Here is a 55,229-nt window from a genome sequence, read left to right as displayed (position 1 = left end):
ACTGACTCCCCCTGCAAGGGCTGGGCCGAGCTCAACTCCTGGATTCGGTCCTGGGGCGTGTCTGACACCTGGCCGATGGGGAAGCCCGTCGACTTCACCTCCCGCCGCAGCGAGGCCGTGTGGGAGGAGAAGGGCGGCTGGTACGCGCACGCCCACGTCCCGGAGAACGATCACCAGGACCCGGGAAGCTGGCCAGCGTTCGTGGGCGCCCCTGCGCCGAAGCCGACCACGCCCGCCGCGAAGCCGACGGTCGACCTGTCCCGGCTCGCCGCCGCCGCTAAAACGGACCCGCCGAGGTCCGGCGTCCCGGTCTCGTACTCCGGGGTGAAGACCGTCGAGGACGCTCTCGTCAAGGAAGGTCTCCTCGCCAAACCCCTTGCCGACGGCCACTTCGGCACCGCTACCCGCATCGCCTATGCGGCATGGCAGCGGCGCCTCGGCTACAGCGGCACGGACGCCGACGGCATCCCCGGCCGCGCATCCCTAGCCAGGCTCGGCGCCAAGCACGGCTTCACCGTCACCAACTAGTCCAGATCGGATCCCACATGACCATCGACCTCGACCGCGCCTACTGGCTCGGCCTCCTCGTCTCCGTCATCCTCCCGGTGCTCGTCGGGCTGGTGACGACCCGCGTCACGCATGCCGGCTCCAAGGCGGTGCTCCTGCTCGCCCTGTCGGGCCTCAACGGCTTCCTCGTCGAGCTCGCCAACCCGGGCCCCGGCTGGGACGCCGGCACGGCCGCGGTTCTGGCCCTCGTCACCTTCGCGACGGCGGTGCTCGCTCACTTCGGCCTGTGGAAGCCGACCGGTGTCTCCAGCAAGGCGCAGGACTCGCTCGTCACGGGACGTTCCGCGCCCCGGGGCGTGTAGATGCCGCGCCGCGTAGCCCGGCGGCTGTCCCGGATCCTCGGCCGTCGCGGCGCATTCCTCGCCAGCTTCGGCATGCTGTGGGCGCTCTACGGATTCGGGCAGCTCGTCGAGCCTCTGCCGGACACCCGTGGCATCCGGCTCCTGCTCTACGTGATGCCTCTCGACGCCTGGGCCTGCTGCTGGATCGTGTCCGGTCTGCTAGCTGTGGCGTCGTCTGCGCTGCCGGAAGGGCGGGACTGGATCGGTTTCCCCGCGCTGCTGGCCATCGTCGTTCCGTGGATGCTCTCCTACGTCGTGTCGTGGTGGCCCCTCGGAGACAACGCAAGGGGGTGGGTAACGGCACTGATCTGGGCGGTAGCCGCAGTGCCGGTGATCGTGGTGGCGGGATGGCGCGAGCCTCCGCGCCCCAAGAACTTGGAGTGAGCCCATGAGCAACGCCGAGATGTGGACCGCGGTGTCCGGTGGCGTGGTGGGGGCGGCCTCAGCTGTGGCGACGTTCTGGGGCGGATGGGCAGCCCGAAGAACGCGAGGCGACCGTCGGCGGGACGACTTCACGGTCGTCACGGACCGCATGGAGAAGGAGATCGGCCGGCAGGCGGACAGGCTCGACGAGTTGGAGGCAGCGGCCGAGGTGCAGGAGCAGCGCCTCGAAGGCGCCGGGGTGGCCATCACCTACCTCATCAGCCGCGTGCGCGGCCTCACCGACTGGATCCGCTCTGCCGGTCTCGAGCCGCCGACCGCGCCGCCCGTCCCAGAGAGGGCCCGCGAGTTCATCCACCAAGACGTGTGAACTGGAGAGTCATGACCGAACCGCCGACCGAGCGCCGCGTGCAGTCGATCGTCGACATGCTCGGGGGCGGCACGGAGACGCTCGTGGAACTGGGCGTGCTCGAGCCCCAGCCTGAACCCGAGGTTTCTCTGATGGCCGTACTGCCCGAACCCTGAACTGCCTGATGTGACAAGCCCCCTCCCGCCGCTGGCGGGAGGGGGCGTTTTGTCGTGCTCAGCGGGCTCTACGGGCAGTCCTCACCGAACTTGACGACCATGAACTCGACCGGCTGTCCGTTGAGCGCAGTGCCAGGGGAGGGAGTCTGGCCGCACACCTGCCAGTTGGACTCCATCAGGACCATCCGGCCGTCCATCGTGGCGTCAGTCGCGGTGATGGACGTGCTCGAGTCGAGGGCGGCCCGAGCAGCCTTCATCGATTTCCCGGTGAAGTCCGGCATTTTCCCTCCCGCAGTGGAGGGCGCCTCGCCTTCCTTCGCGGGGCAGGTCTCCTCGAGCTTCACGGCTCCCAAGTCGAGCGTGGTGCTGGTGGCTGCCGTCGTGCCGGCCGGGACGCTCTGGTTGCAGACCTTCCAGTTCCGGTCGAGGGCCTGCATGCGGCCGCGGCCGAGCGCGTCGTGGGAGGTGAGTCCGTAGAAGCCCAGTTCCTGCGCCGCGTCCTGGGCGGACTGCAGGCCCATGCCGACGAAGTTCGGCACGGTGGCCTTCTTGCTCTTGGCCGGCATACTGGTTGTTGGGGCAGCAGTTGTCGGGGCAGCCGTTGTCGGCGAAGTGGCGCTGGTGGCTGGTGTCTTGGCGTCGTCAGCGGGCTGGCAGGCGACGGCGCCGCTCAGCATGGTGCAGAGCAGGGCAGTGGTGATGATGCGGGTACGCACGGGTTCCCCCCGAGTGGTGCCGGTACAGGCGGGTCACGCTAGACCACTGTGAACAGTGCGTGAACGAGCTTCACCGGGTCGTGACCTATCCGGCAGGGCCAGTGGGGTCTTAGGTGCTTTCTCGCCACGCCTCTAGCCCGTGGCCGGCATGAGGTGCATGCTGTGCGCACGGCCTCCCCGCCACCCCCGTCGGGGGATCCGCTACGGCCTCGCCTGCTGCTGCAATGCAGGCGGGGCCGCGCGCCGCCCTCAGGCCGCTTCGTACTGATGGGCCCGCCCGCCTCGCCATTCGACCCACTGCGGGTCGTCGAGGATCCGCTCAGCGTCGGGCAGGCCTGCGCGCCGTAGAAACTCGAGGAGGTCATGGTCGTCGTAGGCCAGGCCGAGGATCTCGCCGGCGGCGGTGACGCGGCGGCCGCCGGTCGGGCTGGGGCGGTAGACGACTATCGGTGCACCCATCCCTCCAGGATGCTGCGGCCCGCCTACTCGAGCACGCCGAGCTCTGAGTCCGGCCGACAGATCCCGCAGGCCGGGATCCCGCCGCTGGTGATGGCCTGCCGGGCCTGCTCGCGGGTGAGGGGCTCGGTGTGGTGACTGGCCAGGCGGCAGTCACCACGGTGGACGCTGTCGGCGACCCCCGGCGTGATGCACTGGGGCGGGGCGATTCCTGGGAGTACCTAGGCCGCGAGCTCCTGCTCTGTGCCCGTCGCCTCGGCCCACGCCGCCACGAGCACCTGATAGATCCGCTGCTCGTCGGCCGTCAGGGAACGCTGCTGCTCGCTGGCGCGAGTCCATAGGGTGCGGATGGCGTCGTTCAGGGCTTCGGGGCTCGGGGTCTCTCTGTGGGAATCGGGCATGAGGCCAAGGCTAGAGCCCGGGTCTGACAAAGCAGGCACGCAGCCGACGTGGGTTCCGACACGCCACCAGAACGGCGAGGTCAGGGCAGGAGGTCTCGCGTGGCCACGTCGAGGGCGCGGGCCAAGCGGATGAGGTGGCTGAATTTGGCGTCGTTCTGGCCGCCCTCTATGCGCTGGAGAGTGGACCGGTCGATGCCGGCGAGCTCGGCCAGCTGCTCTTGGGTGAGGTTGGCGTAGAGGCGGGCATCGCGGACTCGCAGCCCGAGCGCCTGCTGGGCGCTGGTGATCCATTCGGGCTGGTCGGCGGGCACTCGACCAAGTTCGAACTTTCATGATCATTTGTCAGCAGCTACTTTGCTGCTTTTTATGATCACGGTTCAAGGTGCACGAGACGGGTATGGCTGATTCCGCACGTTGACGTTTACCCCTGGCACATGACAGGCCACGCCGAGTATCGTCAATGATCGGGAACGTATGTTCGATTTTCAAGGCTTGGCGTATCGGGCACCCTCAGACACCCCGAATGCGCCGCTGGTAACTGCATAGCGAAAGAGTTCGGCACCGCGCGGGTTCAGGTCACGCCGGCGCCGATGGGACCGCCTCCAGTTCGCCAGCTCCCCGCGAGCGAGCAGGAAGCGGCCCCTGCGGTCACCCGCCCCACAATGGCGGGTGGTCGCACCGACGAGTGTCACGCATGGCGTGATTGCTGTACGAGACATTCGCTGGCCAGATGCCAGGGTCGAGCCGCCACGACGCCTTCGAGGGTGCAATGCGGCTCGACCCTGGTCTGCACTCAGGGATGACTGGGAAACCATTGGGAAACGATCTTGCCCAACCAGTGACGTGCACTGACCAACACGCGATGGACTGGCAGGAGTTTCCCCAGTTCAGAAGCCTTGTGATCCACGTCGACAATGGTCAGACGTTCGGCTGATTCATGTACCCCGTCATCATGTGCATGTTGAGCGGGACGTCCTCGCCTCCGGCGGCCTTCCTGATGTCGGCCTTGAACTGTTCCATCGCGGGGGTGTCCGCCTCGAAGGGCTGGAACTGGAGCAGTACGTGCACCCCGTCGAGGGCCTGCTTCGTCGCGTCCTTCGCGAGCAGCCCGGGGTCGTAGTCCGTCGGGTCGGAGATGATCCCCTTGTAGCCGGACCGCTTGAGGGCGGTGAACAGGCCGATGTTGTACGGCGTCTGCATCACGGAGACCACGGCTTCGGGCGCGCCGCCGCCGGAGCCCGAGCGGAGGATCTCCTTGGTGTACGCCGACCAGTCGCTGGGCATCGAGGTCGCCGGCACCACGGCCTTGGCGTACGGGACCTGGAAGCCGGCCGCCTTGAAACCCTGGGTGAAGGTGCGGATGCCGAACTTGCCGGCGTCGTTGTCGCCGGCGATCAGCGCGACGGACTTGCCGCGGGAGCCGCCGAGGACGGCCGCGAGGCTCTCGGGCCAGGTCTGGTTGAGCGTGCCTCCCGGCGTCGGGACGAGGCAGCCGTTGAAGCCGTAGATGTGCGCCGGCCCGCAGAACGAGGGGAGCGTGCCCCAGCCCACCGTCGGAACCTTCTGGGCATCGAGGAAGTCGGCCCCGGCGAAGGTGACCGAGCTCATGGGCGAGACGGCGAAGACCTTGTCCTGCTGGACGAGCTTGCGGGCCGCGGCCAGGTTCCTGGCCGGGTCCTGGCCGTCGTCCTCGGCGCCCAGGTACTCGATCTTCCGCCCGTTGATCCCGCCCTCGGCGTTGGCCCGGTCGTAGCGGGCCCGGGCACCGAGATCGGTGTCCTTCTTGGAGTATCCGCTGGCCGTCGTCATGGAGACGATGCCGCCGACCTTGATCGTGTCGACGGTGACTCCACGTGCGGAGGTGGCGGTACTTCCGCCACTGGAGGCGGAGTTGCAGGCGGTGACGAGGAGCAGGGCGAACGCGGCGGCGATGACGCGCAACGGTCGAGGCACGAGCGATCCCTCCGTCGGGTGACCGCATTCTGTGACCGAACTGATGAACCGTCAATAACTGATACGACGTCAATTGACGTTGCGTCAGACATGGTCCGCCGCCGCGCGCTCCGTCAGGCCGGGCGGCGGGCGTAAGTGAAGAGGTGCTCCTCGGGGGCCGCGCGGTCGTCGTCCGGGGCGAAGACCGACACCGCGTGGTGCAGGACGTCGAGGCCGCAGTCCTCCCGCTGGAGGCGCAGGTACTCCTCCGCCGAGAAGCTGGAGACCTTGACCGTGCGCTCCATCCAGACGATCTCGGCGTCCTCCACGTCCGCGGGCACCGTCGCCGTCACCAGGAAGCCGCCGGGCGCCAGCCAGCCGGCCATGCGCTTGAGGGCGTCGGCCGCCTCCGCCCTGCTCATCATCAGAAGGGGGAAGAACGCGCACACCGCGTCGAAGTGACCCTCCGGCGCGTCGAACGCCCGCACGTCGCACTGCTCGAATCCCGCCCCGGGCACCTGGGCACCCGCGAGGGCCACCATCTCGCCGGACACGTCGATCCCGGTCACCTCACAGCCGGCCCGCACGAGGAGGTCGGCCACCGGACGCCCGGTCCCACTGCCCACGTCGAGCACCCTCGCCCCGGCGCCCAGCCGTGCGGTGAGCCACTCGATCGCCTCCAGCTGGGCCGGCAGACGCACGAAGGCGTGCTCGTACTCGACCCCCAGCCCGTCGAACAACTCAGCCGCCGACACCGGCCGCACGTGAGCATCGTCGTGGTCCATCCCGAGTCCCTTCCGTCGCGAGGTGAGTCATCAGTGTTCGTACCACGCGCGACCCACCCGCCCGGGCCCTTCCGACGACCCGACCGGAAGCCAGCCGGAACGGCATGCGCCGGCCCTCCGCGCGGGGCGGAACCGCTGCTGCTCACCGCCCGGGGCCGCGACCGCCGCGTCGCCCCAGCCGTCGAGGGCTCCGCGGCGCTGGGTAGGGTGATCGCGCTCCAGCGGGACGGAGCCTGAACTCGAACATGTCGTACGTATGGGGTGGGGAATTGCCGAAGCACCGGTTGTCCAAGAGAGGTCGCTACATCGCGTGGGCGGCGACGGGCGTGTGCGTCGTGGCCGGTGCCGGGGTCGCGGCGCAGACCTCGATGGCGGCTCCGGCGTGGCCGGTGCAGAAGACCTACACGGGCCGGGCGTTCGACGCCTGCACCGCGCCCTCGCTCTCCGCGATGACGGCGTGGAAGAAGGACGGCTACTACGGCGGTGTCGCGGTCTACGTCGGCGGCAAGAACCGCGGCTGCGCCCAGCCCAACCTGACCAGGTCCTGGGTCAAGTCGGTCGACACGCTCGGCTGGCGGGTCATCCCCCTCTACGTCGGCGCCCAGCCGCCCTGCCAGAAGAGCGGCAACAAGGAGCGGTTCACCGCGGCAACCGCCGCCTCGGTGGGCGCCTCCAACGCCAACGACGCGATCGCCAAGGCATCGGCCCTCGGCATGAAGGCCGGCAGCCCGGTCTACCTCAACATGGAGTCGTACGACATCGCCGACAAGGCGTGCAACGACGCGACGCTCACCTACGTGCGGTCCTTCACCAAGACCCTCCGCGCCAAGACCTACCGCGCCGGTCTCTACGGCTTCAGCGGCTCCAGCGCCAAGGCCATCGCCACCGCCACGAACCGCACCGACCTGCCGGGAAACCTCTGGTACGCCCTGTGGAACGGCCAGGAGACCACCACCAAGGACTGGCCCTGGAACCCGAAGCTGTACACCGACCACAGCCGCGGTCACCAGTACAAGGCCAACAGCAAGGAGACCCGCGGCGGCTACACCATCACCGTCGACCGCAACGCCTGGGACGCCCCGGTCGCCCTCATCGGCTGACCATGACCGGTTCGGGCCCGCGCGGTGCTTCACCGGTTCGGCGGGCCAGGACCTTGCCGCGTCGGCGAGGACGGGGCCTCCCGCCCTCGCCGACGACGAGGGTTCAGCTGGTGGACCCGCGGCCGGCGAACCGTACGACCACTCCTGCCACGATGCCGGCGAGGCCCAGGAGCAGAACGGGAAGGCCGGGGCCCGGAAGGACGTACATGGCCGCTCCGGCCACCGTCAGGACGGCACCGATCGACATCACCACGACGCCGACGCGAGGCTGGGACATGCTGGTTCCTCCTTGGTCGTTCCTACCCGTACCCGCCGGACCACGCCCGTTCCGCGCCCCGGCCGCCCGGCACCCGCTGCGAGTTCTACCGGTCCGGCCGCGACCTGTTGACCGAGGTCGACCTCTACCGGCTCTGCTGGTCGGGCCCCACGCTGGCGACGAAGGGCACCGTGCCCGCGAGCCGACCGACGGCCTCGTGGCCGCCTTCCGCACCGTCGAGGAGGAGCTGAACCGCGGCGATCCAGGACCGGTGGAGATCGTTGCCGACCAACTGGTCGGCGTACGTCGAGCGAGAGGACGCGAACCACGTGGATGTGTACGAAGCAGTGGAAGGCCGCCGGGCCGTGCGGGCGTTCAGCGACGAGCCGGTGCCCCGAGAGGTCCTCGAACGCGTGCTGACCGCGGCGACGCGGGCCCCGTCGAGCGGGAACCTCCAGCCGTGGCGTGCCTATGTCCTGGCCGGCGAGCCGCTGGCCGAACTGAAGAGGCGCGCGACGGCCAGGGCGCTGGCGGGCGACCCGGGTGACGAGCGGGAGTATCCGATGTACCCGGCCGAACTGGCCTCGCCGTATCTGGACCGCTTCGCCGCCGCTGCCGCCCAGCGGTACGAAGCGTTGGGCATCGAGCGCGACGACCCCGACCGGCCCAGGAAGATCGCCGTCTTGAACTCGGAGGCGTTCGGGGCGCCGGTCGTGCTCTTCTGCTACCTCGACCGGGCGATGGGTCCCGGGCAGTGGGCGGACGCGGGGATGTACGTGCAGACGGTCATGCTGCTGCTGAGGGCGGAGGGGCTGCACAGCTGCCCCCAGGTGATGTGGACGATGTACCGCGAGACCGTCGGCCAGGTGGTCGGGGCCGACGACGGGCTCGTGCTGCTCTGCGGCGTCTCGGTGGGATTCGAGAAGGAGGGCTCGCCACCGCTGCGCACCGGGCGAGCGGACATGGCGGAAACAGTGAGCTTCATCGGAATGTGACGATCGGACGGTCAAGACCCGCAGGATCAGCAAGCGCGACCCCTTCCATGTCCTCCTACTCGCCGACCGGGATCAGTAGCAGGTCGGCCCTCTCAAGGTCCGGAGCAATCAATGACAACCCCTCCTTCTCTCAGCGCCTTCGACTCACTCCGCCTCGACGCCGTGCCCGACCAGGAGACCCTGCGTCGGGTCTACGAACTCCCCGGCGACGCGGCCGTGCGCAAGCAGATGACCGAACTCACCGATCAGACAAGGCGGTTGATCGGCTGTTCCTCGCTGGTGCTGGTCGCCAGCGCGGACACCGAGGGCAACTGCGACGTCTCCCCGCGCGGCGGCCCCGCCGGGTTCGTCTCGGTCCTGGACGCGCGGACGGTGGCGATACCGGACGCGACCGGCAACAAGCGTCTGGACACCCTGCGGAACGTGATCGCCACCGGGCGGGCCGGGCTGCTGTTCGTCGTTCCGGGGCGCACCACGACGCTCAGGGTGAACGGCCGGGCCTGCGTCTCCACCCGCCCCGAGCTGCTGTCGCAGCTGACCGCCGTGGGCAAGCCGCCGGCCAGTGCGCTGGTGGTGGGGATCGAGGAGGTCTACCCGCACTGTCCGAAGTCGCTCCTGCGCAGCGGGGCCTGGAAGCCGGAGCAGTGGCTGCCGGCGGACGCCCAGCCGACCTCGGCCGAGGTGACACTGGCGCAGCTGCGGATGCCGGAGCTGACGATCGCCGACGTCGAGCAGGCGGAGGCGGACTCGCTGAGGTACCGGTACGAGTGACCGGCCGGCCGGTGCCGGCACGCGGTGGGCCCGGCGCCGCCGGAGGCCCTCCGCCCCCTGAACGGGACACCAGGGGATCAATGGATAAAATCGCCCTGTGTACGACAGCCCTCGTGATCCCTATGTCCGTGTCCGCGGTGCCCGTGAGCACAACCTCGCCGGGGTCGACGTCGACATCCCCCGCGACGCGCTCGTCGCCTTCACCGGCGTGTCCGGCTCCGGCAAGTCGTCGCTGGCCTTCGGCACGATCTACGCGGAGGCCCAGCGGCGCTACTTCGAGTCGGTCGCTCCGTACGCGCGGCGGCTGATCCACCAGGTGGGGGCGCCCGCCGTCGGTGAGATCAGCGGGCTGCCGCCGGCGGTCTCCCTCGAGCAGCGCCGGTCCTCGCCGAACGCCCGCTCCTCGGTCGGCACGGTGACGACGCTCTCCAACTCGCTCCGCATGCTCTTCTCGCGTGCCGGCCGCTATCCGCAGGGCGCGCCACGCCTCGACTCCGACGCCTTCTCCCCCAACACGACGACGGGCGCGTGCCCTTCGTGCCACGGCATCGGACGGATCCACGAGACGAGTGAGGAACTCCTGGTACCCGACCCGGAGCTGTCGATCCGTCAGGGTGCCATCGCCGCCTGGCCCGGCGCCTGGCAGGGGAAGAACCTGCGGGACGTCCTGGACGCCCTCGGGTACGACGTCGACCGGCCGTGGCGCGAGCTGGCCGCGAAGGACCGGGAGTGGATCCTCTTCACGGAGGAGCAGCCGGTGGTCACCGTGCATCCGGTACGGGAGGCGGGGCGCATCCAACGCCCCTACCAGGGAACGTACATGAGTGCCCGGCGATATGTGATGCGGACCTTCGCCGACTCGAAGAGCACGACGCTGCGGGCGAAGGCGGAGCGGTTCCTGACGAGTGCGCCCTGCCCGGTGTGCGGCGGCAGCCGGCTGCGGCCCGAGGCGCTCGCGGTGACCTTCGGGGGCCGGACGATCGCCGAGCTGGCCTCGCTTCCGCTGACGGTCCTGGCCGGGCTCCTGTCGGCGACGCCGACGGACGGCGCGGAGACGGCGCGTGTCCTCACCGAGGATCTCGCCGCCCGGATCGGGACGGTCACCGAACTGGGTCTCGGCTATCTCAGTCTGGACCGGGCCACGCCCACCCTCTCCAACGGCGAGCTCCAGCGGCTGCGGCTCGCCACCCAGCTGCGCTCGGGGCTCTTCGGCGTCGTGTACGTGCTCGACGAGCCGTCGGCAGGTCTGCACCCGGCGGACACCGAGGCGCTGCTGGTGGTCCTCGACCGGCTGAAGGCGGCCGGGAACTCGGTCTTCGTCGTCGAGCACCACCTCGACGTGGTCCGGCACGCCGACTGGCTCGTGGACGTCGGCCCGGGTGCCGGGGTCCACGGCGGCCGGGTGCTCCACAGCGGGCCGCCGGGCGGGCTGGCCGCCGTGGCGGCGTCCGCCACCCGGCGCTTCCTCTTCGACCGGGTGCCCGCACCCGCGCGGGAGGTACGGGCCCCGGCGGGGTGGCTGCGGACGGGGCCGGTCACCCGCCACAACCTGCGGGCGGTCGACGCGGCCTTCCCGGTCGGCGTCCTGACCGCCGTCACGGGCGTGTCCGGCTCCGGGAAGTCGACGCTCGTGGGCGCGCTGACCACCGAACTCCCGCTTGCAGAACGCCTGGTGACGGTGGACCAGCGGCCCATCGGCCGCACTCCGCGCTCCAACCTTGCCACGTACACGGGGCTCTTCGACGTCGTGCGGAAGCTGTTCGCGGAGACGGAGGAGGCACGGGAGCGCGGCTACAAGGTGGGCCGCTTCTCCTTCAACGTGCCCGGCGGGCGCTGCGAGACCTGTCAGGGCGAGGGCTTCGTCTCGGTGGAGCTCCTCTTCCTCCCCAGCACCTACGCGCCCTGCCCCGACTGCCACGGCGCCCGGTACAACCCCGAGACGCTCCAGGTGAGACTGGGCGGGCTGACGATCGCCGAAGTCCTGGACCTCACGGTCGAGTCGGCGGCGGAGTTCTTCGAGGACACCCCGGCCGCCGCCCGGAGCCTCGGGACCCTGCTTGACGTGGGCCTCGGCTATCTGCGGCTCGGGCAGCCGGCGACGGAGCTGTCCGGCGGCGAGGCGCAACGCATCAAGCTGGCCTCCGAGCTCCAGCGTCCGCGCCGCTCCCCCACCCTGTACGTGCTCGACGAGCCGACGACCGGTCTGCACCCGGCGGATGTCGAGGTGCTGATGCGCCAGCTCCACGGTCTGGTGGACGCGGGGCATTCCGTGGTCGTCGTCGAGCACGACATGGATGTGGTCGCCACCGCCGACTGGGTGGTCGACCTCGGTCCGGGCGGCGGCGACGAGGGCGGCCGGGTGGTGGCGGCCGGGCCGCCGTCCGAGGTGGCCGTCTCGCCCGTGAGCCGGACGGCTCCGTACCTGGCGCGGGCGCTCGCGGGCGGCTGACCGGCCCCCGGGCCGCCGTGCCCCCGCGCCTACCCCTTCACCTTCCGCCGCGCCCGCAGCCACTCCTTGTTCATCGCCGCGATCGACGGCAGCGGGATGCCCTTGGGGCAGGCCGTCGCGCACTCGCCGGTCAGGGTGCAGCCGCCGAAGCCCTCCGCGTCCATCTGGGCGACCATGTCGAGGACCCGGGTCTCGCGCTCCGGCGAGCCCTGGGGCAGCACGTTGAGGTGGTTGACCTTGGCCGAGGTGAAGAGCATCGCGGAGCCGTTGGGGCAGGCCGCGACGCAGGCTCCGCAGCCGATGCACTCGGCGTGCTCGAAGGCGGAGTCGGCGTCGGCCTTGGGGACCGGGGTCGCGTGCGCCTCGGGGGCCGAGCCGGTGGGGGCGGAGACGTAGCCGCCGGCCTGGATCACCCGGTCGAAGGCGGAGCGGTCGACGACGAGGTCCTTGACGACGGGGAAGGCGGACGCCCGCCAGGGTTCGACGTCGATCGTGTCGCCGTCGCGGAAGGACCGCATGTGGAGCTGGCAGGTGGTGGTCCGCTCGGGGCCGTGGGCGTCGCCGTTGATGACGAGGCTGCACGCGCCGCAGATGCCCTCGCGGCAGTCGTGGTCGAAGGCCACGGGGTCCTCGCCGCGCAGGATGAGGTCCTCGTTGAGGGTGTCGAGCATCTCCAGGAAGGACATGTCGTCGGAGACGCCGTCCACGTCGTAGGTGGACATGGCGCCGGGGGCGTGGGCGTTCTTCTGGCGCCAGACGCGCAGGGTGAGCCTCATGCGTAGCTCCGCTGGGTGGGGTGGACGTACTCGAAGGTGAGGTCCTCCTTGTGGAGGACGGGAGCCGCACCGGTTCCGCCGAACTCCCAGGCCGCCGCGTAGGCGAACTCCTCGTCGCGGCGGGCGGCTTCGCCGTCGGGGGTCTGGGACTCCTCGCGGAAGTGGCCGCCGCAGGACTCGGCGCGGTGGAGCGCGTCGAGGCACATCAGCTCGGCGAGTTCCAGGTAGTCGACGATCCGGTTGGCCTTCTCCAGCGACTGGTTGAACTCCTGGCCGGTGCCGGGGACCTTGATGCGGCTCCAGAACTCCTCGCGGATCTCGGGGATCCGGTCGAGGGCGGTGCGCAGACCGCTCTCGGTGCGGGCCATCCCGCAGTACTCCCACATGAGTTCGCCGAGTTCGCGGTGGAAGGAGTCGGGGGTGCGGTCGCCGTCGACGGAGAGGAGGAGGTGGAGCCGGTCCTCGGTCTCCGCGAGCACCTCGCGGACGGCGGGGTGTTCGTCCGTGAGCGGTTCGGCGTGGGGGTGGCGGGCCAGGTAGTCGTTGATGGTGGCGGGGAGGACGAAGTAGCCGTCGGCGAGGCCCTGCATCAGGGCGGAGGCGCCGAGCCGGTTGGCCCCGTGGTCGGAGAAGTTGGCCTCGCCGACGGCGAACAGGCCGGGGACGGTGGTCTGGAGGTCGTAGTCGACCCAGAGTCCGCCCATCGTGTAGTGGACGGCGGGGTAGATCCGCATCGGGACCTCGTAAGGGTTCTCGGCGGTGATCCGCTCGTACATGTCGAAGAGGTTGCCGTACTTCTCCTCGACGGCCGCCCGGCCCATCCGGCCGATCGCGTCGGCGAAGTCGAGGTAGACGCCCTGCCCGCCGGGGCCGACGCCGCGGCCCTCGTCGCAGACGTTCTTCGCGGCTCGGGAGGCGATGTCGCGGGGGACGAGGTTGCCGAAGGAGGGGTAGATGCGCTCCAGGTAGTAGTCGCGCTCGTCCTCGGGGATGTCGGCGGCGGGCCGGGTGTCGCCCTTGGCCTTCGGCACCCAGATGCGGCCGTCGTTGCGCAGCGACTCGCTCATCAGGGTCAGCTTGGACTGGTGGTCGCCGGTGCGCGGGATGCAGGTGGGGTGGATCTGGGTGAAGCAGGGGTTGGCGAAGTACGCGCCGCGCCGGTGGGCCCGCCAGACGGCGGTGGCGTTGGAGTTCATCGCGTTGGTGGAGAGGTAGAAGACGTTTCCGTAGCCGCCGCTGGCGAGGACGACGGCGTCGGCGTAGTGGGTGGAGATCTCGCCCGTGATCAGGTCGCGGGCGACGATGCCCCGGGCCCGCCCGTCGACGACGACGAGGTCCAGCATCTCCGTACGGGCGTGCATCTCGACGTTCCCGGCGGCGATCTGCCGGGACAGCGCCTGGTAGGCGCCGAGGAGGAGCTGCTGCCCGGTCTGGCCGCGCGCGTAGAAGGTGCGGGAGACCTGGACGCCGCCGAAGGAGCGGGTGTCGAGGAGTCCGCCGTACTCGCGGGCGAAGGGGACGCCCTGGGCGACGCACTGGTCGATGATCTCGACGGAGATCTGGGCGAGCCGGTGGACGTTGGACTCGCGGGCGCGGAAGTCGCCGCCCTTGACGGTGTCGTAGAAGAGGCGGTGGATGGAGTCGCCGTCGTTGCGGTAGTTCTTGGCGGCGTTGATGCCGCCCTGCGCGGCGATGGAGTGGGCGCGGCGCGGGGAGTCCTGGAAGCAGAACTGGACGACGTGGTAGCCCTGTTCGGCGAGGGTGGCGCCGGCGGAGCCGCCGGCGAGGCCGGTGCCGACGACGATGATCCGGTGCTTGCGGCGGTTGGCGGGGTTGACCAGCTTCGCCTGGAAGCGGCGGGTGTCCCAGCGTTCGGCGATGGGGCCGGCGGGGGCCGTGTGATCGACGACCGGCTCACCGGTCGCGAAGTCGAGGAAGCTCATGTCAGCTCACCACTCCGGTCATGACGGCTACGGGTACGGAGATGAAGCCCGCGGTCAGGACGAGCGCGAGGGCGTTGGCGGTGGCCCTGAGGAGGCGTTCGCGGCGGGCGTTGCCGACGCCCAGGGTCTGGGCGGCGCTCCAGAAGCCGTGGCGGACGTGGAGGCCGACGGCGAGCATGGCGACGATGTAGATGACGTTGCCGTACCAGGTGGAGAAGGTGTCGACGATGTTCTGGTAGGGCTTGCCGTCCTCGAAGCCGCCGGGGTGGACGGTGCCGGTGGTGAGGTCGAGGACGTGCCAGACGATGAAGAGGGCGAGGATGATCCCGCCCCAGCGCATGGTGCGGGTCGCGTAGGAGGAGCCCTTGCGGCGGTGGACGTACGCGGTGGGGCGGGCCTTCACGTCGCGGCGGCTGAGCTGGTACGCGGAGACGGCGTGGCCGACGACGGCGGCGAGGAGCACGATCCGGACGAGCCAGAGGGCCCACTCGTGGTGGAGGACGGGGGCGCCCATGACCCGCAGCCAGTGGGCGTAGGCGTTGAACTCCTCGGGGCCGAAGAAGACCTTCAGGTTGCCGGCGACATGGACGACGAGATAGCCGAGCATGATCAGCCCGCTGACGGCCATGACCGTCTTCTTGCCGAGGGTCGATGACAGGAATCCGCGTGACGGTGTGGGGGACGGCGGGCGGCCCGTCGTCCGGTCCCTCGTGGGTGCCAGAGCCATGCACATGACGCTAGGGCCGAAGGGCCCGAGAGGTCCAAGACATGGTCTGGCTGATCTCGATAGGCGGCGCCTATTCATGTCCCCTACCCTGGGGACATGCAGTTCCAGCAGCTCCTCTACTTCGTCGCCGTGGCCGAGACCCGTCACTTCACTCGGGCCGCCGAGCGCGTCCATGTCTCCCAGCCCTCCCTCTCCCAGCAGATCAAGGCGCTCGAACAGGAGTTGGGCGCCGAGCTGTTCAGCCGCGCCCGGGGCAACATCACGCTGACCGACGCGGGCGAAGCGCTGCTGCCGCTCGCGCGCCGGATCCTCGCGGACACCGAGACGGCCCGGATCGAGGTGCAGGAGCTGGCCCAGCTGAAGCGGGGCCGGGTGCGGCTCGGCGCGACCCCGAGCCTGTGCACGGGCCTCCTCCCGGACGTCCTGCGGGTCTTCCACGACCTCCACCCGGGGATCGAGCTGCTCATCGAGGAGGGCGGCTCGCACGACCTCGTACGGGAGCTGGCGCGCGGCGCCCTCGACCTGGCGCTGGTGGTGCTCCCGCTGCCGACCCCGTCACCGGCACTGACGACCGTGGAGCTGCTGCGGGAGGACCTGGTGGTGGTCTCCGCGGCCTCGGCGCCCGGGCCGCGCCGACCGGTGCGGATCAAGGACCTGCGCGACCAGCCGCTCGTGATGTTCCGGCACGGCTACGACCTGCGGGAACTGACCGTGGCGGCGTGCCGGGCGGAGGGCTTCGAGCCCACGTTCACCGTCGAGGGCGGCGAGCTGGACGCCGTCCTCGGTTTTGTACGGGCCGGCCTCGGGCTCGCGGTCGTCCCCGCGATGGTGGCGGCGCGCGGCGGCCGGGACCTCCGGGTGACCGCCCTGGCCCGGCCGGGCCTGCGCCGGACCATCGCGCTGGCGCACCGGAGCGATGTGGCTCCACCGAGGGCGGCGCGGGAGCTCCAGCGGATCCTGCTGGCCTCGCGACGCGTCGGCCCGGAGGGGCCGGACGGGCCGACTGCCACCGGGTGAGGCGCCTCGCCCGGTGGCAGTCGGCCGGCCCCGCCCCCCGGCCGCGAAATCCGCGTGCGGCCGGCGGTGCGCGGCTGCGAGCATGCCCCCATGGTCCACGTTCTCGAACATCTGGTCGTCCGGCACTCCCTCCGTCTCCCCTGCCCCACCGGCCCCGCCGGGGACGGGACCGCCGCCGCGCGCCGGTTCGACGCGGCCCTGATGACCGCCGGTTTCAAGCTGTCGGCCGAGCTGATCGAGCGCCTCTCGGGCCTGGCCGGGCCCACGGTCGTCGAGACCGCCGTCCGCACCCTCGTCACGGTCCGCGAACTCCTCGGCGACCATGTGCGGCACAACGTCCACTTCGTCGACTTCCCCGCCAACGTGCCGGACACGCTCGACTTCTGGATCGCCTGCGTGGCCGAGGCGATCGAGGACGGCGCCGTCGGCGCCGGGGCGCTCGACGAGCTGCGCGCGGGCGTCCTCGACCTGCTGACCCTCCCGTCGTACGGGCGCTACGGGCACACGTACGAGGAGATGCTCGCCGCCCACGACGAGCTGATCGCGGCGGCGGGTGACCGGCTGACGGTGCTGCATCTCGGAGGGGACGCGGAGGCCGAGGTATCGGGGCTCTATCTGGCCCTGGCCGGCAGTACGACCCCGCTCGGCGAGGAGCACCTGCGGGACCTGGCCGTGCTCGCCGAGCACTGCGCGGACGGCCCCCAGCCCGAGACGATCACCGTCCGGGAGAGTCGCGCCGTGGTCAACCGCGCCCGGCTGCGGGTGGCCGCCGCGCCGCTGCTCGACACCGTGACCGACGTCCTGCGGCTGGCCTGCGCCCTCGCGGAGGGCGATGTCACCCTGCGCGAGCCGACCCGTTTCCGCGCGCTGTCCCGCCCGTACCGCCGCACCCTGCTCACGGGGCTCGACGCGGTGGTGGCCGCGTCCCCGGCCAAGCTCGCGGACGTGTCCGCGCACGCGGAGGCGTGGAAGCGGCTCGGGGAGCGGCTGCATCCCCACGACTACCCTCATCTGCCGCACGCCGCAGAGGTGTTCGCCGTCGCCCGGGGCGAGCGGAAGGTGCCGTCGATCGACAGCCGGCTGGAGGAGCTGCTCGTACGGGGTGAGGTAGCGGGTGCGGCGGAGTTGCTGGCCACGGCGGCCCCGGGACGCCTGTTCCGCGCCCTGGACCGGCTTCTTCGCGGCGCCGCGGAGGGCAAGGAGCGGGATGCCGTACTCGCCGCCGCCGAGCGGGCCGCGCCGGAGGTCTCGGGCCGGGTCGTCCTGTCGGTGCGCGAGCACGTCCAGAACCGCACCGGCAGGAGTCCCGAGCGCCGCGTGTTCGTGAACCGGGAGGGCAAGGCCTGGGTCACCACCGACACGCGCGCACCGCTGGAGGACGCCGTCCGCGAACGGCTCGTCGAGATGCTCGACGCGGAGACCCGGCGCCGGCTGCCGGACCCCGGACACCTCCTGATCGATCCCGAAGTCCTGCACGTCGCACTGCCGTTGAGCGGCCGGGCGGCCACGGCGGGGTTCGGCGTCCTGCCGCGCGGCTCGGTCTCACCGGTCGAGGGCGAGCTGCTGCGCTTCTTCACGTACTGGAGGGAGGCCGGGCGCACCACCGACCACGATCTGTCGGCGCTCGTCCTTGACGAGAACCACGCGACGGTCACCTGGCTCTCGTACACGGCGCTCACCGACGTCGAGGGCAAGCACTCAGGTGACATCACCTCGGCGCCCGACGGGGCTTCCGAGTTCATCGACCTGCGGCTCGGCGCGGTGCGCGGCACCTTCATCGTTCCGCAGGTGCACGTCTTCTCGGGCGAGGGCTTCGACGAGGCGGCGGAGTGCTTCTTCGGCTTCATGCTGCGCGAGTCCGCGCAGGCGGGCCGGCCGTTCGAGCCGCGGACCGTCCGGATGAAGTCGGATCTGCGGGGGCCTGGCCGGGTGGCGCTGCCGCTCGCGTTCCGGCGGGACGACGAGGGCCGCTGGCACGCGCACTGGCTGCATCTGTACCTGCGGGGCACACCGTCGGCGAACCGGGTCGAGGAGCACCGGGTGTCGATCGCGGTCCTGCTGCGCGGCCTGCTCGGCCGGACGCCGCTGACGGTCCGTCATCTGGTGGCGCTGATGCGGGAGTCGGGGGCGCCGGTGACCCTGTGGGACGGTCGTGCGCTGCCGGACACCCCGGTCACGTACATCGGTCTGGAGCGTCCGGACGGCCTCGCTCCGGGCTCGCGCGTGCTCACCCCGGAAAATCTGCGCGACCTGCTGCCCGCCTGAGTGCTACGGTCGTTCCGGGGCGAGGCCATGGAGAGGCTTCCTTCTCATACTCCATGAATTAGCCTCTCCGCTTTCCTCCCCCGTGCTTCTTCCCGGCCTCCCCTCTTCGTGCGGGGAGGCCGGTGTCGTAGGCCCGGCTTCGTGGGGGGAGGCCGGTGTCGTAGGCCCGGCTTCGTGGGGGGGGGGGGGGAGGCCGGTCCCGTACGCGTACGCCCGGGTCTCAGACCGCGTCCGCCAGCAGCAGCGAGTGGATCCGGTCCGGGGCGCCGGGGCGGGCGTAGTACCAGCCCTGAGCGGTGTCGCAGCCGAGGTCCCGCAGCTGGCGGGCCTGCGCTCCGGTCTCCACGCCCTCGACGGTGACGGCGAGTTCCAGGCTGTGGGCCAGTGAGACGATCCCCTCGACGATCTTGAGGTCGACCGGGTCCACCGGGTGCTGCTGCATCCCCCGCGTGAAGGAGCGGTCGAGCTTGAGGACGCTGACCGGCAGCCGGCGCAGATTGGCCAGGTTCGAGTAGCCGGTGCCGAAGTCGTCGAGCGCGATGTCCACGCCCATCTCGGCGAGCTGCCGCAGTGGCTTCAGCAGGTCCTCGTCGGCGCCGATGAGCGCCGATTCGGTGACTTCGAGGCAGAGCGCGCCCGGTTCGAGCCCCGACCGTTCCAGGACGTCGACGGTGTCGGCGACCAGGCGCGGGTGGTGGAGCTGGGTCGGGGAGAGGTTCACGTTGATCCGCAGCGGGCCGCCGTCGGAGTGCCGGGTCTGCCAGAAGCGGGCCTGACGGACGGCTTCCTGGAGCACCCAGCGGCCGAGCGGCACGATGAGCCCGGTGTCCTCGGCGAGCGGGATGAAGCGGTCGGGGCCGAGCACCCCGTGCTGCGGGTGGCACCAGCGGACGAGCGCCTCCGCGCCGTGCACGCTGCCGTCGTCGAGGTGGACGAGCGGCTGGTACTCGATGAAGAACTCGCCGCGTTCGAGCGCGGTCGGCAGGGCGGTGGTGAGTCCGTGCCGGGTGATGGCGCGGGCGTCGGCCTCCGGGTCGGCGAGCTCGAAGCGGTTGCCGCCCGCGGACTTGGCCCGGTACATGGTGATGTCGGCGCTCCGCAGCACCTCGGCCGCGGTCCGCTCCCCCGCCGGGCCCTCGACCACACCGAGGCTGCCGCGCACGGTGAGTTCGCGGCCGTCGATGCGGAGGGGGGTGGCGAGCGCGGCGAGGATGCGGTCGGCCAGTTCCGTGACGTCCCGCTCGCCGCCGGGGGCGGTGGTGAGGGCGACGAACTCGTCACCGCCGAGCCGGGCGACCATCTCGCCGGAGCCGGTGACACAGGTCTGGAGCCGGTCGGCGACCTCCACGAGCAGCCGGTCGCCGGTGGAGTGGCCGAGGCTGTCGTTGATGACCTTGAACCCGTCGAGGTCGAGGTAGCAGAGGCCGAACCGGGGGTTGTCGCCGGGTGCGAGGGCCTTCTCCAGGCGCTCGAAGAACAGGGTCCGGTTGGGCAGTCCGGTGAGCGCGTCGTGGGTGGCCTCGTACCGCAGGCGCAGATGGAGCAGACGCCGTTCGGTGGTGTCCTCCATGAGCGCCAGCTGGTACTGGGGCGTGCCCTCGGCGTCGCGGAGCAGCGAGACGGTGAGGTTGGTCCACAGAACCGTTCCGTCGCCCCGGTAGTAGGGCTTCTCGACCCGGTAGTGCTCGCGGTCGCCGCGGACCAGCTCCTCGTACAGCTTCCAGACGTGCGGGCCGTCCTCGGGGTGGACCCACTCGCTCACCTTGCGGCTGCGCAGGGGGCTCTCCATACCGCCGAACATCCGGGTGAGGGTCTCGTTGACCTCCAGGACGTTGCCGTCGAGGTCGGCGATGCCGATCCCTATGGCCGCCCCGTCGAAGACCGCGCGGAAGCGGCTCTCGGTGGCGTGCAGAGCGATCTCGGCGGCACTGCGGGCGCTGAGCGCGGAGCGGGCGATGGCCTCCTGCTCGGCGCGGGTCCGCTCGCGGAGCGCCTGCGCGTAGCCGGTGGCCATGGCGTGCTGGAGGCGGGAGCAGCGGGCCCTGAGCTCCTCGGCCGGCAGGTCCGAATCCGTACCGCAGTACAGCACCAGGTACGAGTCGACGACGCCGAGGCTGCGCCCGAGGGCGTCCGGGTCGGTGCAGTGGGCGGCGACGAGCGCCGCGCCGGTGCGCTGGGCCGGTGCCGTGTCGAAGGGCCGCGCGTGCAGGGCGTCGCACAGGGTGCGGGCCAGCGGCAGCAGATGCCCCTCGAACTCGGCGCGGGTCAGCGAGGTGGCGGTCACCGGGAAGATCGCGCGGCTCCAGATGGTGACGAACCGCCTGAGTCTGTCCTCCGGGCCGTCCGCTTCGGCGACGGCGCCCGACGGCTGCGACGGGACCTTCACGCCTTGCGCCCCACCCCTGCGAAACCGGAGAAGGCGTACGGGTCCTCCTCCTCGACCGGGCTCTCCGGTCGCCAGTCGGGCATCGGGACGAGACCGGGCTCGACCAGTTCGGTGCCCGCGAAGAAGCGGCTGATCTCCTCGCCCGACCGCATCACCAGCGGGTTGCGGATGTTGCGGTAGACCCCGACGGTGCCGCCCGCCTGCTCCTCGGTGAGCGGGATGCCCTCGTACGAGGCGTGGGTGAGGACGAGCAGGCTGCCGGGCGCGAGCGCGTCGACCAGCTCGGCGACGGCCTCGTACGGCCGGTCCGCGTCCTCCAGGAAGTGCAGGACGGCGACGAGGAGCAGCGCCACCGGCCGGTCCAGGTCGAGAAGTCGGGTGACCTCGGGGCTGCGCAGGACCTCGGCCGGCTTGCGCAGGTCGGCGGCGACGACGGCGGCGCCCTCGTCGCCCTCCAGGACGGCGCGGCTGTGGGCGACGGCGACCGGGTCGTGGTCGACGTAGACGACGCGGGCGGCGGGGTCGGCGGCCCGCGCGACCTCGTGCACGTTGCCGAAGGTCGGTATGCCGGAGCCGATGTCCAGGAACTGGGTGACGTCGTTGTCAACGGCGTGCCGGACGGCCCTCCGCATGAAGGCGCGGTTGGCCTGCATGATCTTGGGCAGGCCAGGCATGAACTCCATGGCCTTGCGGGCCGCTTCCCGGTCCACTTCGAAATTGTGCGAGCCGCCCAGATAGAAGTCGTACATACGGGACACGCTCGGCACCGAGATGTCGATACCAGGCGGAGCCCAGGCGGGACGCTCCATCAATGTCTCCAACAAGTCGCCATGGGGGATGCGGCCCTGTGTTCGTGGCCGGTGTTCGAGGTGAGGCTACTGATCGCCCGCCGAGAGAGCGAGTGGAAACGGAAATTCGCGGTCCGTTCTTGGTCACACGCCATTGGCACGTGCTCTTGGAACGAAGAGTTCACGCCTTCAGGCTGTGCACATTCACGTGCATCTGATCGTGCGTCGACTCTTCGGCGGACCTCCGCCGCACCCGGTGCGCGCCCAGGTCCCGCCCGCACCTCGGCCGTTGCCGCCACCGGGGCCCGGTCGCCGGTGCAGGATGCCCCGTCGTACGCCCGGTCCGACAGGGCGACAACCGGACAGATATCGCTCCGGGGGCCGGAACGGGCCGACTCGACAGACTTCGTCAAACGTGCCGTCCGTCGATACCCGGGCATTGCGGCGAATCCGCCTCCGGGGTGGCGAAACGTCAAACCAGTGCATGCGGAGAACCCCTCCATCCGGCGAATCCCGGCCGTTTCCACCCCCTCGTGCCGCCGCACTGATCAAGCTCATCGGCGTGTCTCTGTACGGATCACTCCTCGCGCGGCCACTGGCGGCCCTCGCACTGGTGTGGCTCATTGCCACCCCCGTGCCGGTCGCCGCCGACGCCTGCGCCTATGCCTCGACCGACCAGGGCGGTTCCCACGTCGCGGTGGCGGTCGCGGGCGACCGCCACGACGGCGACGACGACAGCCGGGGGAACGACAACGGCCAAGGGAACGACGGCCACGGGAAGGGCAAGGGCCACGACCGGCACGGGAAAGGCAAGGGCAAGGGCCACGGGCATCACCACCACCCGAACCCCTGCCACCCCGAACCGCCCCCGCCGTGCCCCACGCCCACTCCCACGCCCACTCCGACGCCTTCCCCGACGCCGACGCCCACTCCGTCCCCGTCCCCGACGCCCACGCCGTCCCCGAAACCGGAGCCGCCGTCGCCCACACCCCCGCCGCGCCCGCCCCGCCCGGTCCCGAAGCCACCGGCCGCCAGGCCCACGCCCCGACCGGCGCCGCCGTCCCCCGCGCCGCCGGCCACGAGGCCGCCGGAGCCCGCTCCCGCGCCGCCGGCACCGCCCTCCCCGACGCCTCCGCCGACCGTACGGCCCCGGCCCCCGGCCCCCACGCCCGTGGCCCTGCCGCACTACCGCCCCGCCACCCACACCAAGCCCAAGGGCGGCACGTCCGTCGTCACCGCGACGCTGATGATCACCGCCCCGGCCGTGCTCGCGACGGCGATCCTGCGCCCCCGGTCCAAGTGATCCGGCCGCACCACCACTTCACCGCACGGACCCCTCACCGTCCCACCGCCCTTCCGGGCCCTCCCGCTCACCGGCCGGCCGCCCCACCGTCCCGCCGCCTCACCGCTTCATCGCTTCATCGCCGCACCGTTTCACCGTCCCGCCGTCCCGCCGTACCCCGCCGAAGGATCTCCATGTCTGAATGGCTCGTTCTCACCCTTGCGATGGCCGCCGCGTGCGCCGTCGTCCTCGCCATCGTCGTCATCAACAACCGCCGCATCCCCGAGGACGACGACCCCAGCGAGACCCCCGACGTCATCGAGTACATGACGATGATGATCGGCGTGATCTACGCGATCGTCCTCGGACTGGCCATCGCCGGCGTCTGGGAGGCCCGCGGGGCCGCCCAGGAGACCGTGCGGCAGGAGGCACAGGCGATGCACGAGATCTCCGCCCGCGTCGAGGTGTACCCGCAGGACGTCCGCGCCCGCATCCGCGCCGATGTCGACGCGTACGTCTCCTACGTGGTCAACGACGAGTGGACCTACATGAGCGAGCACGGCGAGCTGAGCGAGCAGGGCACCGCGCTGCTCGACCGGGTGCGGCGCAGCGTCACCGACTACCAGCCCGCCAACGACTTCGAGGGACAGGCCTACCAGCCGCTGGTGGACCAGGTCACACTGGCCGACGACGCCCGGGGGGCCCGCGGGCAGAACGCCGGAGAGACCATGCCGGGAGTGGTGTGGTTCGGTCTGATCGTCGGCGCCCTGGTGACGGTCGGCCTGATCTTCACCCTGCAGATCCGCAGGACCGGGCGGGAGTTGCTGCTCGCCGGACTCTTCAGCGTGCTGATCGCGTTCCTGCTGTTCCTCATCTGGGACTTCGACGCGCCGTTCGGCCGGGGCATCTCGGCCACCGCCGCACCGTTCGCCGACCTGTTCCCGCAGGTCACCCGGTGACGCGGCCCCCAGGAGTGGGCCGCACGGGGGACATCAGTGCCCCATTCGCACGTCTGGGATCGCGGCTGTGGTAGTGCGCTCCTAGCGTTTCGGGCATCGAGGTGCACGCACGGTATTCGGCGGAAACCCCCTTCCGCGGCTGCCCCTCGGGACCCGGAGGATTCACCATGCGCGCGATACGTGCCGCGTCCACAGCCCTGCTGGGGGCGGCCGCCCTCGCCCTGGCCGCCCCCGCCGCCGTCGCGGCGGACGGTGCCCCCGCACCGAACCCGCGGGTGGCACGGGCCAAGGCACCGGGCGATTTCGTCGTGTCGCCCTCGTTGGTCGCCCCTGGCGGCCGGGTGACACTGAGCGCGCCCGGCTGCGCCAGTACGGCCACGGCCTCGGCCGGCGTCTTCGACACCGTCACCATCGCACCGGGCTCGGCGGTGACCGCCACCGTGGACCAGGACGCCCGGCGCGGGGCCGTGTACACGGTCTCCTTCAACTGCACGGGCGGCGTGCAGGAAACCGTCGCCCTGACGGTCAGCGGCATCCCCACGGCCACGCCGACGATCAGCTCCACCGTGCTCACTCCCCCGCGCGGGGTCCGGGGCGGCCTCGGAGGCTCGGTGGGCGACGGCCTCGACCCGGTCGAACTGGCCGCGGGTGCGGCGCTCGTCCTGGGCGCCGCGGCCGGTGGCGCGTACGTGCTGCGCCGCCGTTCCGCCCGTACGCGTCGCCACTGAGGCGGCGGAGTGCACCGGACCGGGGCGGCGGACGCCCTCACCGGGTCCCCGAGGGGATCCGGACGCCCGTCGCCCCCGGGTCCCTGCGGGACTCGGGGGCGACGGGCGTTACGGGACGACCGGGAGGTTCGGCCGGTCAGACCGCACCGGTCGCACGACGGCGACGGGCGATGAAGAGCCCCCCGCCGAGCGCGGCGGCGGCGACCAGGCTGCCACCGATGGCCATCTCGGTGGAGCTGGGAGCGAGCGAGCCGCCGAGACCGCCCTGTGCGCCGCGGCCCGGGAGGACGCGGAACGGGTGCGTGACCACCGCGGAGTTGTCCCTGCACTTCACGGCGAGGTTGTAGCTGCCCGGGGTGGCGTGGTTGTGGACACGGGCGATGGCGCTGGAGAGCCCGTTGGAGTTGACCGAGAGGTTGGTCTCGGGGAAGGCGTTGGACGTCACCGTGCCACCGTGACCGCACCCCTTGGCGGTGATCGTGATCGTCGACCCCGCGTGGACGTCGAAGGGGTTGACGGTGACGTTGCTCGGACCGTTGGTGGCGACGGCGAGGGGGGCCGCGAGCCCGACCGCCGCGATTGCGGTGGCGGTCACCGCCAGAGTGCGTGCAGCACGCATGGTTGAACCTCCAGTGGAAGACGCCCCAAAGCGGTGCTCCGGGAGTTTCGACGAGTACGCCTTCCATGACGAACCATCACAAGCCGGGGCGAGCCGTGCATGTCGGCGCTGGTCCACCCCGGTGAGGCGACACGCCCGGGATCGACCCCCTGGAGCGGACGTAACCGCAGGTCAGGGACTTCCGGGCCGCTTATCTGACGATTACTCGGATGGGTCAGCGCCCTGTCACCCGCCCGTCAGGGCCGGCGGGCCGTGCCGCCGTGCGCCCGGAAGGCCTCCGTCCGGTGGCCTCCCCCACCCGTTCGGACCGTTCGGAGTGACGGTCCGTCAGACCGGATCTACCGTTCTGACGACGCCATGAAGGGAGAACCATGCCCGCGAAGGACTTCCGCGTCTTCGAGCGCAGGAGACGCCGGCCCTGGGGCGTCCTGGCCCTCGCCATGCTGTCGGGGCTCGCGATGATGCGCAACGGAGTGGACGCCGCGCTCGGCCCCCCGCAGCCCGCCGCCGCCGCCCGTCCTGTGGCCCGGTCCGTCACCCCGCCGCCGCCCGGCGCGAGCGACGGACTGGAACCGCTGACCTTCGCCCCGGCCTCCCGGATCCGGATCCCGGCGATCCAGGTCGCCGCGCCGATCATGGACGTGGGCCTGGACGCGGACGGCTGGGTGGCTGCCCCGCCGCCCGAGGACACCAACCTGGCCGGCTGGTACCAGAACGGCATCGCCCCCGGCCAGCGCGGCACTTCGGTGATCGTCGGCCATGTCGACAACGCCAAGGGCCCGGCGGTCTTCTACGGCCTGGGCTCGGTGCAGAAGGGCCAGCACATCGAGGTCGACCGGTACGACGGCCGGGTCGCGGTCTTCGAGATCTACGGGGTCGAGGTGTACGCGAAGAACGACTTCCCCGGCGTACAGGTCTATGCCGACACCGGTCAGCCCGAGCTGCGGGTCATCACCTGCGGGGGCGGCTACACGCGCGCGCGTGGCTACGACGGCAACGTGGTCGTCTACGCCCGCATGGTGGCCTCCCGCTAGTCGGGGCGCACCGGAAGGGCCCCGCCACCTCAGGATGCCGGGGCCCTTGCCGTACGCGGGGACTTCCGTCGGGCGCGGAGCCGTCGCCGTACGCGCCGGATCTCAGCGCCGGGGAACGGTGATGTGGTACCCCGCGTCGAGGAGCTCGGGCAGATAGCGGCGGAGGGCCGCGACGCTCTGCGAGCGGTTGCCGCCGGCGTCGTGGGAGAGGACGACGACGCCGGGGGCGGCTCCGTCGAGGGCGCGGCGCACGATGGTGTCGGTGCCGGGCTCCGTCCAGTCCAGGGTGTCGACGGTCCAGGCGAGCGGCTCCATGCCGAGTTCGGCGCCGATCTCGAAGGAGTGCCGGTTCCACGCCCCGTAGGGGGCGCGGTACCAGAGCGGGGCCGCCCCGAGGGCCCGTTCGACGACCTCGCTGGTGGAACCGAGTTCGTCGCGGATGCGGGAGGGCCGCAGCTTGGGGATCAGCGGGTGGGACCAGGAATGGTTGCCGACGACGTGCCCGTCCGCGGCCATCTCCCGCAGCAGGTCCTGGTTGTCGACGGCCATCTCCCCGCAGACGAAGAACATCGCCCGGCAGTCGTGGCGGCGCAGGGTCTCCAGGATGGCCGGGGTGTAGCGCGGGTCCGGCCCGTCGTCGAAGGTCAGCACCATGGACCGGCCGACGCCGGACAGGCTGAGGAAGGGCCGCTGCCGCACCGGCGGCACCGCGCGCCGGAAGGCCGGGGGCGCGTACGCGGTCATCGGCTGGAGCCGGTACGAGCTGGGGCGCGGCCGCGCGGCCTGCTTCTGCGCCTGTGCCTGCGGTCCGGCGGCGGGACCCGCTCCGGTGCCGCCCCGGTGGGGCGGGGCCGGGGGCGCGGCGCCGGGGGCCGCGCTCTCGGGGCCGGAGAGCCGGTCCACCGCGAGGGCTCCGACGGTGACGGTGGCGCCGAGGGCGGCGGCGAGCCGCAGCACCGCCCGGCGCCCCTGAGGCATCTGATCGTTTTTCATGACCAATGGTTCGTATGGATGAGGGTCTGTGCAGCTCACCGACACCGGCCACCCGTCCGAAAACACTCGATGAGCCGATAGCCTCCCGGGGTGACCGAACAGCGGCCCGGTCGGCTCGAACGCGGTACCGACGGCCCGAAAGTGATCATGGCGGGGGTCGACGGCTCCGCCTCCTCCCTCCGCGCGACGGCGTACACGGCGGGGCTCGCCCGGCGCCGGAACGCACTGCTCGCGCTCGTGTACGTCCAGCCGGTGATCGCGGGCGCCGCGATGGGCGTGGCCGTGAGCGGGACCACGGAGGAGATCGCGGAGGGCCTCGTCGCGGAGATCCGTACGTCCGCCGAGCGGAGCGAGATGGGGGCACCCCCGGCCGGAGGCCGGGGGCCGGGGGCCGGGGGCCGGGGGCCGGGGGCCGGGGGCCGGGGGCGGGTGAAGGACCTCTGGCGGATCCGCTGGGAGTTCCACACCTTCCGGGGCGACGCCTACGCGGGCCTGGTCCAGGCGGCCGGTGAGCTGAAGGCGGACGCCGTGGTGGTGGGCTCCTCCGAGTCGGCGGGACACCGTTTCATGGGCTCGGTGGCGGCGGCTGGTGAAGGCGGGCCGCTGGCCGGTCACCGTCGTCCCGTGACAGGCCGCGCGCGACCACGGGCGGCCGTCCCGAGCCCGGCACCGCCCGTCCCGGGCCGGCCGCCGAGGCCAGGGGCGTGGCGGGGCTACTTCCCCATCACCAGCCCGTCCTTCGCCGCGCCCCTGCCGAGCACCACCTGCCGGATCGCCTCCCGGATGTCCGACCGGTTCGGCGAGCTCCCTTCGTCCGCGCCGAGGTTCACCACCCGGCCGCGCCCGGTGTCGAACCACTGGGGCACGAACTCGGCCCGGGTGACCTCCCAGCGCGCGCCGGGGGTCCGGGGTGGGGAGAAGGTGAAGCGGCCGATGCTGCCCTGGTTGCCGCGCGGGTCGAAGGCGCCCTCGTGGTTGATCATGTCCCCGGCGACCTGGTCCCCCATCCCGTAGATGATCCAGGTGCCGTTGACCTTCTCGTACGCCTGCGGGACATGGGCGTGGGTGCCGATGATCAGGTCGATGTCGGGGCGTCCGCCGCTCTGCGAGGCGGTGAGCGCGCGGCCGAGGGAGAGCTGCCGCTCGTCGGGCTCGGTCTGCCACTCGGTGCCCCAGTGGACGCTGACCACGACCACGTCGGCGCCGGCCGCGCGGGCGGCGCGGGCGTCGGCGATCACCTGCCGCTCGTCGAGCATCCGGACCGCCCAGGGCTGCCCCTCGGGCATCGGATAGCCGTTGGTGTCGTAGGTGTAGGCGAGCTGGGCCACGGTGGCGCCGCCCGCCTTGAGCAGGGTGGGCTTCGCCGCCTCCTCCGCCGTACGGGCCGATCCGGCGTGCCGGACACCGGCCCGGTCGAGGGCGTCCAGGGTGCGGCCGAGGCCGTCGGCGCCGTCGTCGAGGGTGTGGTTGGAGGCGGTGGAGCAGGAGTCGTACCCGGTGGCCTTCAGCGCGGCGGCGACCTCGGGGGGCGACTTGAACGCGGGGTATCCGGTGTAGGGCCCGCCACCCTTCCCGTAGACGGTCTCCATGTGGCAGATGGCCAGGTCGGCCCCGGAGACCACGGACTTCACCCCGGCGAACATCGGGGCGAAGTCGTAGCCGCCGCCCTCGGAGTCCTCCGCTGCCCGGCGGATGATCGAGTCGTGCGGGAGGACGTCGCCGGAGGCGACGAGGGTGAAGCCGGTGGGCGCGGAGGCGCCGCCGGGCGCCGCGGACGGGACGGCGGGGCCCGTCTTGGTGACCCTGGGGGTGGGGGCGCCGCCGGCCGGCGCGGGCCCGCCGGCGCAGCCGGTCGCCGCCGCGAGCAGGACGGCGGCGAGGGCCGCCACCCCCGCGGGTCCTGAGCGTGAGGTCATGGACGGCACTCCCCCGATTCGTGGGATGAACATGTGTTCACACGAATTGATCTCGCGGGAAAGCCTCAGTCAAGGGTCAAGGCCGCAGAAGGCCATGAACCCCGCTGAAACGGACGCAGCGACTCCGGCTGACCGCTCGCCGTGCCATTCGTCGCTCGGTGCGACCGTTCGTCGCAGGCCGATGTCCGTTCCCTGTCGCTCGCCTTCCGGATGCGCTCGTATACGCCCCGGACGACGAGCGCGGGAGAGGCGGGAAGCATGACGACGGCGACCACCGACGAACGGACCCTTGAGGAGCTCCAGCGGGACCACGGTCCCGCGCTGCTCTCCTTCCTGCTCGGGCTCACCTACGGGGACCGCCAGCGGGCCGAGGACCTCGCCCAGGAGACCCTGGTACGGGCCTGGCTCCACCCCGAGGCCTTCGACGGCCCCTACGGGTCGATGCGCCCCTGGCTCTTCACCGTGGCCCGTCGCCTCGCCATCGACGCCCGGCGCTCACGCCTCGCCCGGCCCGCCGAGATCGGCGACGGCGTCCTCGCCGTCACCCCCGACCCGGCCGACGCCACCGCCTCGGCCGAGGCCGCCCTCGACGTACGGGCGGCGGTCCGCGAGCTGAGCCCCGAGCACCGCGCGGTCCTCGTCCGGCTCTACTTCCACGGCCTCACCGTGAACGAGGCCGCCGTCGAACTCGGCATCCCCGCGGGCACGGTGAAGTCCCGCTCCCACTACGCGCTGCGCCAGCTCGGCCGTTCGCTGCCCGGCTACCGGCCGCGTCGCGCACCCGTTGCCCGGCCCCGCGCGGGGGCCGCACAATGACCGCGTGACTCTGACGATCGCCGCCGCGGAACAGCTGCTCGCCGACAACTTCGCCCCCTGGGTGCTCGATCTCGGGCTCTCGGTCGCCGCCGTCGACGGCCAGGAGGCCGTACTGCGGCTCCCCTGGTCGGACCGGCTCGCCCGCGAGGGCGGCGGGCTCTCCGGACAGGCGCTGATGGCCGCCGCCGACACCGCCACGGTCATCGCGGTCGCCGCCGCCCGGGGCGGCTTCGTACCGATGACCACCGTCCAGCAGTCCATCAGCTTCCAGCGGGCGGTCGTCGGCGCCGACGTCCTGGTGCGGGCCCGGCTCAGCAAGGCGGGGAAGCGGATGGCCTTCGCCGACATCACCGTGACGGCCGAGGGCACCGAGGAGACGGCCGCCCACGCCACCGCCGTGTACGCCCTGCTCGGCTGACGACCGGACGCCCGTCGAAGGCGCACCAGTCGGTCCGGCCCCGGACGTCCTGGCCACCGCGCCGGCCGAGGCCGAGCGCGCGGGGGCCCCGGCCTGGATCGAGCGGCACACCCCTGAGGTCTTCGGTACCCCTGCGTCTCATCCGCATCACCGGTACCGATCCGGCCGGGAAACGTATCCGAAACCACACGGGCGAGTTGAGCAAAGCGGGACACACGGGCGCCCTTCTCGGAGGAAGCTCTCCCCGGGTCCCGCACATCCGGGTCCCCGATCTCCGGGAGAAGGTGGGAACGTTGCTGCCCGAGAGTACGAACGGCGCCGGCGGCACGAGCGGCGGCGGTCTCGCCGTACCGATGGCCTGGCTGTGCGCCGAGTACCTGGCCGACGAGGTGCTGCGGGCCGCCGCGCTCGTGGCGCCCGGCTCGCTGGAGTACCGGGCGGGTCTCCAGGCGCTCGCCCTCACCGTCCTCCTCTCGGAGGAGCCGGGAGGGCCGACGGGCGGTCGGGCCGACGGCCGGATCGACGAGTGGCTGCGCCACACGGCGTACGACCGGCCCTGGCCGCCCTGGGTCGAGGAGCGGCTCACCGCCCGGCGTACGGCCGGCGGCGGCGCCCCTGACCTGGCGCTGGCCGAGACCGCGTGGCGGAGCCTGCGGGACACCTGGGTGCGCGCCGCCGACCTCGACGGCAGGGCCGGTACCGAGTCCCCCGTCGACGAGGACGACCAGATCTGGCTGCCGGCCTGGAAGCTCGGCCTGCCGCTCGCGCACCTGTCGCTGCACCTGCGCTGAGCCGCCGCTCCCGGTCAGGGTGCCGAACGGTGCACTCCCGGGCGGTACTTGGGAACGCGCACGGTCACCTTCATGCCCGCCCCGACGCCCGTCTCGATGACCAGCCCGTACTCCGCCCCGTACACCTGGCGCAGCCGCTCGTCCACGTTGGAGAGGCCGATGCCGGAGCCCGCCGGGTGCTCCCCGCGCAGGACCGCGCGCAGTAGTTCCGGGTCCATGCCGATGCCGTCGTCCTCGACGCTCACCACCGCCTCCGCGCCCGCGTCCCGGGCGGCGATGGTGACCCGGCAGCCCCGCTCCCGGTCCTGGAGGCCGTGCTTCACCGCGTTCTCCACCAGGGGCTGGAGACAGAGGAAGGGCAGGGTCACCGGCAGCACCTCGGGGGCGATCTGGAGGGTCACCTTGAGCCGGTCTCCGAAGCGGGCCCCCGCCAGGGCCAAGTACTGCTCGACGGAACGAAGTTCGTCGGCCAGCTGAGCGAACTCGCCGTGCCTGCGGAAGGAGTAGCGGGTGAAGTCGGCGAACTCGAGGAGGAGTTCCCTGGCCTGCTCGGGGTCGGTACGGACGAACGAGGCGATGGCCGCCAGGGAGTTGAAGATGAAGTGCGGGGAGATCTGGGCGCGCAGCGCGCGGATCTCGGCCTCCACGATCCGGGTCCGCGAGCGGTCCAGCTCGGCCAGTTCCAGCTGTACGGAGGCCCAGCGGGCGACTTCGGTGGCGGCCCGCACCAGGACGGCGGACTCCCGCGAGCCATAGGCGACGAGCGCGCCGAGCACCCCGTCCTCCCCGGTGAGCGGGGCGATCACCGCCCACCGCAGCGGACACGCCGGATCGGCGCAGCCGGTGGGCGCGGACCGGCTGCGGCCCGATTCCAGGGTGTCGGCCGCCTGGTGCGGGACGTGCGCCCGGTGGTGGTCCTCGCCCGGCCCGTCCCAGGCGAGGACCGCGCCCCGGTCGGTGAGGCAGAGCGCCTCGGTGCCGAGGAGCGAGCGGAGGGTCCCCGCCGCCTTGCGGGCGGTCTCCTCGGTGAGTCCGGCCCGCAGCGGCGGGGCCGCGAGCGAGGCGGTGTGCAGGGTGTGGAAGGTGGCCCGCTCGACGGGCGTGCCGAGGTCGGCGGCGGGCCCGCCGCGCCGGGCCGCGTACCGGCCGAGGACGAAGCCTGCGGCGAGCAGTACGGTCCCGGCGACGGCAGCTGCGGCGAGGACGATCCCGCTCATCGGTGTACCTCCGGGTGGCCGCCCGTGGCGGGGGTGCGTGGGTTCTGGGCGGGCAGGAGGCCCGCGGCCTCGCCCGTCAGCCCGGTGATCTCCTCGGGCAGGTGGAGGCGGGCGAGGAGGGCCGGTGTGCCGGGCGGGATCCGGCGGGGGGTGGCGAGCGAGACGAGGACCATGGTGAGGAAGCCGAGGGGCACCGACCAGACGGCCGGCCAGGCCATCAGGGTGTGCGGCCACCCTTGGGGCGCGAGCCCGGCCCGGGTCGCCATCACCGCCGCGAGTGCGGAGCCGCCGCCGAGCAGCAGTCCGGCCATGGCGCCGGGCGGGGTCAGCCGCCGCCACCAGATGCCGAGGACGAGCAACGGGCAGAAGGAGGAGGCGGATACGGCGAAGGCGAGGCCGACGGCGTCGGCGACCGGCACCTTCGAGGCGGCCACGCCGACGGCGAGCGGGACGGCGGTGGCGAGGAGGGTCGCGAGGCGGAAGTGCCGTACGCCCCGGGAGGGCAGCACGTCCTGGGTGAGGACTCCGGCGACGGACATGGTGAGCCCGGAGGCGGTGGAGAGGAAGGCGGCGAAGGCGCCGCCCGCGAGGAGCGCGCCGAGCAGGTCCCCCAGGAGGCCGCCGAGGATGCGGTCGGGGAGGACGAGCACGGCGGCGTCGGCGGAGCCGGTGAGGGCGAGTTCGGGGGCGTAGATCCGGCCGAGGGCGCCGTAGAGCGGGGGCAGCAGGTAGAACGCGCCGACGAGGCCGAGGACGACGAGGGTGGTGCGGCGGGCGGCGCGGCCGTGCGGGCTGGTGTAGAAGCGGACGGCGACGTGCGGCAGGCCCATGGTGCCGAGGAAGGTCGCCAGGATGAGCCCGTAGGTGGCGTACAGCTGGTGGCCGTCACGTCCGCCGGCCAGGGGCTGGGACCAGCCGAGCGGGTCGGTGCCGCTCACGGCCCGCTCGGGGAGCGCCGTGCCCGGGGCGAAGGCGAGCGAGGTGCCGGCGAGGACCTGGTGGGTGCCGGGGGCGAGCGTCAGGGTCCGGTGCTCGTACGGGACGGAGTCGACGCTGCCGGTGACGGTGAGGGTGAGCGGTTCGTCCAGCCCGATGCGTACCGTGTCGGCGACCGTGACGACGGTGTGGCCGCGCAGCACGGCCGGGGCGTCGAAGCGGGCCCTGGGTGCCCCGTCGCCGTACCAGGCGGCGAGCAGGAAGAGGGCGGGGACGAGCAGGGCGGTGAGCTTCAGCCAGTACTGGAAGGCCTGGACGAAGGTGATGCTCCGCATCCCGCCGGCGGCGACCGTGCCGGTGACGACGAGCGCCACGAGCAGCCCGCCGACCCAGTCGGGGGCTCCGGTGAGGATCTCCAGGGTGAGCCCGGCGCCCTGGAGTTGCGGCAGCAGGTACAGCCAGCCGATGCCGACGACGAAGAGGCTGGCGAGCCGGCGGGCCTGCGGGGATTCGAGGCGGGCCTCGGCGAAGTCGGAGAGGGTGTACGCCCCCGAGCGGCGCAGCGGGGCGGCGACGAGGACGAGGAGCACGAGGTATCCGGCGGTGTAGCCGACCGGGTACCAGAGCATGGCGGGGCCCTGGACGAGGACGAGTCCGGCGATGCCGAGGAAGGAGGCGGCGGACAGGTACTCGCCGCTGATCGCGGCGGCGTTGAGCGCGGGCCGGACGGTTCGGGAGGCCACGTAGAAGTCGGAGGTGGTGCGGGAGACCCGCAGGCCGAGGGCGCCGATGAGGACGGTGGCGAGGACGACGGCGGTGACGGCCGCGACGGCGTAGGTCTGGTTCACGGAGGGGGATTCAGCGTTCGACGAGGCGGGTGAAGTCGCGCTCGTTGCGTTCGGCGCGGCGCACGTACCAGTGGGCGATGGCCCAGACGACCGGGTACACCCCGACGCCGAGGACGATCCAGACGATCGCCTCGGGGGCGGGGACGGCGAGGACCAGCGGCAGGGAACCGACGAGCAGGGCGAGGGCACCGAGGGCGGTGAGGGCGGCGCGCAGCTGGCTGCGCATCAGGGAGCGGACGTAGGTGTGGCCGAGGGTGGTCTGCTCGTCGATCTCGGAGCGGGCGGGCGGGTGGACCGGGCGTCGCCGCGCGGTGCCGGGCCCGGCACCGGGGCCGTGGGCGGAGGCGTAGGTGACGGTCTCGCGGCGGGGTCCGCGCTGGGGGTCCCTCCGGCCGAAGGCCGGGTGAGGGTGCTGCTCGGGCATCGGCGTCCGCTTCCCTCGGCGGTGGCGGCCCTCGGCCGTTTCCGGAAAGTCCCTCCTGGCCTCGGGCCCGGGACGCGTGGAGTCTACGCAGGTGGGAGCACCCGCGGTAGGGGGTGGAACGGAGCCGGCCTCAGCCCCCGGCGTGGCGCATCAGGAGGTCCCTCAGGGGGCGGGCGTGGCGGCGGCTGACCGCCAGATCGGTGTCGCCGACGCGGACGGAGGTGGCACCGCCGTCGAGCCGGAGTTCGTCGATCCTGGCGAGGGCCACGAGGTGGCTGCGGTGGATGCGGACGAAGCCGCGGGTGGCCCAGCGCTCTTCGAGGGTGGAGAGCGGGATGCGGACGAGATGGCTGCCGTGGTCGGTGTGGAGGCGGGCGTAGTCGCCGTGGGCCTCGACGTAGGCGATGTCGTCGACGGACACGAAGCGGGTGATCCCGCCGAGTTCGACGGGGATCTGCTCGGACGCGGCGGGTGCGGCCGGGGCGGGGAGGGCGGTGGCGTGCACCAGGTCGTGGACGCGGCGGACGGCTTCGGCGAGGCGTTCGCGGCGGACGGGCTTGAGGACGTAGTCGACCGCCTTCAGGTCGAAGGCCTGGAGCGCGAAGCCCTCGTGGGCGGTGACGAAGACGACGAGCGGCGGCCGTGCGAAGCCCGCGAGCAGCCGGGCCACGTCGAGTCCGGAGAGGCCGGGCATGTGGATGTCGAGGAAGACGACATCGATCGCCTGGTCGCCCTCGGGTCCGGTCTCCAGCGCGCGTCCGATCCTCCGAAGGGCGGCGGTGGCGTCGCCCGCGCCTTCGGCGGTACGGACGCGGGGGTCGGCGCGCAGCAGGTAGAGCAGTTCCCCGAGGGCGGGTTCCTCGTCGTCGACGGCCAGTACGCGCAGCATGCGCCGCAGTCTATTCGAGCCCGATCGGCCGAGTGCTGTCGCGGTTTCGGGTCCTAGCCGGCGAGGTTCTCTTCCTGGTCGGCGGTCTTGGTACCGGTCGCGGTCGGGTCCGGGTTCTCATGGGGGGCTTCGTGTACGAGTCGGCTCGGCCACCAGACCGTCGGGCCGATGTCGCGTACCAGAGCGGGTACCAGGAGGGACCGCACCACGATCGTGTCGAGGAGTACGCCGAAGGCGACGATGAAGGCGATCTGGGCGAGGAAGGCGAGCGGGATGACGATGAGGGCCGCGAAGGTCGCGGCGAGGACCACGCCCGCCGACGTGATCACACCACCGGTGGCGATGAGGCCGCGCAGCATGCCCTGCCGGGTCCCCAGCCGCAGGGTTTCCTCGCGTACGCGGGACATGAGGAAGATGTTGTAGTCGACCCCGAGGGCCACGAGGAAGACGAATCCGTACAGAGGTACGGAGGCGTCCGTTCCGGAGAAGCCGAAGCCGTACTCGAAGACCAGTCCCGCGATGCCGAGCGTCGCCAGGTAGTTCAGGCCGACGGTGGCGACCAGGAGAACAGGCAGGAGCAGGGACCGGAGGAGGGCGATCAGGATGACGAGGATGATGGCCAGGACGACAGGAATGATCAGGTTCTTGTCGTGTTCCGCCGTGCGCTGGGTGTCGTACTGCTGCGCCGTGTAGCCGCCCACCAGGGTGCTCGCTTCGGCGGTGTGCACGCGCTCGCGCAGGTTCTTGACGGTCCGCTTGGCCGCGTCGCTGTCGGGGGCGTCGGCCAGCGTGGCGTCGAGGCGGACCCGGCCGTCGACGACCAGGGGCTGCCCGCCGGGGGTGCTGGTGGTCACCCGCACATCGGCCACTCCGGGTGTCGCGGTCGCCGCCGCGCGCACCGCTGCCTGGGATTCGGCCTCGGTGATGATGACCACGGGCTGGCCGGAGCCGCCGGGGAAGTGCCGGCCCAGCGTCTGCTGAGCGGCCACGGACGGGGCGTCGTTGACGAACAGTTCGTCGAGAGGGACGCCCTTCGACTGGAGGGCGGGGAAGAACGCCGCGCCGGCCAGCAGGATCCCGGTGGTGACGATCCAAAGCTGCCGGGGGCGCGTGTCCACCCAGTGGGCGACGCGCCGCCAGATGCCGTGACCGCCCGATTCGGCGTCGGCCGATCTCGGCTGCGCCGGCCAGAAGGCGGCCTTGCCCGTCAGGGCGAGGACGGCGGGGAGGAAAGTGAGAGTCGTCAGTACGGCGCAGCCGACGCCGATCGCGCCGACCGGCCCGAGGGCTCTGTTGTTGGTCAGGTCGCTGAGGAGCAGGGCCAGGAGGCCGAGGGCGACGGTCGCGGCGCTGGCGGTGATGGCACCGAAGGATCCCCTGGTGGCGGCCCGGGCAGCGGTGAAGCGGTCACCTCCTGCGGCGGTCTCCTCGCGGAAGCGGGCGGTGAGGAGGAGTGCGTAGTCCGTGGCCGCACCGATCACCAGGATGGACAGAATGCCCTGGACCTGGCCGTCGACCCGGACGATGCCGTGGTCGGCGAGGACGTACACGATCGCACTGGCGACCCCGAGTGCGAAGACGGCGCTGATGATGATCAGGAAGGGGAGCAGGACACTGCGGTAGACGAGCAGCAGGATGAGCAGGACGGCGGCGAGCGCCACCCCGAGCAGAAGTCCGTCGATTCCCGCGAACGCTGCTTTCAGATCCCCCTGGGTCGCCGCGGGCCCGGCGAGCTGGGCACGTGTGTCCGGCACCCCGGCCGCCGCGCGCTCGACCTCGTCCAGAACCGCACCGAGCCGTTCCCCGAGGTCGGGTGAGAGGGGAACGACGCCCTGCAGAGCCTTTCCGTCCTCGGAGCGGAAGGCCGGAGAGGGCATCCCGTCGACACCCTCGGCCGCCACCAGCGAACGCAGCGCGGCAGTGGCCGCCCTCTGCTGGGCCTCCGAGACGTCGGCGCCCCCGGCCGCTGTCCAGACGACAACGACGGGGAGGGTTTCCTGCTCGTTGAAGGCCTTCTGCTGCGCGATCACCCGGGTGGAATCGGCGTTCTGGGGCAGGAAGGCCGCCTGGTCGTTCGTGGAGACCTCGCCGAGCTTGCCCGCGTAGGAGCCGAAGGCTCCTCCCAGGCCGAGCCAGACGACCACGAGTACGAGGGGGACCAGCCATCGGACCGGTCGGCGCGCGCTGTTCATCGACTCCCTAACGGGGCAGGCCAGTAGAGGTACCTCAAGGAGAGAGTATCTCAATGATCAAGCAATATTATGCTTGACGTATGCAGTCACCTTCACAGGACGCCGCCGGCGGGCCCAGCGACCTGTTCGCGTACGCCGTCCTGCTCCGCACGCTCAACCGTGAGCTGAACCGGAGCACGCTGGACTTCGCCCACAGAAGCGGCCTCCACGCGACGGACATCCACGCACTGTCCGTGATCATGGATTCCGCCGCCGACTCGGACGAGCCCGCCACTCCCACGCGCCTGAAGGAAGAGCTGCGTCTGACATCCGGGGCCGTCACCGCATGCCTCGACCGGCTGGAACGCGCAGGGCACATCAGCCGCGTACGCGACAGCGCGGACCGCAGAGTCGTTCACCTCGTCTACAACTCCGAGGCCCGCGAACTGGCCCGCGAGTACTTCAGCCCACTGGCGCGAGCCACCGAGACCGCGCGCGGCCGGTTCACTCCCGCGGAGCTCGCGACGATCGCCTCCTTCCTGCGCACGCTCAACACCGAACTCGCCGCGGCGCACGAGCTGTAGGCCCCGGCTACTTGAGAAGCCGGGAAAGCCTTCGGTCGGCGAGGATCTTCCCGCCGGTCTGGCAGGTGGGGCAGTACTGGAGGGACGAGTCACTGAAGGAGACCTCACGGATGGTGTCCCCGCAGACCGGGCAGGGTTCGCCGGTGCGGCCGTGGATGCGGAGGCCGCTCTTCTTCTCGGCCTTGAGTCTGCCCGCGGCAAGGCCGTGGGAGCGTTCGACGGCGTCATGGAGGGTGTTCCGCATCGCGGTGTAGAGGGCGGCCGTCTCCTCCGGAGTGAGGTGCGCGGTCGGCTTGAAGGGAGAGGTCCTCGCCGCGTGCAGGATCTCGTCGCTGTACGCGTTGCCGATGCCGGCGATGAGGCTCTGGTCGCGCAGGGCGCCCTTGATCTGGCGGCGTTCCCCGGCGAGCAGGCCGGCGAACTCCTCGGGCCCGAAGTCCTCGGCGAGCGGGTCGGGGCCGAGGCGGGCCACGCCCGATACCTCCTGCGGATCGCGCACCACGTACACGGCGAGGCGCTTCGTGGTGCCCGCCTCGGTGAGGTCGAATCCGTCGCCGCCGGTGAGCGCGGCGCGCAGGGCGAGCGGGCCCTTGCCCGGCTTGGGCGGTCCCGAGGGCAGCGGATCCTGCCAGCGGAGCCAGCCCGCGCGGGCGAGGTGGACGAGGATGTGCAGCTCGCCCGCGGGTCCGGTGGTGACGAGGTCGAGGAACTTCCCGTGCCGCCCGACGCCGGTGACCTCGGCGCCCTCGACGGCGCTCAGCGGCGGGTCGTAGGTCTTGAGGACGCTGATCGCGACGGGCAGCACACGGGCGATCTCCTTGCCCACCAGGTGGGTGTCGAGGAACGCGCGCAGCGCTTCCACCTCGGGGAGTTCGGGCATGCCTCCACCCTGCCGCACGGGCGGCGGGGCCGCGCGGCGGGCATGACGGCGGGTCGGGTGATGTCGCGCGTCGGCGGGTCGCGTCGCCGGCTCGGGTCGGGTGGCCCGCTGGCCTGGTCGCCGGCTCGGGTCGGGTGGCCCGCTGGCCTGGTCGCCGGTTCGGGTCGGGTGGCCTGCGGGGAGCGTCGCCCGTTCGGGCCCTAGCTCGTCGGTGGGTCGAGCAGGTCGAGTTCGGCCGTGAGCGCCTCGGCCAGCGCGTCGAGGTCGGGGACGGCCTCGCCGTCGGCGACGAGGCCGATGTGGACCCGGCCGTCGTACGGGGACATCGCGACGGCCAGCGACTGGCCCCGGGCCAGCGGGGCCATGGGGAACAGCGCGCGGAGCGGGGCGCCGCCGAGGGAGAGCGCGGAGCGGGGCAGCGGGACCTGGGTGACGAGGAGGTCGAAGAGGAGCCGGGCGGCGCCGGAGGCGAGCGGCGCGCCGAAGCGGTGGGCCAGCGGGGGCAGTCGGTCGGCCAGGAGGGCGATGGCTCCGGCGCCCCGGAAGGGGCCCGCGGCCTTGTTGCGGTCCATGGCCGTACGGACGGCGGCGAGCCGGGCGGTCGGGTCGGGTTCGGTGACGGGCAGGTCGACGAGGTAGCCGGAGAGGCTGTTACCGGGGCCGGGCGGGGTGCCGGGGCGGCGCCGCGAGACGGGGACGAGGGCGCGCGGGTCGGCGCCGGGGAAGGGCAGTCCGCGCCCGTCGAACCAGCGGCGGAGCGCTCCGGCGACGACGGCGATGAGGACGTCGTTGGCGGTTCCGCCGGTGGCGCGGCGGACGCGGTGGACGCGGTCGAGGGACAGCGTGACGGTGGCGATCCGGCGGGTTCCGCTGGACTCGGCGGCGAGGGCCGGGCGCCCGTCGAGCCGTCCGGCGCGGACGACGGAGGCGCCGACGACCGAGGCACCGACCTCCACGGCCCGGCCGAGGTCGCCGATCCGGTCGCGGGCCATGCCGAGGAGCTGTCCGGGGCCGGGGAGCCAGGAGCGGGGCGGGACCGGCCGCTGACGGTTAGCGGGGCGGCGGCCCGCGGCGATCTCGTCGAAGATCCCGGCCCCGATGGCGACGGCCCGCATGCCGTCGGCGAGGGCGTGGTGGAGCTTGACGAGGACGGCGAAGGAGCCGTCGGGGGCGCCGCTCAGCAGGTACATCTCCCAGGGCGGCAGGCCCCGGGCGACGGGGCGTTCCATGAGTTCGGCGGCGAGCCGGGCGGCCTCGGCCGGGAAGTCGGCGCCGGGGACGGCGATCTCGTGGACGTGGTGGCGTACGTCGAAGTCCGGGTCGGCGGTCCAGGCGGAGCCGCCGACCGGGAGCAGGACGTCACGGACGCGCATACGGAGCCGGGGGACGGCGGCGGCGCGCCGGGCGAGCAGGCCCAGGACGTCGGCCGGCTCGTGCCCCGTGGTCACGGGCAGGGGGCCGAAGTGGGCGAGGGCCCCGAGATGCAGGGGATGGGCGGGGGATTCCAGGTGCCAGAAGGCCAGGTCCAGGGGTGCCAGTAGCTCACTGCTCACAGTGTCCTCTTGTCCTGCGCTTGTCCTGCGCGGAGAGCCGGGTGAGCGAAGTCAATCGCGTACCGTCAGTTACGGTCAAGTACGATCAGTTCACACTCGGTTAACAGCTTCAGTCCTCGACGGTGAACTCGCACCACACACACTTGCCTCCACCCCTCGACTCCACGCCCCACTCGTCGGAGAGCTGGTCGACGAGCAGCAGCCCTCGGCCGGACACCCCGGCCTCCCCTGCCTCCCGGCGCCGGGGCAGGGCGCTGGAGCGGTCCTCCACCTCCACCCGGAGCCGCCGTCCGGGCCCGCCCAGGGCCCGCAGGGTCACGATCGCCCCGCCGTCGGTGTGCATCAGGGCGTTGGTCATCAGCTCGTCGGCGACCAGTTCGATCTCGTCGGCGCGCTCCCCGGCGCCCCAGGCCCGTACGGCCGCCCGGATCATGTGCCGGGCGGAACTGAGCGCCTCGGGGTCGCTCTGCGCCACGTGCTGCTGGAACCGGCCCGCGCCCTGGCCCCCGGGCGCGCCCTGGCGGCGCAGGAGGAGGATCGCGACGTCGTCCTCCCCGCCCCGGTCGGCGACCACGTCGCAGAGGAGGTCGGCGAGTTCCTGGAGGTCGGCGGGGCCGCGCCGGACGAGGGCGGAGAGCCACTGGAGGCCCTCGTCGAGGTCGGAGCCCGGCTTCTCCACCAGACCGTCGGTGTAGAGCATCAGAGTCTGGCCGGGGTCCAGTTCCAGGGTCGTCACGGGGTAGTCGAGCCGGCCGAACTCGGCGGAGAGCCCGAGCGGCAGCCCGCCCTCCACCGGGACCCGCCGGCAGCTGCTGTCCGCCTCCCTGATCAGGGGGTCGACATGGCCGGCACGGACCACCTGGACGACTCCGGTGCCGAGGTCGGCCTCCGCGTAGGTGCAGGTGGCGAAGCGTTCGGTGTCGAGTTCATGGAGGAAGACGGAGGCGCGCGCCATCACGGTGGCGGGGGTGTGCCCCTCGGCGGCGTAGGCCCGCAGCACGATCCGCAGCTGTCCCATGACCGCCGCGGCGTGGGTGTCGTGCCCCTGTACGTCCCCGATGACGGCGCCGACCCGCCCGCCGGGCAGCGGGATGATGTCGTACCAGTCGCCGCCGACGTCCCGGCCGAGGCGGGCCGAGCGGTAGCGGACGGCGGTCTGCGCGCCGGGCACCTCGGGGATGCGGCGCGGCAGCATCGCCTGCTGGAGCCCCTCGGCGAGGTCGTGCTCCTGCTCGTACAGCATGGCGCGCTGGAGGCTCTGGGCGATGCTGCTGCCGAGGGCGACGAGCAGGGTCCGCTCGTCCTCGCTGAACCCCGTCTTGTCGCTGTAGAGCAGCCCGAGCGCCCCGATGGGCCGGGCCTGGGCGACCAGCGGCAGATAGGCGGCGGCGGTGATGCCGAGTCCGCTGATGTGCGGCCAGAGCACGGGGAAGGAGGTGGCGAAGTCCCGCGGCGAGTCGATGAACCGGGGGCGCAGGGTGCGGATCACCTCACTCATCGGGTACGGCTCGTCCACCCGGGTGAACCGGGTGCCCGGCACGAAGGCGCCCTCGGGGCCCTCGGCGACCAGATGGATCCGGCCGGCGTCGAGGAGACCCACGACGAGGCTCGCGGCGCCGAAGTGTTCGAGGGCGTGCGAGTCGTTGAGCAGGTCGATGACGTCCTTCACGGTCCGCGCGTACGCGAGGGCGGCCGTGGTGCCCTCGACGACCCCGGCACGCCGGCGGCGCCCCTCGTCGAGGCCGAGCCGGGCGGCGGACTCGCTGAGTTCGTGCGTGGCGTCGCGGACGACGCCGATGATGCGCACCGGGCGGCCGGTCTCGTCGCGGTGGACGAGCCCCTGGGTATGGGTCCACTGCTGGCCCCCGTCTCTGCGCCGGATGCGGAAGTACGCGCCGTACTGCTCGCTGCCGTCCTTGAGCGCCTGGGCGACCAGCGTGTCGAGGCGCCGGCCCTCGTCGGGCAGCACCCGCGAGCCGAGGGTCTCGGGCCGGCCGTCGTAGTCCGCGCGGTCCATGTCGAAGACGTCGAGCGAGGCGTCGTCCATGATCATCGTGCCGGCGACCAGGTCCCAGTCGAAGCCGCCCATACGGAAGACGGAGCCGTACGCGGACAGGATTCCGGCCGCGCCGGCCACCGGCCCCGGCCGCACGCGCTCCGGCCGCCCGTCCGACTCCCCGCCCCCGCTGCCCACGTTCATGGGGCCACGCTAGGCGGAGCCCCGCCCGCGCGCACCAGGAAGATCCGTTTCACCCCTCGAAGGTCTCGGCCCGGTCCGGGACCGGGCCCGCCGGGAAGAGCTGGTCGGGCGGCAGCTCGCCGTCGGGCACGGTGGGCGGCACGGAGAAGGGGTCGGGGAAGGGTTCCGTACGGGGGTCGGTGTACGGGTCGGCAGAGGGGTCCGCGTAGGGGTCGTGGCTCCCGTCGGGGTTCCGGTCGGGGTTCCCGTCCGGGACAGGCGCGGTGTCGGGGACGGGGTGGTGGTTCGGGTCCGGGTTCGTGGGGGCGGGCTCGGTGCCGGTGCCACCGGTTCCTGAGGCGTCGGGGCCGACCGGCTGGGGGGCCGAGGGGGCGGACGGCACGGGCGCGGGCGGGACCGGGGAGGCGGGATCCGGGGAGGTACGTCGATCCGGGGCGCCGGTGTCGGGGGCACGGCTGTCCGGCGTGGCCGGGGCGGGTGTGCCGGTCCCGGTCAGGGCGCAGGCATCGGGGTCGCAGGCCGGTGCCACGGCGGGTGCGCGGTCCTCACGGCCGTCGCTGCCGGTCCGCCGCTCGATCCAGCTGCGGTCGGTGGCGTTCACGATGACCAGGCTGGTGACGACGGTGGTCGTGGGCCGGACGACGATCACGCGGTCGGGGTCGAACTCGTCCCAGGGATCGCCCCGGTGGACGCCGGACGGGGTCGCCGCCGGGGTACGCAGGGGGTTGCCGCAGGCGCAGCGGACGCGCGGCGACCCGTACTGGTCGACGAGGACGGCCGTACCGGACTGCAGGACGGACTGGAAGGCGGCGGCGCGGCCCTCGCGGTAGCCGTGGTTGGTGACCCTCACGTCGGCGCGGAGGACCACCGGGGTCAGCCCGCGCAGCCAGCCGGCGACCTTGCTCTCGGGGATGCCGGCGGCCTCCGCGAAGGCGCGGGACTTGCCCTGGTCGGCGCCGAGGAAGGCGACCTGCCGTTCGACGTCACAGCTGCCGACCGACCGGGTGCCCCCGTAGAGGCCCGGGGTGGAGCCGATGACCTCGCGGACCTGCTCGGCCGTGTCGCCCGGGTCCCGCTCGGGGGACGGCGGCCGTACGGCGTTGCGGACGGTGGAGGCGGTGAAGGGGTCGGGGCCCTGGGCCGCGACCGGCTGGAGGAACACGTCCTCGCCGCCGCCCGCCGCGGCGGGCGCGGCCCCGCCGCGCGAGCCCTCCCAGACGGAGGAGCAGCCGGCGAGCAGCAGGGCGGCGGCGAGGGCGGCGGCGGAGCGCGCGGCGGTACGGGTGGACACGGCCGCGAGGGCGGCGGCGGGGGCGCGCGTCGGCGCCTCCCCGCGCGTGCGGGCCTCGGCGCGCGTCCGGGCCTGCGCGGCGGTGGGGTTTCGCCGCGTCCGGCGAAGGGCTGAGCGCACCTGGTGTCTCCCGCTTCCTCGTCCCGGTTCCGGGCCCCGGGTTCCGGGCGGCCCTCCGGCCAGTCCCTCCGGCCGGTCCCTCATATCTGTCGCAGCACGCGGGGCACCGCAAGCGGAGGGCGGCCGACCGGGTAGGTGATCGGGGGCAAGGGACTTGAACACGTTCAAGAAAGCCTCTACGCTCGAAATCGCCAAGTTGAACGCGTTCAAGCGGGGGGAGGGGCACATGACCGCTCTGTCGGTCCTCGTCGCCTCGGTGGTCACGATCGGCATGTTCTGGGTGGTCCCGACGGGGCTCGCCCTCCTGGACGGCCCCCGGCCACCCGGCGGGGACCTGCTGCGGCGGGCCTGGCCGCTGTTCGCCGTCCCCGGCGCCGCGGCTCTGTGGCTGCCGCGCTCCGGGCTCTCGACCGCACTCGCAGCCGTATACGCCCTCGCCACCCTCGCGCTCGCGCTCCAGGCCCCGGCGAGGCTCTTCCTCACCCGCTCGCTGCGCCCGGCGGAGACGGCCGTGCTCACGGCCCTCGTCGCGCCCTCCGTCGCCGGTCTCGCGCTCGTCGCCGAGCGGGCCTCGTACCCGCTGTTCGGCTTCGACCTGGACCTCCTCGCGCTGACCGTCCCGCACTTCCACTTCGCGGGGTTCGCCGCCGCCCTGGTCGCCGGACTGCTCTGCCGCCTCGACGACGGTCCCGCCGCCCGCTTCGCCGCGCTCAGCGTCCCCGCCGGGACACTGCTCGTCCTGCTCGGCTACTTCGTCGACGACTGGGCCGAGCTCGCCGGGGCGGTCGTCCTCACCGCCGGAATGACCACGGTCGCCGTCCTCACCCTGCGCGAACGCCGTGCCGTGGCCACCGACCGGATCACCCGCGGACTGCTCGCCGTCTCGGCCGTGGTCCTCTTCGTCACGATGCTCCTTGCCCTGAGCTGGGCTCTCGGCGAGGCGACCGGCCTGCCTCACCTCAGCCTGACCTGGACGGCGGCGACCCACGGCCTGGGCAACGCCCTCGGCTTCACCGTCTGCGCCCTCCTCGCCCACCGCCGCCTCGCCGCGGGGCGCGAAGCCCCCGCCGACGCCTCCCCGAGCCCCTCCCCCACGAGCCACCCGCGAACGGAGCTTCCGGCATGACCCGCTTCCTCAGCAGCCTCTCCCGGCCCGCGCGTCCCCGTCCGTCCCTCAGCTACCGCGAGGTCGGGGCCACCGGGACCCCCGACCACCTCCCCGAGGGCTATCACCACCTCCGGCACAGCGCGGTCGTCGGCCACGGCCGGGCCGCCTTCGAGGCCGCCGGCAAGGCCGTCACCACCTGGCGGATGCACCGCGCCTCGGGGGCGGCCGTCCGTGCCGGGGCCGACCGCGCGGCCCCCGGCGTGACCGTGGAGGTCTCGGTGGGCCTCGGCGGGCTCAGGCTCGGCGTCCCCTGCTCGGTGATCTGGACGGCGTACGAGGAGCGGCGCACCGGCTTCGCCTACGGCACCCTCACCGGCCACCCGGAGTGCGGCGAGGAGTCCTTCGTCGTCGACCTCGAACCCGACGGCACCGTCCGGTTCACGGTCACCGCGTTCAGCCGCCCCGCCACCTGGTACACCCGGCTGGCCGGGCCCGTGGTCCCGGTGCTCCAGCGCGCCTACGCCCGCCGTCTCGGCAGCACCCTCCGGCGTCTCGTCAAGGGCTGATCCCGGGCCGATACTGGAAGCGATGGAGTGGTTCACGGCGCCCGACCTGTGGCTGGGCCGGATCGTCTTCCAGCGGGGTCTCGCCGCGCTGTACTGCGTGGCGTTCCTGTCGGCAGCCCTCCAATTCCGGGCGCTGATCGGGGAGCGCGGCATGCTCCCCGTACCGGAGTACGTCCGGGCGACCCGGGCGCGGCACACGCCCTCGCTGTTCCACTGGCGCTACTCCGACCGGCTGTTCGCCACGGTCTCCTGGTCCGGCGCGGCGGGGGCCCTCGCGCTGGTGGCGGGCGCGGGGGACGCGGTGCCGTTGCCGGTCTCGATGCTGCTGTGGCTGGTGCTGTGGGGGCTGTACCTGTCGATCGTGAACGTGGGCCAGACCTGGTACTCCTTCGGCTGGGAGTCACTGCTCCTGGAGGCCGGGTTCCTGGCGGTCTTCCTCGGAAACGACGACACGGGCCCGCCGGTCCTGGTCCTCTTCCTGCTGCGCTGGCTGCTCTTCCGGGTCGAGTTCGGTGCCGGGCTCATCAAGATCCGCGGCGACCGGTGCTGGCGGAACCTGACCTGCCTCTACCACCACCACGAGACCCAGCCGATGCCCGGCCCGCTGAGCTGGTTCTTCCACCACCTCCCGCACCCGCTGCACCGGGTGGAGGCGGCGGCCAACCACGCCGTGCAGCTGTTCGTGCCGTTCCTGCTGTTCACCCCGCAGCCGGTGGCCACGGTCGCGGCCGGGCTGATGGTGGCGACACAGCTGTGGCTGGTGCTCTCGGGCAACTTCGCCTGGCTGAACTGGATCACCATCGTGCTGGCGCTCTCCGTCGTGGACGCCTCGTCCCTCACGGGCACGCACCCGCGGCCGGACCCGCCGCTCTGGTACGTGGTCGTGGTCGTGGCGCTGACCGTGTTCGTGCTCGTACGGAGCTACCGCCCGGCGCGCAACCTGCTCTCCCGGGACCAGGCGATGAACCGCTCGTACGACCCGTATCACCTGGTCAACACCTATGGGGCGTTCGGCACGGTCGGCCGGATCAGGGACGAGATCGTGATCGAGGGGACCGACGACCCGGCGCCGCACGCGGGCACGGTGTGGCGGGAGTACGGCTTCAAGGGGAAGCCCGGTGATCCGCGCAGGGTGCCCCGGCAGTTCGCCCCGTACCATCTGCGGCTCGACTGGCTGATGTGGTTCGCGGCGCTCAGCCCCGGGTACGCGCGCGCGTGGTTCGGGCCGTTCGTCGAGCGGCTGCTCGACGGCGACCGGGACACCCTGCGGCTCCTGGCCCACAACCCCTTCCCGGACGCGCCGCCGGTCTTCGTCCGGGCCCGGCTGTACCGGTACCGCTACACGACCTGGCGCGAGCTCCGCGCGACCGGGGCCTGGTGGCACCGGACGCCGGTACGGGAGTACCTGCCGCCGACCCGGCTGCGGGAGCCCGCGCGCGGGCCCCGGTGAACGCGCCGGTGCCCCCGCGCCGCGAGCGGCGGGGGGGGCACCGGCGTGACCTGAGGGGGCTCAGTCGATGCCGGGCAGGATGTGGGGTTCGGCGAGGTCTTCCTCGTAGCCCGCGAGCCGGATCGGGGCCGCGTGGGCCCAGACCTCAAGGCTCCCCAGCTCGCCGTTCCGTCGTGGCCGGTCCTTGCGCTCGACCGGTCTCGGTTCCTGCTTCGTCAGTTCGGGTGTCACCGCGCACTCCTTTGTGTCGCGTACCTGTAGGACATTGCCGGTCGGTCGCGGTGGCGCCGGTCGTCGGGCGGGACCGCGGCCTCGGTGGACGGCCTGTCCCTGGAAGGCCGTGAGGACGGTGTGTCTCCTCGGTGGCCGACCGTGGACATCAGAGTAACCAAATGAGCGCGCCCGCGCTCTACCGGGCTCCAAAGTGTGACGCGATCGGGTGAACCGAGCCGAAAGAGCGCCCCACCGAAACCGGTGGGGCGCTCTTGCCGGGCAGGCCTGGACGCGGGCCGTCGGGCCGCGGGGACTACCAGTTGGCGGGGGCGTAGTCCTTCAGGAAGCAGCCGTACAGGTCCTCGCCGTCCTCGCCGCGCACGATCGGGTCGTAGACGCGGGCCGCGCCGTCGACCAGGTCGAGCGGGGCGTGGAAACCGGCCTCGGCCAGCCGCAGCTTGTCGAAGTGCGGACGCTCGTCGGTGATCCAGCCGGTGTCGACCGAGGTCATGAGGATGCCGTCGGTGCTGAACATCTCCTCACCGCTGGTCCGCGTCACCATGTTCATGGCGGCCTTGGCGGCGTTGGTGTTCGGGTGCCCCGCACCCTTGTAGCCGCGACTGAAGACCCCCTCCATCGCGGAGACGTTCACGACGTAGGAACGCCCGCTGGACGCCTTGCGCGCCGCCTCGGCCATGGCCGGGCGCAGCTTGCTGATCAGGATGAACGGCGCCGTGTAGTTGCACAGCTGGGTCTCCAGCAGCTCCACCGGGGAGATCTGCTCGATGCTCTGCACCCAGGTGTTGGAGTCGACGACGTCCGGCACGAGACCGCCCGCGTCGATGGCGGTGCCGTCGAGGTGCCGGGCGATGCTGGCGTTGCCCGCGACCAGGGCCAGGTCCGCGACCTGCTGTGCCTCCAGGTCGCGTACGCCGGCGGGCAGCTCGGACGAGCCGACGAGCTCGCCGACCGCGCCCGAGTTGAACGCGCCGATGACGTGGTGGGCGGGCAGCTCGCCGGCGGGCAGCGGCGCGCTCTCGCCGTCGACGAGGGCGGCGTAGGCGGAGGGCAGCCGGCGCACGGTCTGGGTCGCGTTGTTGATCAGGATGTCGAGCGAACCGGCCTCGGTCATCTGGTCCGCGAGCGCCACGGCCTGGGCGGGGTCGCGCAGGTCGATGCCGACGACCTCCAGGCGGTGCATCCAGTCCCCGGAGTCCTCCATCGCCTTGAAGCGGCGGATGGCGTCCTTGGGGAAGCGGGTGGTGATGGTGGTGTGGGCGCCGTCGCGCAGCAGCCGCAGCGCGATGTACATGCCGATCTTGGCCCGGCCGCCGGTGAGCAGGGCGCGCTTGCCGGTGAGGTCGGTGCGGGCCTCGCGCTTGGACCGGTTCAAGGCCGCGCAGTTCTGGCAGAGCTGGTGGTAGAAGTAGTCGACCTCGACGAACCGCGTCTTGCAGACGTAGCAGGACCGGGGGCGCTGGAGTATCCCGGCGATCCGGCCTTCCTCGGTGACGGAGGAGGGCAGGATGCCCTCGGTCTCGTCGTCGATGCGCTGCGCGGACCCGGTGGCCGTGGCCTCCGTGACCGCCTTGTCGTTGGCGGTCTTCGCGGCCCGGCGCTCCTGGCGGCGGCGCTGCTTCACCGTCCGGTAGATGCCGGCGGTGGCGCGCCGGACGCGGATCGCGTCCGGGTGGTCGACGTCGAGCTTGTCGAGCTCGTCGAGGACGCCGAGACAGACGGCCAGGCGTTCGGGGTCGACGCCCGGCCCGTAGTCCTGGGATTCTTCGGTCACCGTCATGGCCTTCGGGTTCCTCGTTCGCTCGTACGCCGTTCGTGGGCGGGTCGCCGTTCGTGGGCTTTCGAAAGTGCAACTTTACGGAGCGGGGGGCCGCGCCTCCAAACCCGTTCGGGGGGCGTGGTCGAAGACACAGTCCCCGCAGAGTCCGGCGCCGGGACAGCGGTAGTAGAGGCAGCAGCTGGCACGGCGCAGCCGGGGACCACGTACGGTGCCGGCGAGGGCGGGGTGGTCCAGCAGTCCGGAGACCAGGGCGGCGGCCCGCTCGGCCACGTCCGGGCGGCCGTGGGCACGGGCCCACCGGGTCAGTTCGCGCAGCGCCCCGGCGAGGGCGGAGCCCGCGTTCCCCCAGAGCAGGCGGCGGGAGATCCGTCCGTCGCGGCCGAGGGCCGCGTGCAGCGGTACGAGATGGGCCTCCTGGACGGCCGCGCGGAGTGCGTCCACCGTCGCGGGGCGGGTCGCGGAGCCGGACCACCACAGGTCGTCGGGTGAGGACAGTGCCCCGTCCCAGTGCAGCCCGGCGGGGTCGAGGTCGGGGAAGCTGCCGTGCAGGGCGGCCGGGCCGAGCGCCGTCGACCAGAGGCGGGCCGCGAGGCCGAGGTGGGCCACCGAGGCGCCGACGCGCCGCTCGGGGGCGCCGAGGCGGGCGGCGACCCGGTCCACGCGCGCGTGGAGGGGGCCGTCCTCCCCCGCGTACAGGAGGGCGAGGGGGCGGTGCGCGCCGCCGGTCTCCGGCGGGGTGGTCCGCAGGGCGAAGAAACCGCCCACCGATCCGCTCTCGACGAGATCCACCAGCGGTCCCCCTGCCTGTCTGTGCGTCTGTGCGTCTGTCTCTGGCTGTGCCGGATTCTCCGCCACCGTAGCCCGCCCTTCCCCGCCCTCGAAACGGCTCGAAAGAGACGCTTTGCACCCGTTCCGACCTGCGTGGGTGTACATCTCCGGGCGTACGCGGGGCCCGCGTACTACGTCGGTGGTATCCGCGAAGACGTCCCCTGGGACGACGACGCGATCGGCCGGGAAGAGAGATCGTGGAAGGTATGAGTCCCCTCGTGCTGTCCGTCCTCCTGGCCCTGGTCTCGGCGGTCGCCTACGCGGGCGCGGCGATCGTGCAGGAGCGGGTCGCCGCCTCCGTCGGCGGCCCGCGCTACGCGCCGCTGCGCAATCCGGCCTGGTGGGGGTCGGTCCTGCTCAACGGCATCGGCGCGACCCTGCACGTCGCGGCCCTCGCGTACGGCCCCCTGAGTCTGGTGCAGCCGCTGGGCGCCCTCACGATCGTGTTCGCGCTGCCCATGGCGGCCGTGTTCGTCGGCCGCAGGACCGGTCGGCGAGCCTGGCGCGGCGCCGTCATGGCCACGGCGGGCCTCGCGGGACTCCTGAGCCTCACGAGCGGCGCCGGGGGCCGGACCCTGGCCGACGGGGACCGGTGGCTGCTCACGGCCTGCACCTTCGGCGTGGTGGCCGGCCTGTTCACGGCGGCGCACCTGGTGGGCCGGTCGGTGCTCCGGAGCATCGTCCTCGCGGCGGCGGCGGGCGTCTCCTTCGGTATCGCGTCGGTCTTCACGAAGGCGGTGGCCGAGGAGTGGACGCCCGAGGCGCCGTTCGCCGAGTGGACCGGGCTGCTGGTGCTCTCGGCCCTGGCCGTCACCGGGCTGTTCCTCTCCCAGGCCTCGTACCGGGGCGCCGGTCTCGCCGCCCCGCTGGCCACCGTCACGGTGGTCAATCCGGTGGTCGCCGCCGCGGTGGGTCTGACCCTGTTCGGCGAGAGCTTCCGCTACGGCGCCGCGGGCACGGTCGCGGCGCTGATCTGCGGCGCGGTGGCCGCGGGCGGCCTGGTGCAGCTGACGCTCGACCGGATGACGGACCCGGCCGAGCCGCTCGCGGCGGCGGATCCGGCGCGGAGCCGGGGGACGGGACCGGGCGCGGGATCCGGCACCGGACCGGGCCGGATCGACGACACCCCCACTCCCAGGGCGTCAGAAGGTGACTCCGCGGGCCCTGAGGTACGCCAGGGGGTCGATGTCGGACCCGTACCCGGGACCCGTCCGCACCTCGAAGTGGAGGTGCGGTCCCGAGCTGTTGCCGGTCGACCCTGAGCGGCCGATGCGCTGGCCTGCGTGCACCCGCTGGCCTTCGCGGACGGCGAGCGCGGAGAGGTGCGCGTACTGGCTGTAGCGGCCGTCGTCGTGGCGCAGCACGATCTGGTAGCCGTACGCGCCGCCCCAGCCGGCGGAGACGATCCGGCCGCCGGACACCGCCTTGACGGAGGTTCCGGTGGGCACGGGGAAGTCGACGCCGGTGTGGTAGCCGCTGGCCCAGGAGGAGCCGGGTTTGCCGTAGCGGGTGCCGATGCCCGCGGAGACGGGGGCGGAGTAGCGGTCCTCGTCGGTGGTGGCGGGCCTGGGCTTGGGCTTGGCGGCCGGCTTGGCCACCGGTTTGGCCACCGGCTTGGCGGCCGGCCTCGTGGGCCGGGTCACCGGCTTCGTGGCGGGCTTGGTCACGGGCCTCTCGACGGGCTTCGTCGCCGGGTGCACGGCGGCGGGGCGGGTCCGGGGCACGGTGGGCTGCGCGGAGGGCCGTACGGGCGGAGCAGTGGCGGAGGGAACCTTGGGGAGAACCGTCCTCGCGGCGACGGCGGACCTCACTTCCGGCGTCTTCCCGGCCCGCGCGGGCTTCCCGGCCTGCGCGGGCTTCCCGGCCTGCGCGGGCTTCTTGGTCTGCCCCGGCTTCGCCGCCTGCGCGGACTTCTCCCCCTGCCCCGGCTTCTCGGCCGGGGCGGGCTTCTTCGGTGCGGCGATGCGCAGGGTCAGGCGCTGGCCGGGGAGGATGAGGTCGGGGTCGTCGCCGACGACGGGCCGGTTGCTGTCGTACAGCCCCTTCCAGCCGCCCTGGACCCGCTCTTCGAGGGCGATCTTCGACAGCGAGTCGCCGGGCGTCACCGTGTACATCTCACGGACGGTGGGTACGGCGGTCGGGCCGACGTTCCTGGCCTGGTGCGAGGCCTCGGCGGATAAGGCCCGCTGCCCCGGCATGGAGGCGGTCCTCATCGTGTTCCCGCCGCCGGAGGGCTTCGCCGCCGTCCGGCCGTCGGGGGTGACCTCGGGTGCCTCCCCGCCCCGGGCGAGCCCCGCACGGGGGCCGCACGCGGGCCAGGCACCGGGCCCCTGGCCCTTGAGGACGCGTTCGGCGATCGCGATCTGCTGGTCCTTGGAGGCCAGGTCGGCGCGCGGGGCGTAATGGGTGCCGCCGTACCGCTCCCAGGTGGACTGGCTGAACTGGAGGCCGCCGAAGTAGCCGTTGCCCGTGTTGATCTGCCAATGGGAGGTCGACTCGCAGGACGCGACCTTCTCCCAGACGTCGAGCGAGGCCGCGTGCACGGTGCCCGCGCCGATCAGCGGCAGCGCCATACCGGCGCCTCCCGCGGTGACGGTGAGCGAGGCACGGTTGATCCGGCTCGGCTGGTGGCGGCGGTGACGTCCGCGTACGGCCATGGGCCCCCCTTGAACACAGCGACAGCCGTCCAAGTTAGGGGTGACACACGCTCCGTGACAAGCGATACGCGAAACCTCAAGCGCCTTACGTCAGCTCGGCATTGACGCGGGACGCCGGCCGGCGGGGCCCGGCTGGGGCTGAGGCTCTGGTTCCGGTACGGGCCCGCCGGGCTGAGGAGCCGGAGAAGGGCTGGGGTCCGGAGGGACCGGGACCGGGCTCGGCGGCGGCACCGGAGGCGGCGAGGGGGCCGGCGGAGGGATCGGCGAGGGCGGCAGCGGATCGGGGTACGGGTGAGTCATGGCGGGACCTCTCGATCGACGGGTTCCGTCCCTCTCCAGGGTGGCCCGCCGGGCCGGACGGCGCCCGCCGGGGCCCGCCCTTCGGGTCGGAACCGAGGAGTCAGTCCCGCCCCGCGCGCATTGCGGCCTGCGCGGCGACCGCCTCGGCCGCCGCCGCGAGCCCGAGGCGTGGACTCGCCAGAACGGGCCGCCGGGTGGACATCCGCTCCACGGCGTCGGCCATCGACGCCTGGGCGAGGACGACGACGCCGCCCTCCGACAGGGGCGCGCGGTCCACGGAGGCCGCCACGGCGTCGAGGTAGCCGTCCCGGTCCCCCGCCTCGAACAACTCCCACGCCCCCCTCGACCACGACCGTGCTCCCGAACGAGGGCTCCGGTCCGGACTCCTCCGCGATGAGGGCGACGGTGGGCTCCAGGGTGGAGCGCAGGGCGGCCATCACGATGATCCGGCGGAACCGGGCGGCCTCGGCGGCCATCGGGCGGTCCACGCGCGGCACGGGCACGCCGAGCGCGCCCGCCTGGCGCTCGGCGTGCCCGTGCTGCGCGTGGAGCAGGTGCAGAGCACGGCGTCGGCGCCGTCCGTGACGGCCTCCGCGAGCGCGGCGGCCACCGGCCCCGCGACCGCGTCGGGCCCGGCGGACCGGGCCCGTAGCAGCAGCTCCTCGTCGACGAGATGGCGCGGCACGAGCCCGGGGTGGTACCGGTCGCGCAGCCCGTCGAAGACGGGTACGCGGACCGGCGAGGTGTGGAGCAGCGCCAGGGTGCCGGCCGGAGTCACCACAGGTCCGGGGTGGCCTTCAGCCGGCGCTTCGCCGCGCGGACCACGTCGGACGGGGGCACCGGGGCCTCGTCCGGGTGGCGCTCCGCCCATACGGCGGCGTACGGGCAGAGCGGTACGACAGGGACGCCCTCGGCGGCGGCGATGCCGTAGAACTCGCGCACGAGCGCCCCGGCGATCCCCTTCCCCTCGTGCGCCTCCTCGACGATCGTGTGCACGGCCACGAGGGCGTGGGGTTCGGCGTCGAGGACGAAGTAGACGACGACACCGACGAAGGTGTCCCCGTCGAAGGCCTCCAGACGTCCGTTCGGGCGGTCGTCGCGGATGTTCAGCTCGGCCATGTGGCGGTGCTCCCTGGACTCGGTCGGACGGGACCCGTACGCGAACCCGCGCTCAGACCCGTACGGGTACGGACTCCGAGGCGCCGGATTCCACGGCGGGGGCGGGCACGGCGTGCGGACCACGCACGGTGTCGCTCCCGGGGACGGGCGCGGACGCGTCGGTCCCGAGTTCCACGATGCGGTTGTCGCCGTCGACGTGCACGACGCGCGGGACGAACGTCCGGGCCTCGGCGTCCTCGACCTGCGCGTAACTGATGAGAATCACGAGGTCGCCGGGGTGCACGAGGTGCGCGGCGGCGCCGTTGATCCCGATGACACCGGAACCGCGCTCACCCTCGATGACGTAGGTCTCCAGCCGGGCCCCGTTGTCGATGTCGACGATGTGCACGAGCTCGCCGGGCAGCAGGTCGGCCGCCTCCATCAGCTCGGCGTCGACGGTGACCGATCCGACGTAGTGCAGATCGGCCTGGGTCACGGTCGCACGGTGGATCTTGGACTTGAATATCGTTCGAAGCATTGAGGTACTCCTGGACATAGGCTCCCTGCCTGCGTTTTTGCAGGTCAAGGGCTGTTTTCACACCTTACGGCGAGTCGCAAGTTCGGGCACCTGTCCCCAGGTCTTTCAGGACTCATGCTGACCACTTGCCGACTTTCCTGACGCACCATCAGGTGATGCCAAGGGGCTACATAGGCATGCCCCGGCTCCACCGCGACGACCTCGCAAGCCTACGCAGTGCACCCGCAGAAGCCCTCGTGACCACCATCACTCTCGCGGTACGGCGGCACACGATCCGTGTGAGCACGAGAACTCGCCGCCGCCGGAAGCCGCAGACAGCGCGGCCGTCTAGTACCAACGCCGTTCAGTTAAGGGCGGGGCCGGGGCGTCAAGGGTCGGTCGTGAGCATGCTGATGCTGATGGTGGCCTTGTAGGTAGCCCGGTCGAT

55 protein-coding genes and 2 pseudogenes (1 of these 57 running past the window's edge) are annotated in these 55,229 nt (G+C 72.5%); 24 read left to right on the top strand and 33 right to left on the bottom strand.

Translation table 11 applies throughout. The features are described from left to right. The 5 genes in view from ABT154_RS21240 to ABT154_RS21220 are tightly spaced (at most 17 nt apart) and all read left to right on the top strand, a layout consistent with a single transcriptional unit that may run on beyond the window. Positions 1–528: the 3' portion of an endolysin gene (locus ABT154_RS21240; RefSeq protein WP_351858382.1), read on the top strand. 381 nt of this gene lie to the left of the window's left edge; only the last 528 of its 909 coding nucleotides appear in the window; the start codon falls outside the window, past its left edge; the stop codon is at positions 526–528. 17 nt (positions 529–545) lie between these two features. Further along, positions 546–869, top strand: a complete 324-nt coding sequence (locus ABT154_RS21235; RefSeq protein WP_351858381.1) for a hypothetical protein — start codon at positions 546–548, stop codon at positions 867–869. Further along, positions 870–1,292, top strand: a complete 423-nt coding sequence (locus tag ABT154_RS21230; RefSeq protein ID WP_351858380.1) for a hypothetical protein — start codon at positions 870–872, stop codon at positions 1,290–1,292. Positions 1,293–1,296: 4 nt separating this feature from the next. After that, positions 1,297–1,659 (top strand): hypothetical protein, encoded by a 363-nt coding sequence (locus ABT154_RS21225; RefSeq protein ID WP_351858379.1) that lies wholly within the window; start codon positions 1,297–1,299, stop codon positions 1,657–1,659. 11 nt (positions 1,660–1,670) lie between these two features. Further along, positions 1,671–1,814, top strand: a complete 144-nt coding sequence (locus ABT154_RS21220; protein WP_351858378.1) for a hypothetical protein — start codon at positions 1,671–1,673, stop codon at positions 1,812–1,814. Positions 1,815–1,882: 68 nt separating this feature from the next. Here the strand turns inward: ABT154_RS21220 and ABT154_RS21215 are convergent, their stop codons facing one another. The 7 genes from ABT154_RS21215 to ABT154_RS21185 all read right to left on the bottom strand — a co-directional run bounded on the left by ABT154_RS21215 (position 1,883) and on the right by ABT154_RS21185 (position 6,104). After that, entirely contained in the window at positions 1,883–2,530 is a 648-nt protein-coding gene (locus tag ABT154_RS21215; RefSeq protein ID WP_351858377.1) for a PASTA domain-containing protein, read from the bottom strand. 249 nt (positions 2,531–2,779) lie between these two features. After that, positions 2,780–2,989: a hypothetical protein gene (locus tag ABT154_RS21210; protein WP_351858376.1), complete on the bottom strand. Its 210-nt coding sequence runs from the start codon at positions 2,987–2,989 to the stop codon at positions 2,780–2,782. A 23-nt stretch (positions 2,990–3,012) separates the two neighbouring features. Continuing rightward, entirely contained in the window at positions 3,013–3,177 is a 165-nt protein-coding gene (locus ABT154_RS21205; RefSeq protein WP_351858542.1) for a DUF6233 domain-containing protein, read from the bottom strand. A gap of 30 nt (positions 3,178–3,207) precedes the next feature. After that, positions 3,208–3,387 (bottom strand): hypothetical protein, encoded by a 180-nt coding sequence (locus ABT154_RS21200; RefSeq protein ID WP_351858375.1) that lies wholly within the window; start codon positions 3,385–3,387, stop codon positions 3,208–3,210. Positions 3,388–3,467: 80 nt separating this feature from the next. Beyond that, positions 3,468–3,698 carry a helix-turn-helix domain-containing protein gene (locus tag ABT154_RS21195; RefSeq protein WP_351858374.1) on the bottom strand — a complete coding sequence of 77 codons (231 nt, stop codon included), beginning with the start codon at positions 3,696–3,698 and terminating at the stop codon, positions 3,468–3,470. Positions 3,699–4,305: 607 nt separating this feature from the next. Continuing rightward, positions 4,306–5,340, bottom strand: coding sequence for an ABC transporter substrate-binding protein (locus tag ABT154_RS21190; protein WP_502969557.1), 1,035 nt, complete (start codon positions 5,338–5,340; stop codon positions 4,306–4,308). Between the two features lie 113 nt (positions 5,341–5,453). Continuing rightward, the gene (locus ABT154_RS21185) at positions 5,454–6,104 is read right to left on the bottom strand and encodes a class I SAM-dependent methyltransferase (protein ID WP_351858373.1); all 651 of its coding nucleotides are present in this window, start codon (positions 6,102–6,104) and stop codon (positions 5,454–5,456) included. Between the two features lie 269 nt (positions 6,105–6,373). Here ABT154_RS21185 and ABT154_RS21180 point away from each other — a divergent pair, with 269 nt between their 5' ends. Then, positions 6,374–7,204 carry a glycoside hydrolase domain-containing protein gene (locus ABT154_RS21180; RefSeq protein ID WP_351858372.1) on the top strand — a complete coding sequence of 277 codons (831 nt, stop codon included), beginning with the start codon at positions 6,374–6,376 and terminating at the stop codon, positions 7,202–7,204. 103 nt (positions 7,205–7,307) lie between these two features. Here ABT154_RS21180 and ABT154_RS21175 read toward each other — a convergent pair whose 3' ends face one another. Together ABT154_RS21175 and ABT154_RS21170 are read right to left on the bottom strand one after the other, a co-directional pair. After that, a complete protein-coding gene (locus tag ABT154_RS21175) occupies positions 7,308–7,481 on the bottom strand; it encodes a hypothetical protein (protein WP_351858371.1) in 174 nt (57 codons plus the stop codon). Between the two features lie 124 nt (positions 7,482–7,605). Beyond that, the gene (locus ABT154_RS21170; protein ID WP_351858370.1) at positions 7,606–7,752 is read right to left on the bottom strand and encodes a hypothetical protein; all 147 of its coding nucleotides are present in this window, start codon (positions 7,750–7,752) and stop codon (positions 7,606–7,608) included. 37 nt (positions 7,753–7,789) lie between these two features. Between ABT154_RS21170 and ABT154_RS21165 the strand changes: the two genes are divergently transcribed. The 3 genes from ABT154_RS21165 (at position 7,790) to ABT154_RS21155 (ending at position 11,675) form a co-directional block, all read left to right on the top strand. Continuing rightward, positions 7,790–8,455, top strand: coding sequence for a nitroreductase (locus tag ABT154_RS21165; RefSeq protein WP_351858369.1), 666 nt, complete (start codon positions 7,790–7,792; stop codon positions 8,453–8,455). Positions 8,456–8,566: 111 nt separating this feature from the next. After that, positions 8,567–9,226, top strand: a complete 660-nt coding sequence (locus tag ABT154_RS21160; RefSeq protein WP_351858368.1) for an MSMEG_1061 family FMN-dependent PPOX-type flavoprotein — start codon at positions 8,567–8,569, stop codon at positions 9,224–9,226. A gap of 97 nt (positions 9,227–9,323) precedes the next feature. Then, a complete protein-coding gene (locus ABT154_RS21155; RefSeq protein ID WP_351858367.1) occupies positions 9,324–11,675 on the top strand; it encodes an ATP-binding cassette domain-containing protein in 2,352 nt (783 codons plus the stop codon). Between the two features lie 29 nt (positions 11,676–11,704). Here ABT154_RS21155 and ABT154_RS21150 read toward each other — a convergent pair whose 3' ends face one another. Genes ABT154_RS21150 through ABT154_RS21140 form a run of 3 tightly spaced genes read right to left on the bottom strand, consistent with a single transcriptional unit; the run spans position 11,705 to position 15,121 of the window. Beyond that, complete coding sequence (locus ABT154_RS21150; protein ID WP_351858366.1) at positions 11,705–12,451, bottom strand: succinate dehydrogenase/fumarate reductase iron-sulfur subunit; 747 nt, start codon at positions 12,449–12,451, stop codon at positions 11,705–11,707. Beyond that, a complete protein-coding gene (locus tag ABT154_RS21145) occupies positions 12,448–14,394 on the bottom strand; it encodes a fumarate reductase/succinate dehydrogenase flavoprotein subunit (protein WP_351858365.1) in 1,947 nt (648 codons plus the stop codon). Before ABT154_RS21145 ends, ABT154_RS21150 begins: the two co-directional genes overlap by 4 nt. 1 nt (position 14,395) lies before the next feature. Next, positions 14,396–15,121, bottom strand: coding sequence for a succinate dehydrogenase (locus tag ABT154_RS21140; protein WP_502969556.1), 726 nt, complete (start codon positions 15,119–15,121; stop codon positions 14,396–14,398). A 96-nt stretch (positions 15,122–15,217) separates the two neighbouring features. Between ABT154_RS21140 and ABT154_RS21135 the strand changes: the two genes are divergently transcribed. Then, a complete protein-coding gene (locus tag ABT154_RS21135) occupies positions 15,218–16,138 on the top strand; it encodes a LysR family transcriptional regulator (RefSeq protein WP_351858364.1) in 921 nt (306 codons plus the stop codon). 90 nt (positions 16,139–16,228) lie between these two features. Continuing rightward, positions 16,229–18,403 carry a hypothetical protein gene (locus ABT154_RS21130; RefSeq protein ID WP_351858363.1) on the top strand — a complete coding sequence of 725 codons (2,175 nt, stop codon included), beginning with the start codon at positions 16,229–16,231 and terminating at the stop codon, positions 18,401–18,403. Between the two features lie 220 nt (positions 18,404–18,623). Here ABT154_RS21130 and ABT154_RS21125 read toward each other — a convergent pair whose 3' ends face one another. After that, the gene (locus ABT154_RS21125) at positions 18,624–20,789 is read right to left on the bottom strand and encodes a putative bifunctional diguanylate cyclase/phosphodiesterase (protein ID WP_351858362.1); all 2,166 of its coding nucleotides are present in this window, start codon (positions 20,787–20,789) and stop codon (positions 18,624–18,626) included. Continuing rightward, positions 20,786–21,598, bottom strand: coding sequence for an SAM-dependent methyltransferase (locus ABT154_RS21120; RefSeq protein ID WP_351858361.1), 813 nt, complete (start codon positions 21,596–21,598; stop codon positions 20,786–20,788). Before ABT154_RS21120 ends, ABT154_RS21125 begins: the two co-directional genes overlap by 4 nt. Before the next feature lie 541 nt (positions 21,599–22,139). Here ABT154_RS21120 and ABT154_RS21115 point away from each other — a divergent pair. The 3 genes from ABT154_RS21115 (at position 22,140) to ABT154_RS21105 (ending at position 24,546) form a co-directional block, all read left to right on the top strand. Next, positions 22,140–22,880 carry a hypothetical protein gene (locus ABT154_RS21115; protein WP_351858360.1) on the top strand — a complete coding sequence of 247 codons (741 nt, stop codon included), beginning with the start codon at positions 22,140–22,142 and terminating at the stop codon, positions 22,878–22,880. 173 nt (positions 22,881–23,053) lie between these two features. After that, positions 23,054–23,818, top strand: coding sequence for a bestrophin-like domain (locus ABT154_RS21110; RefSeq protein ID WP_351858359.1), 765 nt, complete (start codon positions 23,054–23,056; stop codon positions 23,816–23,818). Between the two features lie 167 nt (positions 23,819–23,985). Then, positions 23,986–24,546, top strand: a complete 561-nt coding sequence (locus tag ABT154_RS21105) for a hypothetical protein (protein ID WP_351858358.1) — start codon at positions 23,986–23,988, stop codon at positions 24,544–24,546. A gap of 136 nt (positions 24,547–24,682) precedes the next feature. On the opposite strand, the gene ABT154_RS21100 is transcribed toward ABT154_RS21105, so the two are convergent. Continuing rightward, positions 24,683–25,165, bottom strand: a complete 483-nt coding sequence (locus ABT154_RS21100; RefSeq protein WP_351858357.1) for a hypothetical protein — start codon at positions 25,163–25,165, stop codon at positions 24,683–24,685. A 371-nt stretch (positions 25,166–25,536) separates the two neighbouring features. Here ABT154_RS21100 and ABT154_RS21095 point away from each other — a divergent pair, with 371 nt between their 5' ends. Continuing rightward, positions 25,537–26,199 (top strand): class F sortase, encoded by a 663-nt coding sequence (locus ABT154_RS21095; RefSeq protein WP_351858356.1) that lies wholly within the window; start codon positions 25,537–25,539, stop codon positions 26,197–26,199. Positions 26,200–26,301: 102 nt separating this feature from the next. Here the strand turns inward: ABT154_RS21095 and ABT154_RS21090 are convergent, their stop codons facing one another. Continuing rightward, complete coding sequence (locus ABT154_RS21090) at positions 26,302–27,192, bottom strand: polysaccharide deacetylase family protein (RefSeq protein ID WP_351858355.1); 891 nt, start codon at positions 27,190–27,192, stop codon at positions 26,302–26,304. Positions 27,193–27,282: 90 nt separating this feature from the next. On the opposite strand from ABT154_RS21090, the pseudogene ABT154_RS21085 reads away from it, so the two are divergent. Next, positions 27,283–27,820, top strand: a pseudogene (locus tag ABT154_RS21085) (universal stress protein). A gap of 85 nt (positions 27,821–27,905) precedes the next feature. On the opposite strand, the gene ABT154_RS21080 reads toward ABT154_RS21085, so the two are convergent. Next, on the bottom strand, positions 27,906–29,108 hold the full coding sequence (locus ABT154_RS21080) for a CapA family protein (protein ID WP_351858354.1): 1,203 nt from the start codon (positions 29,106–29,108) through the stop codon (positions 27,906–27,908). Between the two features lie 258 nt (positions 29,109–29,366). Here ABT154_RS21080 and ABT154_RS21075 point away from each other — a divergent pair, with 258 nt between their 5' ends. The 3 genes from ABT154_RS21075 to ABT154_RS21065 all read left to right on the top strand — a co-directional run bounded on the left by ABT154_RS21075 (position 29,367) and on the right by ABT154_RS21065 (position 31,133). Then, positions 29,367–29,924, top strand: coding sequence for a sigma-70 family RNA polymerase sigma factor (locus ABT154_RS21075; RefSeq protein WP_351858353.1), 558 nt, complete (start codon positions 29,367–29,369; stop codon positions 29,922–29,924). 4 nt (positions 29,925–29,928) lie between these two features. Next, the gene (locus tag ABT154_RS21070) at positions 29,929–30,342 is read left to right on the top strand and encodes a PaaI family thioesterase (RefSeq protein WP_351858352.1); all 414 of its coding nucleotides are present in this window, start codon (positions 29,929–29,931) and stop codon (positions 30,340–30,342) included. A gap of 293 nt (positions 30,343–30,635) precedes the next feature. After that, positions 30,636–31,133, top strand: coding sequence for a hypothetical protein (locus ABT154_RS21065; protein WP_351858351.1), 498 nt, complete (start codon positions 30,636–30,638; stop codon positions 31,131–31,133). 14 nt (positions 31,134–31,147) lie between these two features. Here ABT154_RS21065 and ABT154_RS21060 read toward each other — a convergent pair whose 3' ends face one another. The 5 genes from ABT154_RS21060 to ABT154_RS21040 form a co-directional block, all read right to left on the bottom strand. Next, positions 31,148–32,350: a histidine kinase gene (locus ABT154_RS21060; RefSeq protein ID WP_351858350.1), complete on the bottom strand. Its 1,203-nt coding sequence runs from the start codon at positions 32,348–32,350 to the stop codon at positions 31,148–31,150. After that, the gene (locus ABT154_RS21055; RefSeq protein ID WP_351858349.1) at positions 32,347–34,134 is read right to left on the bottom strand and encodes a sodium/solute symporter; all 1,788 of its coding nucleotides are present in this window, start codon (positions 34,132–34,134) and stop codon (positions 32,347–32,349) included. The genes ABT154_RS21060 and ABT154_RS21055 overlap by 4 nt, the downstream gene beginning before the upstream one ends. A 10-nt stretch (positions 34,135–34,144) precedes the next feature. Next, the gene (locus ABT154_RS21050; protein WP_351858348.1) at positions 34,145–34,558 is read right to left on the bottom strand and encodes a DUF485 domain-containing protein; all 414 of its coding nucleotides are present in this window, start codon (positions 34,556–34,558) and stop codon (positions 34,145–34,147) included. A 130-nt stretch (positions 34,559–34,688) separates the two neighbouring features. Further along, positions 34,689–35,447 (bottom strand): LytR/AlgR family response regulator transcription factor, encoded by a 759-nt coding sequence (locus ABT154_RS21045; RefSeq protein WP_351858347.1) that lies wholly within the window; start codon positions 35,445–35,447, stop codon positions 34,689–34,691. 53 nt (positions 35,448–35,500) lie between these two features. Then, positions 35,501–37,639, bottom strand: a complete 2,139-nt coding sequence (locus ABT154_RS21040) for an MMPL family transporter (protein WP_351858346.1) — start codon at positions 37,637–37,639, stop codon at positions 35,501–35,503. Between the two features lie 80 nt (positions 37,640–37,719). Here ABT154_RS21040 and ABT154_RS21035 point away from each other — a divergent pair, with 80 nt between their 5' ends. Then, complete coding sequence (locus tag ABT154_RS21035; protein ID WP_351858345.1) at positions 37,720–38,202, top strand: MarR family winged helix-turn-helix transcriptional regulator; 483 nt, start codon at positions 37,720–37,722, stop codon at positions 38,200–38,202. A gap of 7 nt (positions 38,203–38,209) precedes the next feature. Here the strand turns inward: ABT154_RS21035 and ABT154_RS21030 are convergent, their stop codons facing one another. From ABT154_RS21030 to ABT154_RS21015, 4 genes are all read right to left on the bottom strand, one after another. Continuing rightward, positions 38,210–39,082: an Fpg/Nei family DNA glycosylase gene (locus tag ABT154_RS21030; RefSeq protein ID WP_351858344.1), complete on the bottom strand. Its 873-nt coding sequence runs from the start codon at positions 39,080–39,082 to the stop codon at positions 38,210–38,212. A 200-nt stretch (positions 39,083–39,282) separates the two neighbouring features. After that, positions 39,283–40,635, bottom strand: coding sequence for a wax ester/triacylglycerol synthase family O-acyltransferase (locus ABT154_RS21025; protein ID WP_351858343.1), 1,353 nt, complete (start codon positions 40,633–40,635; stop codon positions 39,283–39,285). Between the two features lie 109 nt (positions 40,636–40,744). Continuing rightward, entirely contained in the window at positions 40,745–42,835 is a 2,091-nt protein-coding gene (locus tag ABT154_RS21020) for a SpoIIE family protein phosphatase (RefSeq protein ID WP_502969555.1), read from the bottom strand. A 49-nt stretch (positions 42,836–42,884) separates the two neighbouring features. Continuing rightward, positions 42,885–44,246, bottom strand: coding sequence for a DUF6777 domain-containing protein (locus ABT154_RS21015; protein ID WP_351858342.1), 1,362 nt, complete (start codon positions 44,244–44,246; stop codon positions 42,885–42,887). A gap of 235 nt (positions 44,247–44,481) precedes the next feature. Between ABT154_RS21015 and ABT154_RS21010 the strand changes: the two genes are divergently transcribed. Genes ABT154_RS21010 through ABT154_RS21000 form a run of 3 tightly spaced genes read left to right on the top strand, consistent with a single transcriptional unit; the run spans position 44,482 to position 47,370 of the window. Next, positions 44,482–45,372 (top strand): YndJ family protein, encoded by an 891-nt coding sequence (locus tag ABT154_RS21010; RefSeq protein WP_351858539.1) that lies wholly within the window; start codon positions 44,482–44,484, stop codon positions 45,370–45,372. Next, a complete protein-coding gene (locus tag ABT154_RS21005; protein WP_351858341.1) occupies positions 45,369–45,920 on the top strand; it encodes a DUF1990 domain-containing protein in 552 nt (183 codons plus the stop codon). The genes ABT154_RS21010 and ABT154_RS21005 overlap by 4 nt, the downstream gene beginning before the upstream one ends. Before the next feature lie 22 nt (positions 45,921–45,942). Continuing rightward, entirely contained in the window at positions 45,943–47,370 is a 1,428-nt protein-coding gene (locus ABT154_RS21000) for a lipase maturation factor family protein (protein ID WP_351858340.1), read from the top strand. Between the two features lie 60 nt (positions 47,371–47,430). On the opposite strand, the gene ABT154_RS20995 is transcribed toward ABT154_RS21000, so the two are convergent. From ABT154_RS20995 to ABT154_RS20985, 3 genes are all read right to left on the bottom strand, one after another. Continuing rightward, on the bottom strand, positions 47,431–47,601 hold the full coding sequence (locus ABT154_RS20995; RefSeq protein ID WP_351858339.1) for a hypothetical protein: 171 nt from the start codon (positions 47,599–47,601) through the stop codon (positions 47,431–47,433). 295 nt (positions 47,602–47,896) lie between these two features. Continuing rightward, the gene (locus ABT154_RS20990; protein ID WP_351858338.1) at positions 47,897–49,381 is read right to left on the bottom strand and encodes an SDR family NAD(P)-dependent oxidoreductase; all 1,485 of its coding nucleotides are present in this window, start codon (positions 49,379–49,381) and stop codon (positions 47,897–47,899) included. A gap of 75 nt (positions 49,382–49,456) precedes the next feature. Next, positions 49,457–50,170: a (2Fe-2S)-binding protein gene (locus tag ABT154_RS20985; protein ID WP_351858337.1), complete on the bottom strand. Its 714-nt coding sequence runs from the start codon at positions 50,168–50,170 to the stop codon at positions 49,457–49,459. A gap of 245 nt (positions 50,171–50,415) precedes the next feature. Here ABT154_RS20985 and ABT154_RS20980 point away from each other — a divergent pair, with 245 nt between their 5' ends. Further along, positions 50,416–51,471, top strand: coding sequence for a DMT family transporter (locus tag ABT154_RS20980; protein WP_351858336.1), 1,056 nt, complete (start codon positions 50,416–50,418; stop codon positions 51,469–51,471). Here ABT154_RS20980 and ABT154_RS20975 read toward each other — a convergent pair. From ABT154_RS20975 to panD, 4 genes and pseudogenes are all read right to left on the bottom strand, one after another. Further along, entirely contained in the window at positions 51,352–52,866 is a 1,515-nt protein-coding gene (locus tag ABT154_RS20975) for a transglycosylase family protein (protein ID WP_351858335.1), read from the bottom strand. The two genes, ABT154_RS20980 and ABT154_RS20975, sit on opposite strands and share 120 nt — an antisense overlap. Before the next feature lie 400 nt (positions 52,867–53,266). After that, a pseudogene (locus tag ABT154_RS20970) lies at positions 53,267–53,944 on the bottom strand (arylsulfatase). Next, the gene (locus ABT154_RS20965) at positions 53,941–54,285 is read right to left on the bottom strand and encodes a GNAT family N-acetyltransferase (protein WP_502969554.1); all 345 of its coding nucleotides are present in this window, start codon (positions 54,283–54,285) and stop codon (positions 53,941–53,943) included. The pseudogene ABT154_RS20970 and the gene ABT154_RS20965 overlap by 4 nt, the downstream one beginning before the upstream one ends. Before the next feature lie 52 nt (positions 54,286–54,337). Next, positions 54,338–54,802: an aspartate 1-decarboxylase gene (gene panD, locus ABT154_RS20960; RefSeq protein ID WP_351858333.1), complete on the bottom strand. Its 465-nt coding sequence runs from the start codon at positions 54,800–54,802 to the stop codon at positions 54,338–54,340. Positions 54,803–55,229 lie beyond the last annotated feature (427 nt).

Origin of the sequence: Streptomyces sp. NPDC001728 (genome assembly GCF_040297565.1) — a bacterium.
Lineage (GTDB): Bacteria > Actinomycetota > Actinomycetes > Streptomycetales > Streptomycetaceae > Streptomyces.
Note: the sequence above shows the minus strand (reverse complement) of the source record. Positions and strands in the feature narration are given on the sequence as shown.

Coding starts and splice junctions, on each gene's coding strand:
- ABT154_RS21230 (WP_351858380.1), top strand. CDS start 870: ATGCCGCGCCGCGTAGCCCGGCGGCTGTCCCGGATCCTCGGCCGTCGC.
- ABT154_RS21045 (WP_351858347.1), bottom strand. CDS start 35,447: ATGCTGCGCGTACTGGCCGTCGACGACGAGGAACCCGCCCTCGGGGAA.
- ABT154_RS20975 (WP_351858335.1), bottom strand. CDS start 52,866: ATGGCCGTACGCGGACGTCACCGCCGCCACCAGCCGAGCCGGATCAAC.
- ABT154_RS21225 (WP_351858379.1), top strand. CDS start 1,297: ATGAGCAACGCCGAGATGTGGACCGCGGTGTCCGGTGGCGTGGTGGGG.
- ABT154_RS21105 (WP_351858358.1), top strand. CDS start 23,986: ATGCGCGCGATACGTGCCGCGTCCACAGCCCTGCTGGGGGCGGCCGCC.
- ABT154_RS21035 (WP_351858345.1), top strand. CDS start 37,720: ATGCAGTCACCTTCACAGGACGCCGCCGGCGGGCCCAGCGACCTGTTC.
- ABT154_RS21020 (WP_502969555.1), bottom strand. CDS start 42,835: ATGAACGTGGGCAGCGGGGGCGGGGAGTCGGACGGGCGGCCGGAGCGC.
- ABT154_RS21030 (WP_351858344.1), bottom strand. CDS start 39,082: ATGCCCGAACTCCCCGAGGTGGAAGCGCTGCGCGCGTTCCTCGACACC.
- ABT154_RS21235 (WP_351858381.1), top strand. CDS start 546: ATGACCATCGACCTCGACCGCGCCTACTGGCTCGGCCTCCTCGTCTCC.
- ABT154_RS21220 (WP_351858378.1), top strand. CDS start 1,671: ATGACCGAACCGCCGACCGAGCGCCGCGTGCAGTCGATCGTCGACATG.
- ABT154_RS20980 (WP_351858336.1), top strand. CDS start 50,416: ATGAGTCCCCTCGTGCTGTCCGTCCTCCTGGCCCTGGTCTCGGCGGTC.
- ABT154_RS21075 (WP_351858353.1), top strand. CDS start 29,367: ATGACGACGGCGACCACCGACGAACGGACCCTTGAGGAGCTCCAGCGG.
- ABT154_RS21150 (WP_351858366.1), bottom strand. CDS start 12,451: ATGAGGCTCACCCTGCGCGTCTGGCGCCAGAAGAACGCCCACGCCCCC.
- ABT154_RS21090 (WP_351858355.1), bottom strand. CDS start 27,192: ATGAAAAACGATCAGATGCCTCAGGGGCGCCGGGCGGTGCTGCGGCTC.
- ABT154_RS21050 (WP_351858348.1), bottom strand. CDS start 34,558: ATGCCCGAGCAGCACCCTCACCCGGCCTTCGGCCGGAGGGACCCCCAG.
- ABT154_RS21135 (WP_351858364.1), top strand. CDS start 15,218: ATGCAGTTCCAGCAGCTCCTCTACTTCGTCGCCGTGGCCGAGACCCGT.
- ABT154_RS21080 (WP_351858354.1), bottom strand. CDS start 29,108: ATGACCTCACGCTCAGGACCCGCGGGGGTGGCGGCCCTCGCCGCCGTC.
- ABT154_RS21005 (WP_351858341.1), top strand. CDS start 45,369: ATGACCCGCTTCCTCAGCAGCCTCTCCCGGCCCGCGCGTCCCCGTCCG.
- ABT154_RS21140 (WP_502969556.1), bottom strand. CDS start 15,121: ATGGCTCTGGCACCCACGAGGGACCGGACGACGGGCCGCCCGCCGTCC.
- ABT154_RS21100 (WP_351858357.1), bottom strand. CDS start 25,165: ATGCGTGCTGCACGCACTCTGGCGGTGACCGCCACCGCAATCGCGGCG.
- ABT154_RS21040 (WP_351858346.1), bottom strand. CDS start 37,639: ATGAACAGCGCGCGCCGACCGGTCCGATGGCTGGTCCCCCTCGTACTC.
- ABT154_RS21160 (WP_351858368.1), top strand. CDS start 8,567: ATGACAACCCCTCCTTCTCTCAGCGCCTTCGACTCACTCCGCCTCGAC.
- ABT154_RS21175 (WP_351858371.1), bottom strand. CDS start 7,481: ATGTCCCAGCCTCGCGTCGGCGTCGTGGTGATGTCGATCGGTGCCGTC.
- ABT154_RS21000 (WP_351858340.1), top strand. CDS start 45,943: ATGGAGTGGTTCACGGCGCCCGACCTGTGGCTGGGCCGGATCGTCTTC.
- ABT154_RS21060 (WP_351858350.1), bottom strand. CDS start 32,350: ATGAGCGGGATCGTCCTCGCCGCAGCTGCCGTCGCCGGGACCGTACTG.
- ABT154_RS20990 (WP_351858338.1), bottom strand. CDS start 49,381: ATGACGGTGACCGAAGAATCCCAGGACTACGGGCCGGGCGTCGACCCC.
- panD (WP_351858333.1), bottom strand. CDS start 54,802: ATGCTTCGAACGATATTCAAGTCCAAGATCCACCGTGCGACCGTGACC.
- ABT154_RS21185 (WP_351858373.1), bottom strand. CDS start 6,104: ATGGACCACGACGATGCTCACGTGCGGCCGGTGTCGGCGGCTGAGTTG.
- ABT154_RS21130 (WP_351858363.1), top strand. CDS start 16,229: ATGGTCCACGTTCTCGAACATCTGGTCGTCCGGCACTCCCTCCGTCTC.
- ABT154_RS21200 (WP_351858375.1), bottom strand. CDS start 3,387: ATGCCCGATTCCCACAGAGAGACCCCGAGCCCCGAAGCCCTGAACGAC.
- ABT154_RS21110 (WP_351858359.1), top strand. CDS start 23,054: ATGTCTGAATGGCTCGTTCTCACCCTTGCGATGGCCGCCGCGTGCGCC.
- ABT154_RS21095 (WP_351858356.1), top strand. CDS start 25,537: ATGCCCGCGAAGGACTTCCGCGTCTTCGAGCGCAGGAGACGCCGGCCC.
- ABT154_RS21145 (WP_351858365.1), bottom strand. CDS start 14,394: ATGAGCTTCCTCGACTTCGCGACCGGTGAGCCGGTCGTCGATCACACG.
- ABT154_RS20965 (WP_502969554.1), bottom strand. CDS start 54,285: ATGGCCGAGCTGAACATCCGCGACGACCGCCCGAACGGACGTCTGGAG.
- ABT154_RS21210 (WP_351858376.1), bottom strand. CDS start 2,989: ATGGGTGCACCGATAGTCGTCTACCGCCCCAGCCCGACCGGCGGCCGC.
- ABT154_RS21120 (WP_351858361.1), bottom strand. CDS start 21,598: ATGGAGCGTCCCGCCTGGGCTCCGCCTGGTATCGACATCTCGGTGCCG.